The organism is Nocardiopsis lambiniae (genome assembly GCF_031845465.1).
GTDB classification, from domain to species: Bacteria; Actinomycetota; Actinomycetes; order Streptosporangiales; family Streptosporangiaceae; genus Nocardiopsis; species Nocardiopsis lambiniae.
On the sequence record NZ_JAVREP010000011.1, the window covers coordinates 56,933 to 114,603 of the forward strand.

45 protein-coding genes (1 of these 45 cut by a window edge) are annotated in these 57,671 nt (G+C 72.2%); 23 read left to right on the plus strand and 22 right to left on the minus strand.

Features of this window, described 5'->3' with window-relative positions; translation table 11 throughout:
- Nucleotides 1–74: 74 nt before the first annotated feature.
- On the plus strand, nt 75–1,076 hold the full coding sequence (locus tag RM479_RS17210; RefSeq protein ID WP_311512733.1) for a C40 family peptidase: 1,002 nt from the start codon (nt 75–77) through the stop codon (nt 1,074–1,076).
- A gap of 337 nt (nt 1,077–1,413) precedes the next feature.
- Nucleotides 1,414–3,075, plus strand: coding sequence for a glycosyltransferase (locus tag RM479_RS17215; protein WP_311512734.1), 1,662 nt, complete (start codon nt 1,414–1,416; stop codon nt 3,073–3,075).
- A 186-nt stretch (nt 3,076–3,261) separates the two neighbouring features.
- Here the strand turns inward: RM479_RS17215 and pstS are convergent, their stop codons facing one another.
- On the minus strand, nt 3,262–4,380 hold the full coding sequence (gene pstS, locus RM479_RS17220) for a phosphate ABC transporter substrate-binding protein PstS (protein ID WP_311512735.1): 1,119 nt from the start codon (nt 4,378–4,380) through the stop codon (nt 3,262–3,264).
- Between the two features lie 219 nt (nt 4,381–4,599).
- Here pstS and treY point away from each other — a divergent pair, with 219 nt between their 5' ends.
- Genes treY through treZ form a run of 3 tightly spaced genes read left to right on the plus strand, consistent with a single transcriptional unit; the run spans nt 4,600 to nt 9,760 of the window.
- Complete coding sequence (gene treY, locus RM479_RS17225) at nt 4,600–6,990, plus strand: malto-oligosyltrehalose synthase (protein ID WP_311512736.1); 2,391 nt, start codon at nt 4,600–4,602, stop codon at nt 6,988–6,990.
- A gap of 40 nt (nt 6,991–7,030) precedes the next feature.
- Nucleotides 7,031–7,906 (plus strand): putative RNA methyltransferase, encoded by an 876-nt coding sequence (locus RM479_RS17230; protein WP_311512737.1) that lies wholly within the window; start codon nt 7,031–7,033, stop codon nt 7,904–7,906.
- Nucleotides 7,907–7,957: 51 nt separating this feature from the next.
- Nucleotides 7,958–9,760 (plus strand): malto-oligosyltrehalose trehalohydrolase, encoded by a 1,803-nt coding sequence (gene treZ / locus RM479_RS17235; protein WP_311512738.1) that lies wholly within the window; start codon nt 7,958–7,960, stop codon nt 9,758–9,760.
- A 3-nt stretch (nt 9,761–9,763) separates the two neighbouring features.
- On the opposite strand, the gene RM479_RS17240 is transcribed toward treZ, so the two are convergent.
- On the minus strand, nt 9,764–10,225 hold the full coding sequence (locus RM479_RS17240) for a hypothetical protein (RefSeq protein WP_311512739.1): 462 nt from the start codon (nt 10,223–10,225) through the stop codon (nt 9,764–9,766).
- A gap of 197 nt (nt 10,226–10,422) precedes the next feature.
- Entirely contained in the window at nt 10,423–10,869 is a 447-nt protein-coding gene (locus RM479_RS17245; RefSeq protein WP_311512740.1) for a hypothetical protein, read from the minus strand.
- Nucleotides 10,870–11,481: 612 nt separating this feature from the next.
- Between RM479_RS17245 and RM479_RS17250 the strand changes: the two genes are divergently transcribed.
- From RM479_RS17250 to RM479_RS17265, 4 genes are all read left to right on the plus strand, one after another.
- A complete protein-coding gene (locus tag RM479_RS17250) occupies nt 11,482–11,958 on the plus strand; it encodes a TetR/AcrR family transcriptional regulator (protein ID WP_311512741.1) in 477 nt (158 codons plus the stop codon).
- 246 nt (nt 11,959–12,204) lie between these two features.
- A complete protein-coding gene (locus RM479_RS17255; RefSeq protein ID WP_311512742.1) occupies nt 12,205–12,726 on the plus strand; it encodes a flavin reductase family protein in 522 nt (173 codons plus the stop codon).
- Nucleotides 12,727–12,765: 39 nt separating this feature from the next.
- On the plus strand, nt 12,766–13,959 hold the full coding sequence (locus tag RM479_RS17260; RefSeq protein WP_311512743.1) for an acyl-CoA dehydrogenase family protein: 1,194 nt from the start codon (nt 12,766–12,768) through the stop codon (nt 13,957–13,959).
- A gap of 38 nt (nt 13,960–13,997) precedes the next feature.
- The gene (locus RM479_RS17265) at nt 13,998–14,393 is read left to right on the plus strand and encodes a hypothetical protein (RefSeq protein ID WP_311512744.1); all 396 of its coding nucleotides are present in this window, start codon (nt 13,998–14,000) and stop codon (nt 14,391–14,393) included.
- A gap of 230 nt (nt 14,394–14,623) precedes the next feature.
- Here RM479_RS17265 and RM479_RS17270 read toward each other — a convergent pair whose 3' ends face one another.
- Nucleotides 14,624–17,356: a BTAD domain-containing putative transcriptional regulator gene (locus tag RM479_RS17270; protein ID WP_311512745.1), complete on the minus strand. Its 2,733-nt coding sequence runs from the start codon at nt 17,354–17,356 to the stop codon at nt 14,624–14,626.
- 108 nt (nt 17,357–17,464) lie between these two features.
- Between RM479_RS17270 and RM479_RS17275 the strand changes: the two genes are divergently transcribed.
- The gene (locus RM479_RS17275; RefSeq protein ID WP_311512746.1) at nt 17,465–19,066 is read left to right on the plus strand and encodes an MFS transporter; all 1,602 of its coding nucleotides are present in this window, start codon (nt 17,465–17,467) and stop codon (nt 19,064–19,066) included.
- 61 nt (nt 19,067–19,127) lie between these two features.
- Nucleotides 19,128–19,703: a TetR/AcrR family transcriptional regulator gene (locus RM479_RS17280; protein ID WP_311512747.1), complete on the plus strand. Its 576-nt coding sequence runs from the start codon at nt 19,128–19,130 to the stop codon at nt 19,701–19,703.
- Between the two features lie 129 nt (nt 19,704–19,832).
- Here the strand turns inward: RM479_RS17280 and RM479_RS17285 are convergent, their stop codons facing one another.
- The 3 genes from RM479_RS17285 to RM479_RS17295 form a co-directional block, all read right to left on the minus strand.
- A complete protein-coding gene (locus RM479_RS17285; RefSeq protein ID WP_311512748.1) occupies nt 19,833–21,245 on the minus strand; it encodes an amidase in 1,413 nt (470 codons plus the stop codon).
- Between the two features lie 94 nt (nt 21,246–21,339).
- Nucleotides 21,340–22,680 (minus strand): phthiocerol/phthiodiolone dimycocerosyl transferase family protein, encoded by a 1,341-nt coding sequence (locus RM479_RS17290; RefSeq protein WP_311512749.1) that lies wholly within the window; start codon nt 22,678–22,680, stop codon nt 21,340–21,342.
- A 52-nt stretch (nt 22,681–22,732) separates the two neighbouring features.
- On the minus strand, nt 22,733–23,977 hold the full coding sequence (locus RM479_RS17295; protein ID WP_311512750.1) for a helix-turn-helix transcriptional regulator: 1,245 nt from the start codon (nt 23,975–23,977) through the stop codon (nt 22,733–22,735).
- Between the two features lie 579 nt (nt 23,978–24,556).
- Between RM479_RS17295 and RM479_RS17300 the strand changes: the two genes are divergently transcribed.
- The 3 genes from RM479_RS17300 to RM479_RS17310 are packed head-to-tail and all read left to right on the plus strand — an operon-like array spanning nt 24,557 to nt 33,917.
- Nucleotides 24,557–31,756 (plus strand): non-ribosomal peptide synthetase, encoded by a 7,200-nt coding sequence (locus tag RM479_RS17300; protein ID WP_311512751.1) that lies wholly within the window; start codon nt 24,557–24,559, stop codon nt 31,754–31,756.
- A 5-nt stretch (nt 31,757–31,761) separates the two neighbouring features.
- Nucleotides 31,762–32,964: an FAD-dependent oxidoreductase gene (locus RM479_RS17305; RefSeq protein ID WP_311512752.1), complete on the plus strand. Its 1,203-nt coding sequence runs from the start codon at nt 31,762–31,764 to the stop codon at nt 32,962–32,964.
- The gene (locus RM479_RS17310) at nt 32,961–33,917 is read left to right on the plus strand and encodes an SDR family oxidoreductase (RefSeq protein ID WP_311512753.1); all 957 of its coding nucleotides are present in this window, start codon (nt 32,961–32,963) and stop codon (nt 33,915–33,917) included. The genes RM479_RS17305 and RM479_RS17310 overlap by 4 nt, the downstream gene beginning before the upstream one ends.
- A gap of 236 nt (nt 33,918–34,153) precedes the next feature.
- Here RM479_RS17310 and erm read toward each other — a convergent pair whose 3' ends face one another.
- Nucleotides 34,154–34,933, minus strand: coding sequence for an ErmE/ErmH/ErmO/ErmR family 23S rRNA (adenine(2058)-N(6))-methyltransferase (gene erm / locus RM479_RS17315; RefSeq protein ID WP_311512754.1), 780 nt, complete (start codon nt 34,931–34,933; stop codon nt 34,154–34,156).
- Between the two features lie 224 nt (nt 34,934–35,157).
- The gene (locus tag RM479_RS17320; protein ID WP_311512755.1) at nt 35,158–35,343 is read right to left on the minus strand and encodes a hypothetical protein; all 186 of its coding nucleotides are present in this window, start codon (nt 35,341–35,343) and stop codon (nt 35,158–35,160) included.
- On the opposite strand from RM479_RS17320, the gene RM479_RS17325 reads away from it, so the two are divergent.
- Nucleotides 35,342–36,043 (plus strand): class I SAM-dependent DNA methyltransferase, encoded by a 702-nt coding sequence (locus RM479_RS17325; protein WP_311512756.1) that lies wholly within the window; start codon nt 35,342–35,344, stop codon nt 36,041–36,043. The two genes, RM479_RS17320 and RM479_RS17325, sit on opposite strands and share 2 nt — an antisense overlap.
- A 45-nt stretch (nt 36,044–36,088) precedes the next feature.
- Here RM479_RS17325 and RM479_RS17330 read toward each other — a convergent pair whose 3' ends face one another.
- A complete protein-coding gene (locus RM479_RS17330) occupies nt 36,089–36,895 on the minus strand; it encodes a phosphotransferase enzyme family protein (protein WP_311512757.1) in 807 nt (268 codons plus the stop codon).
- A gap of 44 nt (nt 36,896–36,939) precedes the next feature.
- Entirely contained in the window at nt 36,940–38,190 is a 1,251-nt protein-coding gene (locus RM479_RS17335) for an MFS transporter (protein ID WP_311512758.1), read from the minus strand.
- A gap of 73 nt (nt 38,191–38,263) precedes the next feature.
- On the opposite strand from RM479_RS17335, the gene RM479_RS17340 reads away from it, so the two are divergent.
- Complete coding sequence (locus RM479_RS17340; RefSeq protein WP_311512759.1) at nt 38,264–38,851, plus strand: ArsR/SmtB family transcription factor; 588 nt, start codon at nt 38,264–38,266, stop codon at nt 38,849–38,851.
- 74 nt (nt 38,852–38,925) lie between these two features.
- On the opposite strand, the gene RM479_RS17345 is transcribed toward RM479_RS17340, so the two are convergent.
- From RM479_RS17345 to RM479_RS17355, 3 genes are all read right to left on the minus strand, one after another.
- Nucleotides 38,926–40,029: a hypothetical protein gene (locus tag RM479_RS17345; protein ID WP_311512760.1), complete on the minus strand. Its 1,104-nt coding sequence runs from the start codon at nt 40,027–40,029 to the stop codon at nt 38,926–38,928.
- A 41-nt stretch (nt 40,030–40,070) separates the two neighbouring features.
- A complete protein-coding gene (locus RM479_RS17350; RefSeq protein WP_311512761.1) occupies nt 40,071–41,204 on the minus strand; it encodes an SPFH domain-containing protein in 1,134 nt (377 codons plus the stop codon).
- A 154-nt stretch (nt 41,205–41,358) separates the two neighbouring features.
- On the minus strand, nt 41,359–41,913 hold the full coding sequence (locus tag RM479_RS17355) for a pyridoxamine 5'-phosphate oxidase family protein (RefSeq protein WP_274809921.1): 555 nt from the start codon (nt 41,911–41,913) through the stop codon (nt 41,359–41,361).
- A 323-nt stretch (nt 41,914–42,236) separates the two neighbouring features.
- Between RM479_RS17355 and RM479_RS17360 the strand changes: the two genes are divergently transcribed.
- Nucleotides 42,237–42,890 carry a response regulator transcription factor gene (locus RM479_RS17360; protein ID WP_311512762.1) on the plus strand — a complete coding sequence of 218 codons (654 nt, stop codon included), beginning with the start codon at nt 42,237–42,239 and terminating at the stop codon, nt 42,888–42,890.
- A gap of 46 nt (nt 42,891–42,936) precedes the next feature.
- Here RM479_RS17360 and RM479_RS17365 read toward each other — a convergent pair whose 3' ends face one another.
- A complete protein-coding gene (locus RM479_RS17365) occupies nt 42,937–44,718 on the minus strand; it encodes a GAF domain-containing sensor histidine kinase (RefSeq protein ID WP_311512763.1) in 1,782 nt (593 codons plus the stop codon).
- A gap of 397 nt (nt 44,719–45,115) precedes the next feature.
- On the opposite strand from RM479_RS17365, the gene RM479_RS17370 reads away from it, so the two are divergent.
- Complete coding sequence (locus RM479_RS17370) at nt 45,116–45,727, plus strand: HAD family hydrolase (protein ID WP_311512764.1); 612 nt, start codon at nt 45,116–45,118, stop codon at nt 45,725–45,727.
- A gap of 54 nt (nt 45,728–45,781) precedes the next feature.
- On the opposite strand, the gene RM479_RS17375 is transcribed toward RM479_RS17370, so the two are convergent.
- Complete coding sequence (locus RM479_RS17375; protein WP_311512765.1) at nt 45,782–47,158, minus strand: MFS transporter; 1,377 nt, start codon at nt 47,156–47,158, stop codon at nt 45,782–45,784.
- 283 nt (nt 47,159–47,441) lie between these two features.
- Here RM479_RS17375 and RM479_RS17380 point away from each other — a divergent pair, with 283 nt between their 5' ends.
- Nucleotides 47,442–48,638, plus strand: coding sequence for an NAD(P)/FAD-dependent oxidoreductase (locus tag RM479_RS17380; protein WP_311512766.1), 1,197 nt, complete (start codon nt 47,442–47,444; stop codon nt 48,636–48,638).
- A gap of 22 nt (nt 48,639–48,660) precedes the next feature.
- Here the strand turns inward: RM479_RS17380 and RM479_RS17385 are convergent, their stop codons facing one another.
- Nucleotides 48,661–49,332 carry a nucleoside/nucleotide kinase family protein gene (locus RM479_RS17385; protein WP_311512767.1) on the minus strand — a complete coding sequence of 224 codons (672 nt, stop codon included), beginning with the start codon at nt 49,330–49,332 and terminating at the stop codon, nt 48,661–48,663.
- A 212-nt stretch (nt 49,333–49,544) separates the two neighbouring features.
- Entirely contained in the window at nt 49,545–50,081 is a 537-nt protein-coding gene (locus RM479_RS17390) for an NUDIX hydrolase family protein (RefSeq protein ID WP_311512768.1), read from the minus strand.
- A gap of 422 nt (nt 50,082–50,503) precedes the next feature.
- On the opposite strand from RM479_RS17390, the gene RM479_RS17395 reads away from it, so the two are divergent.
- A complete protein-coding gene (locus tag RM479_RS17395; RefSeq protein ID WP_311512769.1) occupies nt 50,504–50,797 on the plus strand; it encodes an STAS domain-containing protein in 294 nt (97 codons plus the stop codon).
- Between the two features lie 66 nt (nt 50,798–50,863).
- Here RM479_RS17395 and RM479_RS17400 read toward each other — a convergent pair whose 3' ends face one another.
- Together RM479_RS17400 and RM479_RS17405 are read right to left on the minus strand one after the other, a co-directional pair.
- A complete protein-coding gene (locus tag RM479_RS17400) occupies nt 50,864–52,552 on the minus strand; it encodes a PH domain-containing protein (RefSeq protein ID WP_311512770.1) in 1,689 nt (562 codons plus the stop codon).
- Entirely contained in the window at nt 52,549–53,046 is a 498-nt protein-coding gene (locus tag RM479_RS17405) for a PH domain-containing protein (RefSeq protein WP_311512771.1), read from the minus strand. Before RM479_RS17405 ends, RM479_RS17400 begins: the two co-directional genes overlap by 4 nt.
- Before the next feature lie 108 nt (nt 53,047–53,154).
- On the opposite strand from RM479_RS17405, the gene RM479_RS17410 reads away from it, so the two are divergent.
- Both RM479_RS17410 and RM479_RS17415 read left to right on the plus strand, forming a co-directional pair.
- Nucleotides 53,155–54,069 (plus strand): SPFH domain-containing protein, encoded by a 915-nt coding sequence (locus RM479_RS17410; protein ID WP_311512772.1) that lies wholly within the window; start codon nt 53,155–53,157, stop codon nt 54,067–54,069.
- Between the two features lie 15 nt (nt 54,070–54,084).
- Nucleotides 54,085–54,300: a hypothetical protein gene (locus RM479_RS17415; RefSeq protein ID WP_274809909.1), complete on the plus strand. Its 216-nt coding sequence runs from the start codon at nt 54,085–54,087 to the stop codon at nt 54,298–54,300.
- A gap of 91 nt (nt 54,301–54,391) precedes the next feature.
- Here RM479_RS17415 and RM479_RS17420 read toward each other — a convergent pair whose 3' ends face one another.
- Together RM479_RS17420 and RM479_RS17425 are read right to left on the minus strand one after the other, a co-directional pair.
- Entirely contained in the window at nt 54,392–56,053 is a 1,662-nt protein-coding gene (locus tag RM479_RS17420) for an FAD-binding dehydrogenase (RefSeq protein ID WP_311512773.1), read from the minus strand.
- 264 nt (nt 56,054–56,317) lie between these two features.
- A complete protein-coding gene (locus RM479_RS17425) occupies nt 56,318–57,412 on the minus strand; it encodes a Zn-dependent alcohol dehydrogenase (RefSeq protein WP_311512774.1) in 1,095 nt (364 codons plus the stop codon).
- 172 nt (nt 57,413–57,584) lie between these two features.
- Here RM479_RS17425 and ku point away from each other — a divergent pair, with 172 nt between their 5' ends.
- A protein-coding gene (gene ku, locus RM479_RS17430; RefSeq protein ID WP_311512775.1) for a non-homologous end joining protein Ku crosses the window boundary here: on the plus strand, nt 57,585–57,671 show its 5' end (the start). The gene runs 843 nt beyond the window's last position; 87 of the gene's 930 nt are visible here — the first part of the coding sequence; the start codon lies at nt 57,585–57,587; its stop codon lies off the right edge, out of view.

Consider the following 57,671-nt stretch of genomic DNA (forward strand, 5'->3'; position numbering starts at 1 on the left):
GCGCGCCCCCACCGGGCGTGTCCTCGGGATGCCCTGCGCCGGTAGGCGGGTGTGGGAGGAAGGCAGTCGGTCCCTTGACTCGCAACCCTGAATCCGGTGGCGCGCGCCGTCGTTTCGCGACGGCGGGCTTCGCGGCGCTGGGCGCGGTCCTGCTCTCCTCGGGCATCGCCACGGCGGAGCCGACGCAGGAGCAGGCCCGTGAGCGGTACGAGCGGCTCCAGGAGGAGCTGTCGGAGCTGAACGAGACCTACAACCAGGCGCAGGAGGACCACGAGGCGGCGCAGGCCGAACTCGACGACATCGAGGACCGGCTCACCGAGGCGCAGGAGGAGCTGGACGCGATGGCGGGCAAAGTGGCCGGGATCGCCCGGGTCGCCTACACCGATTCGCCCTACAGCACCTTCACGGTCCTGTTCGGGGGTGCGCCGGACAGCGCGCTCCAGAACGTGGCCGACCTGGACCACCTCTCCGAAGGGCAGCAGGACGTGCTGGCCGGTTACATCGAAGAGGTCGAGAGCAGCGAGAGGCTGCACGACGAGGCCGCCGAGGTCGAGGAGGACGCCGCCGAGGCGCTGGAGTCGGCCGAGGCCGCCCAGGACCGGGGCGAGGAGGCCCTGGACGAGCAGGCCGAGGTGCTGGAGAGCCTGGGCGGTGTGGACCCGACCTCGGTGGGGACCGCCGACTCCGGCGGCACCGCCGCGGTGGCCGCCTCCGGCGACGTGCAGGCGGTGCTCGACTTCGCCCGCGCCCAGATCGGCAAGCCGTACGTGTGGGGCGGCACCGGACCGAACGGGTACGACTGCTCGGGCCTGGTCCAGGCCGCCTGGCGTCAGGCCGGCGTGAGCCTGCCGCGGACCACCTACGACCAGGTGAACGCCGGCACGCGCGTCTCCCGCGACCAGGTGCAGCCCGGCGACCTGCTGTTCTTCTACAGCGAGTCGGCGCCCAGCCACGTGGGGATCTACTCCGGCAACGGGATGATGATCCACGGCTCCAACCCGTCCAAGCCGTTGGAGGAGGTGTCCCTGGCCGCGTACTGGGACGGTGTCTTCACGGCCGCCGTCCGCGTCGGCTGACCGGGGGCGTGTTCCCCGCCCATGGGACGACTGCCGACCCGGGTCTGCGCCGGCCTCGTGGTCGCCCCGCCGCTCCTGTGGGTGCCGTCGTCGCCGGTGGGCCCGTCGGTGTGGTGGGTGATGACCGCTTCGGTGATCGGCCTGGCGGCCCTGGGGATCGCGATGGCGCGGGCCCGGCGGCGTTCCCGGTCCCGTGTTCCGCGGGTCCGGGGCGCCCCACGGCCCGTGCCGCGGGGCGCCTTCGCGCGTGTGATGCGTGTCCGGGGAGGACGGGAGGGTCCGGGGACACCGGGGCAAGGCTCCCCACGATGCCGCGAAACAGGGCTATAGTGACTCTGTGTCACTGAATAAACACGTAGGGTCTCATGTCGACGGGGTTTCGCACCGCGGGCGGGTCGAGCGGGTCCTCACCCGTGTCTTCCGCAACGACTGGAGTGCGCTGACGCCCCCCGACATCGGCGGATGGACCCCCGACCTGAGCGTCAGCGTCGTCATCCCGGCGCGCGGCGGACAGGCCCGGCTCGACCTGACCCTGGCGGCGCTCGCCGGCCAGACCTACCCCGAGCACCTGATGGAGGTCCTGGTCGTCGACGACCACTCCTCCCCGCCCCTGCGCCTGCCCGCCCTGCGGCCCCGGCGCTGTCGGATCCTGTCCACCCCCGAGGGCGTCTGGGGCGCCGGCTACGCCCGCGCCTACGGCGCGCACGCCGGCACCGGCGACATCCTGGTGTGGCTGGACGCCGACATGATCGTGGACCGCGAGTTCGTCGAGGCCCAGGCCCGGTGGCACCACGTGCACGCCGAGGCCGTCACCCTGGGGCGGGTCCGCTTCGCCGAGGCCGTCCCCGAGAGCCCCGCCGAGGTCCTCGCCCGGGTGCGGGCCGGCACCCTGCGCGAGGAGCCCGACCACGGCCGCCGCCACGAGTGGATCGAACGCGTCCTGGCCGACAGCGACGACCTGCGCGACGCCGACCACCTGGGATTCCACGCCTACGTGGGAGCGGCGGCCGCGGTGCGGCGCAGCCTGTACGAAGCGGCCGGGGGCGTGGACCCCGACCTGGACCTGGGGCAGGACACCGAGTTCGGCTACCGGTTGTGGCAGGCCGGCGCGGTCATGGTGCCCGAACCCGCCGCCACGGCCTGGCACGTGGGGCCGGCCGGCACCGCCCGCACCCGGATCCCGTCCCAACGGTTCCGCACCGAGGTCCTGGCCGAGGTCATGCCCCACCCGCACGCCTACCGCGAACGGGTCCCGGCCCACCGTCGGCGCGTACCGCTGGTGCACGCCGTCGTCGACGTGTCGGGGGCGCCCTACGACCTGGTCCGCGGATGCGCGGACCGGCTGCTGGACAGCGCCGAGACCGATCTGACGCTGACCCTGGTCGCCGACTGGGAGGGCGCGGGCGGCCGTTCGGGCGGACCGGGCGGCCCACACCTGGACCTGCGCCTCATCCAAGCCAACTACCTGCGCGAACCCCGGATCTCCTTCGCCTCTCGGGCGCCGCGCACCGGGTTCCCCTCACCGTTCCTGCTGCACGTCCCGGTGGCGTGGGGGCTGGGCCAGGTGGCCCTGTCGCGCCTGCTCGCCGGCGCCGAGCGCTCCCGGGCGGGGCTCACCGAGCTGTTCCCGGCGGCCTCGCCGACCCGGGACGCGGGTGTGCGGCTGTGGCGGACCCGGGCCCTGGCCCGGGCGATGCGGGTGTGCGACGAGGGCGAGGACCTGGGGAACGTGGTGGCCGAACTGCACGGCCGCTACCGGATCCACGCGGGGGAGGAGACGCTCACCGACCTGTCGCTGTACCGCTCGGTGCCACCGCCGCCGCGCAGTGGGTCCGAACCGGCCGGGCCGCCGATCCGGGCGCGGGTGACGGTGAAGGCGGTGCCCGCCGCCGATCTCGCGGAACGGGAGGACGAGGACCCGGCGAACGGGGGGCGGGGAACGGTCGCCCGGTGGTGTGACCGGTGGAGGACGCTGACGCGACGGTGGCGGCACCGGTAGGTCTCGGGGGTCCGACCGCGGCGGGCAGATGGGGGAAGACACCGACCCGGAGGCGGGCGGACCCCTCCGAAGGCGCGCCGACCTCAAGGTCCTCACCCGTTGCGACGTTGCCAGTACGTAAGGTACCCGATGCGGTGCGGAGAACGGGCGCGCCGCACCGGCGACGCGCCCTCGACCGCGCCCGGGTCAGGAGACGGCGTCGATGGACGCCAGCAACTGCTCGCGCAGGGTGTCGTTGACCGGGGTGGAGCCGGTCTCCTCCGAGACGGCCTGCTGGCCCTCCTCGCTCACCAGGTACCGCAGGAAGCCCTTGAGCCGCTCGGCCTCCTTGTCGTCGGGGTAGTCCAGGCACACCGACTCGTAGCTGACCAGGACCAGCGGGTAGGCGCCCTCGGCGGTGGTGCCGTAGTCCAGGTCCAGGGCCAGGTCGTACTCGCCGCTGGCGTCCTCGCTGCGCGGGGAGTCGGCCACCACCTGGGCCGCGGCCTCGGGGGAGATCTCCACGAACGTCCCGCCCACGCCCACGGCGACGGTGGACATGTCGTGCACGTGGGACATCTCCACGTAGCCGATGGAACCCTCGGCGCGCTTGACGGTGTCGGCGATGCCGCTGTTGCCCTGCGCGGACTCGCGCGGGGTGATCGGCCACTGCCCGTCGGCCTCGTGCGGCCAGGCCTCGCTCGCGGCCTCCTCCAGGTACCGGGTGAAGTTCTCGGTGGTGCCGGAGTCGTCGGCCCGGTTGACGGGGGTGATCTCCAGGTCGGGCAGTTCGACGTCGGGGTTGGTCTCGGCGATCTCCGGGTCGTCCCACCGGGTGATCTCCTGGTCGAAGATCCTCGCGATGGTGTCGGGGCGCAGATCGAGGGAGTCGATGCCCTCCAGGTTGAACACCACCGCGATGGCCACCACGTAGGCCGGCAGGTTGATGGTGTCGGAGCCGTCGCAGCGCGCGCGGGCGTCCTCGTTCTCCTCCGGGCCCACGGCGGCGTCGGTGCCGGCGAAGGTGACCGCGCCGTCGATGAACTGGTTGCGGCCTCCCCCCGAACCGATGGAGTCGTAGTAGACGCGGGCGTCGTCGCAGGCCGACTGGTATCCGGCGATCCAGGTCGTCATCGCGTTCTCCTGGGCGCTGGACCCGGCCCCGGAGATACTGCCGGAGAAGCACTCCAGGTCGTCGGGGACGGCCGGAGCGGCGCTGTCGCGGACGGCGTCGTCGCTGCCGCACGCGGTGGTCGCCAGGAGCAGCCCGGCGAGGACGGCACCGGCGGCGGCGTGGGTCCGGTTGCGCTTGTTGGACGGGAGCACGGCTTGCTTCTCACCCTTTCGTCGGTGTCGGTGAGCCCCAGTGGTCACCGACGCGTCGCCCGTCGTGGGCGCGTTGTGGCCGGTGATGGAACACCGCCGAAGAATTTAACCATCACGCCCGCACCGACCCGCACCGGCCCCTGACGGCCCCGTTCGGGGCCGGACACGGCGGATCCGCGTGCATGACACGCGGGCGCGGCGGGCACGGGTACAGGCGTGATGAGCACGTATGACATCTCCGCCGCCGTTCCCGTGACGTCAACCTACCGCCTGCAACTGCGCCCCGGGTTCACCCTGGTCGACGCGGTGGGGACGGTGGACCGACTGGCGCGCACCGGTGTGGGCGCGCTGTACCTGTCACCCATCCTCCAGGCCGCCCCGGGCTCCGACCACGGGTACGACGTGGTCGATCCCACACGGATCTCCGCCGAACTGGGCGGCGAGGAGGCCTTCGCGGCACTGGCCGCCAAGGCCCACGAGGCCGGGATGGCCGTGGTCGTGGACATCGTCCCCAACCACATGTCGGTGGCCAGGCCCGACGCCAACCCCTGGTGGTGGGACGTGCTGGAGCGCGGCCGGGCGTCGGCCTACGCGCGGTGCTTCGACATCGACTTCGACACCGGGCCGATACCGATCCCGGTGCTGGGCGACGACGGCGACGGAGGGCGGGCCGCCCTGGCCGACCTGCGGATCGTGGACGGCTCCATCGCCTACCACGACAAGCACTACCCCATCGCCCCGGGCACGCACACCCCGGGCGAGGACGTCGCGACCGTGCACGAGCGCCAGCACTACCGCCTGGTGTCCTGGCGGCGCGGCGACTCCGAACTCACCTACCGGCGGTTCTTCGACGTCAGCGAACTGGCCGCGGTCCGGGTGGAGGACCCGGGCGTGTTCGAGGCGGTGCACGCCGAGATCCTGCGCCAGGCCGACCTGGGCCGCGTCGACGGCCTGCGGATCGACCACGTGGACGGGCTGACCGACCCGGGCGGGTACCTGCGCACCCTGGCCGCCCGGTTCCCCGGCTGGATCGTGGTGGAGAAGATCCTGGCGCCCGGAGAGGAACTCCCCCGATCGTGGCCGGTCGCGGGGACCACCGGCTACGACGCGCTGCGGGTGACGGGCGGGGTGTTCACCTCCCCGTCGGGCGAGGCCGACCTCACCACCCTGGCCGCCGACCAGGGGGTGGAGGTGGACGTCGCCACGGTGGACGCCCACGCGCGCCACGCGGCGGCCACCGACCTGCTGGCGGCCGAGGTGCGGCGGATCTGCGCCCTGGTGCCGCCCCGGCCCCCCCGCGACGGCCGGACCCTGGACGCGGTCGCCTGGGAACGACGCCGCGACGCGGTCGCCGAACTGCTGTGCGCCTTCGACGTGTACCGCTCCTACCTGCCCGAGGGGGAGGCCGCCTGGACACGGGCGGTGGAGACGGCGACGCACCGACGCCCGGACCTGGAAACGCATCTGGAGGTCATCGACGACCGTGTCCGCGCCCACCCGCGCGGCGAACTCGCCCGACGCCTCCAGCAGACCAGCGGCATGGTCGTGGCGATGGGCACCGAGAACACCGCGTTCTACCGGGCCACCCGGTTCGTCGCGCTCAACGAGGTGGGCGGGGACCCGGCCGACTTCGCGGTCGCCCCGGAGGAGTTCCACACCGACGCCGCCCTGCGCGAGGCGCACACCCCGCACACCATGACGGCGCTGTCCACCCACGACACCAAACGCTCCGAGGACGTGCGCGCCCGTCTGGCCGCGCTGTCGGAGGTGGCCGAGGGGTTCACCGAGGCGGTGCGGCGCTGGACCGACCGGTGCGCCCTGCCCGAGCCGTCACTGAACCTGCTGGGCTGGCAGACCCTGGTGGGTGCCTGGCCCATCGACGCCGACCGGCTCGGCGACTACCTGCTCAAAGCGGCCCGCGAGGCCCGGCTGGGCACCTCCTGGATCGCCCCGGAGCCCGACTTCGAGGACCGCGTCCGCGCCTGGCCGGGCCGGGTGCTGGGGGACCGGGCCCTGCTCGGCGAGGTGCTGTCGGTGGTGGGCTCGATCCGGGAGGCCGGGTGGTCCAACGCGCTGGGCCAGAAGGCGGCGCAGCTGCTCGGACCGGGCGTGCCCGACGTCTACCAGGGCACCGAACTGTGGGACCTGTCCCTGGTCGACCCCGACAACCGCCGCCCGGTGGACCACGCGCTGCGCGAGGAGATCCTCGAACGCCTGGAGTCGGGGTGGCGTCCGCCGATCGACGACACCGGCGCCGCCAAACTGCATCTGGTGCGCACCTGCCTGCGCGCCCGCCGCGACCTGGACCCGCGCGGGTACCTGCCGCTGGAGGCCTCGGGCCCGGCAGCCCGGCACGCCCTGGCCTTCGCCCGCACCTCACGGGGCGCCGCCCACCCGGACCTGGCGGTGGTCGCCACCCGGCTGCCGTTGACGCTCGACGACGCCGGGGGGTGGGCCGACACGGTGCTGCCGCTCCCCTCGGGTCCCGGAGCCTGGACCGACCTGCTCACCGACCGGGAGATCGCCCCGACGAGCGTCGACGGCCTCACCGCCCCGCCGCTCGCCGACCTGCTGGACCACTACCCGGTGGCGGTGCTGCGCCGGCGCTGAACCGGGACCGGCCGGGGCGCCGGTAGGCTGACGGGCGATCATGACGAGTACGAACACCGCCGGCGGCCCTCGCCCGCGCATGCCCGAGACCGTGGCCGACGCCCTGGCCTGCCCCGCCTGCGGGCACCCGCTCACCGCCGCCGACCGGGGGATGGGGTGCGCGGCCGGGCACGTGTTCAACGTGGCCCGCGAGGGGTACGTCAGCCTGCTCACCGGCGCGACCCCGCCCGGTACCGGCGACGACAAGGCGATGGTCGCCGACCGGGTGCGGTTCCAGCAGGCCGGACACTACGCGCCCATCGGCGCGGCGCTGGCCCGGGTCGTGGCCCGCGAGACCACCGACGCCCCGTTCGTCGTCGACGTCGGCGGCGGCACCGGCCACTACCTGGCGCACGTCCTCGACGCGCTGCCCACCGCGACCGGGCTGACCGTGGACGTGTCCAAGTTCGCCGCCCGCCGCGCCGCCAAGGCCCACCCGCGGGCCGGCGCGGTCACCGCCGACGCCTGGCGGGGACTGCCGCTGCGCGACGGCACGGTCGACGCGCTGCTCAACGTGTTCGCGCCGCGCAACGCCGAGGAGTTCGCCCGCGTCCTGGCGCCCGGCGGGATCCTGGTGGTGGTCGTCCCCGACGCCGGCCACCTGGCCGAGCTGCGCGCCCCGCTGGGGTTGCTGTCGGTGGACCCCCGCAAGGACGAACGCCTGGAGAAGAGCCTGCACGGGGTCTTCGAGCCCGTCGCGGTGGAACCGCTCCGGTTCGCGCTCGCGCTCGCCCGTGAGGACGTCGCCACCGTGGTCGGCATGGGCCCCAGCGCCCGCCACCTCGACCCCGCCGACCTGGGCGCGCGCATCGCCGCCCTGCCCGCGCCGGTCGCGGTGACCGCGTCGACGCGCCTGCACCTGTACCGGCCGCGCTGAACCGGTGTGTCGCGCGCGTCGCCCCCGCGCGGCTCGGGTAGACCGTTCCGTGTGAGCCAATCGGAGATCATCACCATCGGGTCCACCGCACCGGGAACGGGCGTGGACGGCGACTTCGCGGTGTGGGCGCCCCACCGCGACCGGGTGCGGTTGCGCCTGGGGGCGGCCGACGACCCCGCGCCCCGGGTGGTGGACATGGAGCGCGACCGGGGCGGGTGGTGGCGGGCCCGGGTCGACGGTGCCGGGCCCGGCACCGACTACGCCTACCTCCTCGACGAGGACCCCGTCCCGCTGCCCGACCCGCGTTCCCCGTACCAGCCGGGCGGTGTGCACGGCCCGAGTCGGGTGTACGACCACGGGGCGTTCGTCTGGACCGACGACGCCTGGACGGGACGGCCGCTGGCGGGCGCGGTGGTCTACGAGGCGCACACGGGCACCTTCACCCCCGAGGGCACCCTGAAGGCGGCGATCGACCGGCTCGACCACCTGGTCGACCTGGGCATCACCCACGTGGAGGTGATGCCGGTCAACGCGTTCGACGGCGTTCACGGCTGGGGGTACGACGGGGTGCTGTGGTACGCGGTGCACGAACCCTACGGCGGCCCGGACGCCTTCAAGGAGTTCGTCGACGCCTGCCACGGACGCGGACTGGCCGTGCTGTTGGACGTGGTCCACAACCACCTGGGCCCCTCGGGCGCCTACCTGCCCCGCTTCGGTCCCTACTTCTCCGGGGAGAACGCCTGGGGGCCCTCCCTCAACCTGGACGGCCCCGACTCCGACCCGGTGCGCCGGCACGTCATCGACAACGCCCTGGGGTGGCTGCGCCACTTCCACCTGGACGGGTTGCGGCTGGACGCGGTGCACGCCCTGCGCGACGACCGGGCGGTGCCGATCCTGGAGGAGCTGTCGGCCGAGGTGGAGGCACTGGCCACGAGCCTGGGTCGACCGCTGTCGCTGATCGCCGAATCCGACCGCAACGATCCGCGCACGGTGCTTCCCCGGGAGGCCGGCGGCACCGGGATGACCGCCCAGTGGTCCGACGACCTGCACCACGCGCTGCACGTCGCGCTCACGGGGGAGACCCACGGCTACTACGCCGACTTCGCCGACCCCGAGGCGCTGCCCACCGTGCTGAGCCGGGTGTTCCGACACGCCGGCACCCACTCGTCGTTCCGCGGCCGGACCCACGGGGCCCCGGTGGACCTCGCCCGGGTGCCCGGACACCGCTTCCTGGGCTACCTGTCCACACACGACCAGATCGGCAACCGGGCCCGGGGCGACCGCATGGGCGAGCACGTCTCCCCGGGGCTGCTCGTCTGCGGCGCCGCGCTCCTGCTGTGCTCGCCCTACACGCCGATGATCTTCATGGGGGAGGAATGGGCGGCCACCACCCCGTGGCCGTTCTTCGCCTCCTTCACCGACCCCGACCTGGTGGAGGGGGTGCGCAACGGACGTCGCCGGGAGTTCGCCGCGCTGGGCTGGGCCGAGGAGGAGATCCCCGACCCGATGGACCCGGCCACCCGGGACGCGGCGGTGCTGGACTGGTCACAGACCGAGGCGGACGTCCACGCCCTGGTCCTGGAGACGTACCGGTCGCTCATCGCGCTGCGGCGGGCCGAACCGGACCTGGCCGACCCGCGCCTGGACCGGTTCGCGGTGGTGGCCTCCGGCGACGGGCGGCAGCTGGTGCTGGTGCGCGGGACACTGCGGGTGGTGTGCAACCTGGCGTCGGACGGCGCCGAGGTGGAGCTGGACGCCGTCCCGCACGAACTGCTGCTGGCCAACGGGGTGCCGGAGATCGACGGGGCGCGGGTGGCGGTGCCGGGCGAGTGCTTCGCGATCCTGCGGGTCTGAGGCTCAGCCGGGGGTGCCGGTGAACTCCAGGCGGTAGTCGTAGTGTTCCACCGTGATGAGCAGTTCTCCGGTGCCCTCGGGGATCGCGCAGGTGTAGGGGATGGCGTAGGAGCTGGTCGTGGCCTCGCCCAGGACGCGGTCGGTCAGGGCCGGGTTCCGGTTCCCGCCCGCCGCGCAGTCGACGGACAGGTCCGACAACCCGAAGGTCCGACCGGTCTCGGGGACCTCCACGTTCAGGACGAACGCCACCCTCTCCGAACCGAGCAGGACGACGTCGTCGATGGTGTAGAGGGCCTCGGCGTCGAGATCACGCCGGTATTCCTCCGGGTGGGCGCCCACCGGATGGGCGACGACGATGGATTCGCCGAAACCGGCGCCGTCCGTCTCGGGTTCGGGGCCGGGGGTGCAGGCCGTCAAGGTCGGGATCAGCGCCAGGAGTGCGACGCTCGGGGGGAGGTTTCGCATGGTGGAACACTAGCGAAGCCTTTCCCCGAACGGTCGGGAACGAAGAGGTCGGAATACGTGGATCCGCCGATGGGCGACCCGGCGCCGAGGCGGAGCGGGACACCGGCCCGCGCGAACCGCGGCCGACGGGTGCCGAGGATCGGCGGGCGCGGGTGGCGGTGCCGGGCGGGTGCCCCGCGATCCCGCGGGTCTGAGGCTCAGCCGGGGGTGCCGGTGAACTCCATGCGGTGGTCGTAGTGCTCGACCGCGATGAGCAGTTCCTCCGCGTCCTCCGGTACCGCGCACACCATCGCGAAGGGGTGGGTGCCGCCGTCCGCCTCCCCGAGCTGCTCCTCGCTGCGCGCCGGGCCGTGGTGTCCGCCGGACTCGCACACGGCGGTCAGGTTCCTCAGACCCGAGGTCCGGCCCAGTTCGGGGATCTCCACGGTGAGGGTGAAGGTCACGGTGCCCGGAGAGGGGGAGACGACCTCGTCCACGCTGTACAGGACGTCGGCGGTGCGGCCGGGGATGAATTCCGACTCGTAGGCGCCCACGGGTCGGGGAACCGCGGCGGACTCGCCGAATGCGACGGTCTGCGTTCCCCCCGAGGCGCAGCCGACCGCGAGCGGAACCAGGGCGAGGGGGAGGAAGGGGAGTTTTCGCATGGGCGGACCCTAACGGACTTTCGGTCGGCCGTGGGGCGGCGCGAACGCCGTCGCCCACCGGCCGGGCCGACCCCGACCGCGGCGTCGTCCCTCTCCGGCACCCACCCGCGCACCGCCGTGGACGAGCCCGCCGGGGCGGCACGCACCGGGACTGCGGACGATGGACGATGAGGGAGGGACCGCCGTCGGATCCCGGGGCGGGCGCACACGTACTCCGCGCCGGTGGCCCTCCCGCCTCCCGTGTTCCGACCCTCGGGGCGATACGCTCGTCGCCCGGTCCGGTCGCTCATCGTTCCCCGGTGCGCGACGGCACCCTGAACGCCTCCGGGTGGGGAAGAGTCCCACGGGTCCGCGTTCGAGCCGGGCACCGTCCCGGGCCCTTCGTCCGGCCATCGGCGTTCGAGGACGAGAAACCGATCATCGCAGCCGGAGGATCCGGAGAACCCACTCCACGAGACCCGCGACGAAACACTCTTGTTATCCGCGTGCGCAATGGTCCTTGCGAAGCGGACCCACCCGACCTGAGGAGGAGCCCTGAACGAGTCCACCACGGACGGGCGCAGGCTCAAGGGTCTACGCCGCCGGTGCGCGCTCATCGAGGCGACCCTGCGTGTGATCGAGCGAGACGGTGTGGCGGGGGTCAGCCACCGGGTCGTCTCCCAGGAGGCGGGGTTGCCGAGCTCGGCCACCACTTACTACTTCTCCAGCCTGGGTGACCTGCTCACCGCGGCCCTGACCAGCGTCATGGAGGAGGACTCTCGGCGGATGCGCCGGCTCTCCTCCGGTGGCGACCGCCGACGCGACCTGGCCGTTCTCCTGTCCGAGGTGGTCAAGGAGCCGGGCCGGCTCCTCGCCGAGTACGAACTGTTCCTCCTCGCCGCCCGACGCCCGCACCTGCGCGAGGCCACCGACGGGTGGTTGGCCGCCGTTCGGGCGTTCGCCCACCGCTACACCGACGACCCCGTTCGGGCCCGTGTCGTCGCCGGTGCGATCGACGGTCTGCTCTTGCACAGTCTGCTCACCGAGCACAAGCCGAGCGCGGACGAGTTCGAGGGGTTTCTCAAGGACCTTCTTCCCGACCCCGAATAGCGGGACCCGAGGGGTGATCCGCCTCGCGGGGAGAACCCTCCCTGCCGGGCGGTCGCTGCGTGTTCGAGTAGTGGTGGGCGACTTCCCTGGTTCCGTCGGCACCGTCCGACTACGTTCCGAGAACAAGGACGATCCGACGGACGGACCGCCGTTGCGGCCCAGCGGCCACGGCACCGCACCGGAGATCGCCACCCGCGGCGGGGGGAGTCCCCGCCCGCGGTCTCCAGGACGGCTCTGGGAGCGCCCATGCTGACCGAAGACGTGTTCCGAGACCTCATGGCGGGCGTCTGCGCCCCCGTCACGATCGTGACGGCGATGGACGGCGGGACCCCTCACGGAACGACCGTCAGTTCCTTCGGCTCGCTCTCGCTTCGTCCGCCGATGGTCACCGTGGCGCTGGGCCGTGGTTCGCGGCTCCTCGACCGGATCCTGCGGACGCGCCGCTTCGGGGTCAACGTCCTGGGAGTCGGGGGCGAGGAGGTCGCCCGGGTGTTCGCCGGAAGGGGCGAGGACCGCTTCCGGGGCGTGGCGTGGCGCGCCGAACACGGGCTTCCTCGCCTGGACCGTGTCGTGGGATGGGCGGTGTGCGAGCTGGACCGCGCCGTCCCGGGCGGCGACCACGTCCTGCTCATGGGTGTGGTGGTGAACGCGGACAGTACCGGTGCCTCCTCGCTGGTCTACGGCAACCGGGAGTTCGGCACCCATTCCGAGCACGCCCGCATGCCGCGTGTCCTCAACGACCACATCCTGGCCTTCACACGCCACTGACACACGCCGTTGAGGCGTTCATCATCGATTGGGGCATTCATGGACACCGAACAGTCGACCTTCACCCCCTCAGGCGCGGAGTTGGACCGCGCCCGCGCTCTGATCCCGCTCCTCCAGGCCAACGCGGCCCAGGGAGAGCAGGAACGTCGACTCACGGACGAGACGGTCAAGGCGCTCACCGAGGAGGGCATGTTCAAGCTCCTCATCCCGCGGCGCTACGGCGGATACGAGACCTCCCTTCGGACCCTTCTCGACGTGACCTCGACGTTGTCCGAGGGCGACGGCGCGAGCGGGTGGCTGGCGGCCGTGTGCAACTCCTGCGCGTGGATGGCGAGTCTGTTCCCGGAACGCGCGCGGGACGAGGTGTTCGGCTCCGGCTCGGCCCCGATCGTCTCCGGCGTCGTCGCCCCGACCGCGAAGACGCGGCGCGTCGACGGCGGGTTCACGGTGACGGGCCGCTGGAACTACAATTCCGGCTCCTGGCACGCCGACTGGGCGGTCCTGGGGGTCCCCCTCACCGACGACGACGGCGCAGTGGTGGACCAGGGGATGGTCCTGGTCCCGGCCTCCGACTACACCGTCGAGGAGACGTGGTTCACCGCGGGGCTGCGCGCGACCGGCAGCAACACCCTCGTGGCGCAGGACGTCTTCGTACCTGACCACCGCGTCCTCTCGGTCCCTCCCCTCTTCGCCGGCACCCACGCGGCCGACGAGGGGGAGACGCCCCTGTACCGGTCGCCCTTCGCCCCCTTCGTCTCCACCGTGATCGTCGGGCCGCTGCTCGGTCTGGGCCGGGCCGCCCTGGAGACGGTCGTCCGCAGGGCCCCGGACAAGGCCATCGCCTTCACCTTCTTCCAGAGGCAGACCGACTCGGTGGCCTACCAGGTGGCCGTCGCCGAGGCCGCCCTCCGGATCGACACCGCCCACCTGCACGCCCACCGCGCCGCCGACGCCGTCGACCGGGCCGCCGCGCAAGGGCACCGACCGGACGCCCTCACCCGTGCGCGCATCCGCGCGGACCTCGGCCACGCCGTCGAGAACACGACGGCGGCCATCGACGGCCTCATGTACGTCCACGGGTCGGGGGGCTTCGCCGAGGCCGACCCGCTCCAGCGTGTGTGGCGTGACGCCCACATGGCCGCCCGGCACGCCGTGGTCCAGCCGTCCATCGGCAAGGAGGTCTACGGCAAGGCGCTGCTCGGCGTGGACGAGAAGGTCTCGCCGATGGTCTGAACGCCCTGACGCCCTTTCACCTGAGAAGTGAGGTAGTGATGTCCATCAGCAGGTTCACCGCCGCCGACGCGGCGTGGGTCCGGTTCGGCGACGCCGGGGTCTACATCGGCAACGTGCTGCACGAGAGGAACTCGACGTCCATGGGCGGGGGCTTCGCCTGTTTCCTGCCCGAGGCCGCCATGACGTGGACCCCGAGCTACGACGAGGTCATCGTCGTGCGGTCGGGGGAGTTCACGGTCGACTCCGAGACCGGCTCCACCACGGCCGGCCCCGGCGAGCTGGTCTGGGTGAAGGCGAGCGTCCCCGTCACCTTCCGGGCCGGCCGGGAGAAGACGTGGATCGCCTTTGCCACCTACCCGATCTGGGACGCCACCCCGGAGTCGAAGGCGCAGGCCGCGGCGCTCCAGCCGGTGGACGGTCCGCCCGCGGACTGACACGGCGCAGAGCCGCGTCGGTCCGCGGGCGGGGGCGGGGGAGACCCCGCCCCCGTTCGTTCGCCCCCACCGCCGGGAAGGGACGCCACACGCCCCGGGCACCTCCCGCCTCCATCGCCCGGAACGCCACGCATCAGCCCAGGGGCGACTCGGAGCAACGACGTGTGTTCCGGGGGCGGTGTCCCCGGCGCCCGCGCTCCCGCCCCGGGGCGCGGCCCCTGGACCGGGCTCTAACCGGGGCCGGGACCCCCGCCGGAGAAAGAGGCGTCCGTCCGCCGTCCGCCCCGGTCCTGCGCCGGGACCCGGTCCTCCCGGTACAGCCAGGCGTCTGCCTCCACCATCCCGGAGGCGTAGGAGCGCTCCTCGGCGACCCGGCGCGCCCGTTCATGGAGGTGGCGCGCGCGGGAACGCTCACCCCGCGAGGCCTCGATGCGGCCGAGGCGGAAGAGCGTCTCTATGGCGTCGACCCACAGGCCCAGCCCCTCGGCGGCCCGCAGGTCCTCCTCCAACAGCGCGACGACGTCGCGGTGGTCGAGGTCGGCCTCCGCCGCCCGTGCCAGCGCCGCGTTCGCCCGCAGCAGTCCCCAGCGGTCCCCCAGGTCCAGGAAGATCCCGGCGCTGCGCCGGGCGTCGGCGCGCGAAGCCGACACCTCGCCGTCGTCGAGGCGGTGTCCGGCACGTTCCGCCAGCGCCGCGGCCTCCACCCAGCGGTCACCGCTCTCTCCGGTCCGGGCCAGCGCCTCCTCGACGAGGGCGCGCCCCGCCTCGCGGTCGTGGGGGACCGAGCCCGCGAACCAGAACAGTCGCAACGCACCCGCCTCCACGGGGCCGTCCTCGCGCGGCGGGCGCCCCTCGAAAGCCGCGAGCCGGCCCTCGGCGACGCGCCGTGTGTGCGCAGACCCGCCCTGGAGGCGTAGCGCCGCTTCGAAGGAGCGTCGCGCCTCGGCCACCCGGTTGCGCAGCCGCCAGTACCACGTCAGTGCGTTGACCAGCCGTAGCGCCGCGTCGGCGTCCCCCGCGCGTATCGCCAGCTCCAGTGCGTGGCGCAGGTTGACCGTCTCGGTGTCGAACCATTCCAGGGCCTCGCGCTGTCGGGAGCCCCGCAGGAGCGGGTCCCCGCGCTCGGCCTCCCGAACGTGGAAGGCGACGAACCGGCGGCGCACCTCCTCCAGCTCGCCGGCCCCTTCCAGTTGCTCGACGCAGTACGCGGAAACGGACTCCAGCATCCGGTACCGCTCGCCCTCGCGTACCACGAGCGAACGGTCGACCAGCCGGGAGAGCACGTCGAGGACGTCGTGTCCGTCGGCGCAGACGGCCCGTGCCCCCGCGAGGGTGCACCCGTCCCTGCTCACCGCCAGCCGGCGCAGGACCGTGCGCTCTCCGTCGGTCAGGAGGTTCCAGCTCCAGTCGATCATCGATCGCAGGGTCTGCTGCCGGGTCGGTCGGCCCCGTCCCGGGCCGGTCGGCAGGGCGAAACGGTCGTCCAGGCCGGCGGCGATCTGCTCGGGCGTGAACGCGCGCAGCCGGGCCGCGACCAGTTCGAGGGCCAGGGGAACGCCGTCCAGGCGGCGGCAGACGGCGGCGACGGCGGGGGCGTTCTCCCCGGTCAGCGCGAAGCCGGGGGACGCGGCCCGGGCCCGCTCGACGAACAGCCGTACCGCGCTGGAGGAGGCGACCATCTCGTCCGGGTCGCCGACGGAGTCGGGCAGCGTCAACGGAGCCAGCGGGAAGACGGTCTCCCCGGGGATGTCGAGCGCTTCCTGAGTGGTCACCACGAGACGCCCCGCGTCGGCGGCCAACAGGGCCCCGGCCAGGTCCGCGACCTGGGACACCACATGTTCGCAGTTGTCCAGGACGACGAGGCAACGCCGCCCCCGAAGGGCCCCGCAGAGCCACTCCACCAGTTCGAACGCGGAGTCCGCGGCTCCTTCGCACAGCCCCAGCGTCGCGATGACGCGCTCGGCGAGGTCGGCGGTCGTCGCCGCGCGGTCCATGCCGGCCAGTTCCACGATCCACGCCCCGTCGGGGAAGTCCTCGGTCAGCGATCGCGCGACGGCGATCGCCAAGCGGGTCTTACCCACGCCGCCGGGACCGGTCAGCGTCACCAGGCGGTCGGCGTGGGGGTCGGAGAGCGCCGCGCGGACGCGTGCGCTCTCGGACTCACGGCCGATGAGCGCCGTCGGCGGGCCGGGCAGGTTGCTCCGCGGGCGGTCCGCGACGCGGGGGAGCGCGGTCGCCCCCGGTTCCTGACGCAGGATGGACGCGTACAGGTCGCGGACCGTCGGGTCGGGGTCGATCCCCAACCGGTCGCGAAGCCTGACACGCAGCTCGTGGAAGGTTCTCAGCGCCTCCCCCTGTCTCCCCGTCCTGGACAGGGCCAGCATGTACAGGCCGTGTGACCGCTCTCTCAGGGGGTGCTCCTCGACCAGCTCCCGCAGCCCCGCGACCGCCACGTCCTCCTCGCCGGTCTCGATGCGCGCCTCGGCCAGCCGCTCCGCCGCCCCGACCCTCAGCTCCTCCAGGCGTGCGGCCTCGGCACGGACGAACACCGCGTCGGTGAAGTCCGCGAAGGCCGGTCCACGCCACAGGCCCAGAGCCTCGGCGAGCAGCCGTCCGCGAGCACCGGGGTCGTCGGTCCGGTCGGCCCTCTCCACGGTCCGCCGGAACAGGACCGCGTCGAGTTCGTCGTCCTCGACGCGCACCCGGTAGCCGGCCGGGGAGCGGAGGACGCGTTCGGCCCCCAGGGCCTTACGGAGCTGGGAGATCTTGGTCTGGAGGGTGTTCAGGGGCCGACCGGGCGGGCGTCCACCCCACAGGTCCTCGATGAGCCGCTCGGCGGAGACGGAACGGCCGTGGTGCGCCAGCAGGTCGGCGAGCACCGCCCGGACCTTCGTTTCGGTGATCGGGACCTGATCGCCGCCGGAGTCCCACACGGTGAGTGAGCCGAGCACCCCAAAACGCATGGCCCCAGCATACAAGTCGGCCCTCGGGCCCCGTGCGCGCCGCGTGCGTACGACGTGCGCGGCCCCTACCAGGCTGGGGTCGTTTCCCACGACGAGAGGAGCCGTGACATGACCCGCCCGAGCAGTGGCAGGGCAGGACCGGCGGAATGGGCGGGCCTGGCCGTCCTGGCACTACCGACCGTTCTTCTGGGGTTGGACCTCACCGTCCTGCACCTGGCACTGCCCTCACTCGCCGTCGACCTTCGGCCCAGCGGCACCCAGGAACTGTGGATCGTGGACTCCTACGGTTTCCTGATCGCCGGTTTCCTCATCACGATGGGCACCCTCGGGGACCGGATCGGCCGGCGCCGCCTTCTGATCATCGGCGGGATCGCCTTCGTGGCGGCCTCGCTCGCTGCCGCCTACTCGCCCACCCCCGAGATGCTCATCGCCTCCCGCGCCGCGTTGGGCGTGGCCGGCGCCACGCTCATGCCCTCCACGCTCGCGTTGATCAGCAACATGTTCGACGACGCGCGCCAGCGGGCGCTCGCGATCGGTCTGTGGGCCACGTTCTTCGCCGGGGGCATGGCCGCCGGTCCACTGGTCGGAGGTGTGCTCCTCCAGTACTTCTGGTGGGGCGCGGCCTTCCTGCTGGCCGTCCCGATGATCGGCCTGATGCTCGTGGCGGCCCCGTTCCTGCTGCCCGAGTACCGTGCCCCGCAGAGCGGGCGCTTCGACCTGCCGAGCGTGTTCCTGTCGCTGACGGCCATCCTGCCGGTCGTCTACGCGGTCAAGGAGTTCGCCAAGGAGGGGCCGAGCCCGACGGTGCTCGCCGCCGTGGTGGCCGGCGCCGTCTTCTCCGTGGTCTTCGTGCGCCGCCAACGCGCCCTGGAGAGTCCGCTGCTCGATGTGACCCTCTTCGGGAACCGGGCCTTCAGCGTCGCCCTGGGGATGATGCTCGTCGGCCTGGTGGGTGTCGGCGGGACCATGCTCCTCACCACCCAGTACCTGCAACTGGTCGAGGGGCTCTCGCCTCTGGCCGCCGGGCTGTGGTTCGGGCCGCCCGCGCTGATGATGATGCTGTCGTCGATTCTCGCGCCGGTCCTGACCCGGTGGGTCCGACCGGGGTACGTGGTGGCGGGGGTGCTGGCGCTGTCCTCGGTGGGCTACGCGTTGATGGGTCTCGTGGGACCCTCCGGAGGACTGTTCCTGGTGGTCGGGGCGTTCTCCCTGGTCTATCTGGGCCTGGGTGCGATCGCCGCGCTGGGCACCGATCTGGTGGTCGGTGCCGCGCCGCCGGAGAAGGCCGGGTCGGCCTCGGCCATGTCGGAGACCGTCCAGGAACTCGGTCTGGCGGTGGGCATCGCCGTGGTGGGAAGCCTGTCCGCCGCCGTCTACACCGCCAGGATGAACGCGGAGGCGCTCGGCGACCTCCCCGCGGACACGGCCCGGATCGTGGAGAACAGCCTGTCCGGCGCCACCTCGATCTCCGGGGAGCTCCCCGCGCCGGTGTTCGAGCGGGCCCAGGAGGCCTTCATCGCGGGTTTGAACACCACGGGCTGGACGGGTGCCGTGGTCACCCTCGCCCTGGCGGCGGCGACCGCGGTGATGCTCCGGCACATCGGCGTCCAGGGAGCCGACGGTCCCGGCGGCGACACCGGAGGGGATCGGCTCGACCCCGGTGTCGCGGTCGAGCCGGGGGGCCGGACCGCCGACGACCCCGCGCGATGAGAGCGGGGATCCTCCCCCCGGTCCCGGGCGGGGAGAGGGCGGACGACAGCGGGGGGTGGTCATGACGGGAGGTGTCGTGAACCGGGGGGACGGTCGGTGCTCCCGGGGGATCAGGCGCAGAGCCGCCCTCCTCTCGGCCGCTCTGCGGGTGGCCGAGCGTTCGGGAATCGCCGCGGTCGGACTGCGTTCCGTCGCCCGTGAGGGTGGCACCACCCCCTCCCTGGTCGGCTACCACTTCCCCGACCGAGCCGTGCTCCTGGAATCCCTGTCGTACTACACGGCGGCCCGGTTCGAGGCCAGGGCCAGTGAGGTGGCGGCCGGGTCGGCGGACCGACTGGAGGTGCTGGCGGCGGTGATCGCGGACACCTCGGGGCCGAGCAGGAGCCGCGCTCTGGTGGAGTACGAGCTGGCCCTGCTCGCGGCCCGGGGGACCGATCCGCCGGAAACGGACCTCGGCTGGCCTCGACTGCTGGCCCGCGCGGTGCGGCGAACGACGGAGGATCCGCTGGTCGCGTCGCGTGTCACCGACGAGATCGAAGGGCTTCGGTTCCGCGCGGCGACCGGGCCGGACCGGCTCCGGGCACACGAGGTCCTGGAACGGATCGAGCAGATCCTGGCGCCGCGCCGGGCCTCCTGACACGGGGGTGTGACCCGCCACCGGACGGCGGCGGGGCCCACCCCCGGGAGCCGGCCGAGCCGCGGACGCCTCGGCCGGGTGGGTGGCGCCGCGTGTCCCCCCTGTCCTCGGGGGCGCGCGGCGCGCCTCTCACCGCAGGGCCGGCAGGTCCGGATCCGGTGTCCGACCCAACGGCCGCAGTTCCTCGATCCGTGCGGCCAGGCCCAGCAGAACGTCCTCCGCGCCGGGGCGGCCCACGAGCTGGAGGCCGACCGGGATGCCGTCCCCGTCGAAACCGCAGGGAACGGTGACGGCGGGCTGGCCGGTCATGTTGAAGGGGTAGCCGAACGCGAAGACGTCCGCGTAGAAGGACCACCGCTCGTGGAAGGACTCTCCTGCGGGGGCCTCGCCGATCCGGAGCGGCCCGCGGGTCGACGTGGGGGTGACCAGCACGTCGTACTCCTCCCAGAACCCCAGGACGCGGGCTGCGAGGGCCCGGCAGGCGTTGACGGCGGCGACGTAGTCCGACGCCGGCATCCGCTCGCCCTGGCGCGCGATCTCCAGGGACGGGGCCTCCACGGCGTCCAGCCCCGCGGGACCGATGAACTGCACCAGCGCTCCCACACTGCCCGCCATGATGGCCAGCAGCGGCTCCAGCATCCCGGTGAGATCGGGGGAGTCTTCCACGAGGGAGTGCGGCAGGTCGTCGAAGACGTCCAGGGCCGCCCGGACGGCGGCGTCGACCCCGGCGTCGACCCGCCCGTGCGGGGGCGTCGACGTCCAGGCCACGCGCAGCGGCTCCGAGGGGCGGTCGCACGCCTCCAGGAAGTGGCCCGGTGGCGTCGCCGGCAGACCGTAGGGGTCCCCGGTCATCGGACCGGACACGACGTCGAGCAGGCGCGCGGTGTCGCGCACGGTGCGCCCCATCGGACTGCTGATCGCCAGGCCGGCCCAGTGCTCGTACATGCCGGGGCCCCAGGGGACGCGTCCGCGGGTGGGCTTGAGGCCGACGATCCCGCAGGCGGCGGCGGGGACGCGTCCGGACCCGGCGCCGTCCCCGGTCAACGCCACGGGCGCCAGTCCCGCGGCGACGGCGGCGGCGGCCCCGCCGCTGGAGCCCGCCGGGCCGAACTCCGGATTCCAGGGGTTGCGGGTGGCGCCGTGGAGCGCGTTGTCGGTGGTCGCGCGCAACCCGAACTCGGGCATCACCGTGCTGCCGAGGATGACGGCCCCCGCTCGTTTCAGCCGAGCGGCGACCTCGCTGTCGAAGTCGGGGGTGTGGGAAGCGAAGGCGCGCGAGCCGTTGGCCATCGTCAGGCCCGCGACCTCGTGGACGTCCTTGACGAGAACGGGGACACCCGCGAGGGGCCCCCTCCGGAGTGCGGGCTCGGCGTCCACCCGTCGCGCGTCGTCCAGCGCCGCGTCCTCGCGCAGACTCGCGATCGCGTTGATGCGGTGCTCCAGGGCGCGCACTCGCGCCAGGTGGTCGCGAACCACCCGTTCGGCCCCGACTTCGAGGGCCCTCGTGCGAATCTGGTCGACCGTTCCGTACTCGTTCGTCATGTCCCACTTCTTTCTCGGTAGGCGGTGGACCCGGCTCCGCGCGTGGAGCCGGGGCGGTCGAAGGCCCTTCCGCTGTGACGGGGGAGGCCGTGTCTCATCGGAGTGCCGCGACCGAGAGGTCCAGCGACGAGGCCGCCAGACGGGTGGCGCGATCGCGGGAGACCAGTCCGTCGACGTAGGTGAGATTCCAGCTGAGGCGTCCGTGGGCCGTCGTGGCGGCGGCGACCAGCACACCCGTCACGGAGATGCCCGCGGCGAAGTCGGCGCCGGTGACGCGCAGGGAGCCGATCCGCTCCGGCAGCCGTACGGCTCCGACATTGGTGAGGCAGAGGTTGATGGGGCCCTCACGGTCCATGTACTCGATGAGTCCGATGCTCCGCACGACGTCGCGGCCGACCCGTGCGGCGAGGTCGTTGATCATGGAGAAGTGCTCGCCGTGGTCCCGCCGCCGCGCGAGGTCGGCGTTGACGGCCCGAGCCGTCTCCCACAGGTCGGCCCCGCCTGCGACGATCGTCGGGAGGGTCGCGACGAACGTCCCCGCCTCGTCCGGACCGACGGGCGGATCGAGCTCCGCGCGGAAGTCGACCGGCGAGCCGATCGCGAATCGCGTACCCGGGGGAGCGCCCGCGTCCCGGTGCACGGCTTCCACCAGCCCGGCGGCGAGGACACCGTGCACGGTGACGCCGCGGGAGCGACAGGCCGTGATGAGGGCGCGGGTGGTCGCGGCGTCCAGCCGCCGGTGTACCAGGCGCGTTCTGCGTTTCTCGAAGGGGACCTCGCCCTGTCGGGGGACCCGCACCGGTGCCAGTCGGGAGGCGTCCTCGGCATCGCGTCGGCGTTTCTCGGCGGCGACCGCCTCACCTCGGCCCGCACGGTACTCGCGGGGGAAAAGGTCCTCGGTGGACGGGGGGAGGGATCCGTCCTCGGACGCCCCTGACCCTCCGCGCGGCTCGGGGATCCCTGCCGCCGCGGCGTACTCGGCCCACTGACGAACGAGTGAGATCGCCGTGGTCCCGTCGGCGATGGCGTGGTGGAGGACGAGGACGAGTTCGTGGACGCCCCGGCCGTCGCCGTCGACGGCGCTGACCACCTCCGCTCGGACGAGCGGCCCGTTACGCGGGTCCACGCCTTCCGCCAGGTGGCGGCGGTCGGCGTCCTCGGCCCACCGGTCGCTCGACGCGAGCCGCTCCCGTGACTCCTCACGGTGGACCAGGGGGATCGGGCGGCCGGATCGGACGAACGCGGGCCCGTTCTCGGGGGTCTCGTCGACGGCGACCCGCAGTGCCGGATGGCTTCGCTGGAGGAGGTCGAGGGCGGCCCGCGCGGTGAGCCGGTCGAGCCGTCCCTCGACGGTCATCCTGCCGACGACGTTGAGTGGTGACAGACCGTCGGCGATCCAATACCAGCGTTCCAGGGGGCTCAGCGGGCGGTGCATGTTTCCTCCAGGGGCGATCGAGCGAATCGGGTGCCGCGCGTCGGAAGCGTCGTCAACGGTGGCCATCGTGCATGTGGCCGAGCGCGGTGTCCTTGAGAGCCGTGCGCACCAACCGGACGCGCGAATTAACGCCGTATTTTTTGAACAGTTTCTTGAGGTGGTAGTTGACCGTGTGCTGAGATATCTTCAGCCGGTGCGCGATCTGCTGATTCGTGAAACCCTCCGACGCCAATAGAACCAGGCGCTTTTCCTGCGCGGTGAGGGAGAGGCCGGTTTCGGGGGAGGCGCACAGATGAGGAGAGGGGGTCGCTCGGGAAGCAAGTCGGATGAACGACGGGAACCGCCGAGGTATGTTCGACCAGAAGATCTCGTGCATGATCGGGCTCTGAAAACGGAAAGTGCTCCCTCTCCGGAGTATCCCGAGTTCAACGGCGACCCGGCTCATCTCCTCGATCTGATGACCGGGGAGGTCCATCGCCCTTCGAACCGGTTCGAGGTATTCGAACTCGTGGCCCATGGAAGCGCACGCGGCCAGGAACTCGTCGACCGGGATCCGTACCGAACGGAGAACACCGTCGACCCATGCGTGAACCCGAGCCGGAAGGCGGTCGACGCAGATATCGGCCCTTCCCCCCCGGTACACGAGTGACCGTTCCTCCCGTAGGCCGAGCAGGAGTTCGCCGACCAGGGCCGGGTGGCCCCCGGCCCGCTCCAGACACGCGGTCAGAGTCTCGCCCGGCGTAGCCCCGAGGATGTCCTCGGCCAGTTGTAGGACGGACGCCCGGGTGAGCGAACCCAGGCGGACCGGGTGGACCCGCTCCTGGGGATGGGCGCGCGTCACCGCCGGTCCCTCCGGGTAGGCCCGCAGCCACACGCGCCCGGAGGCCGAGCAGATCCCCACGTCGGGCGATGCGCGGTGAGCCCGGCCGAGGTCGCCGACGCGCGTCCACGGTCCGTCACCCCGGCAGGCCGGGCACAGTCCCACCAGGGCGGGCAAGCGATGCGCGCGGCCGGGACAACGCACCGGTCCCTGGGTGTGAAGGCCCAGTCCGCGCGCCGCCCGCAGACACTCGACCGCGAACGCGCCACGCCCTATCCCCGTCGGTCCCTCGATACGGATCCGAACGGCGAGGCCGGAGGCGCGCGCGTCCCGAAGGACGCGCAGGACATCATCGAACTCCTCTTCGCGGCCTCTGATCTCGGAATGCCCTCCCACTTCTACGAGTGGGGGATCCTGGTGTTTCTCCTCCGCAGGAAGAGTCGTTCCAAATTTTTCAAGTTCGACGGAAATCAGCATCTTCAGTCTCCTATTCAGATGCGACCGGATCGTCGTCTGGTCGGCCTGGTTCTCCAACGCATGCGACTGGTCCGAGCGGGAGGCACCTCTGGTCGGTCGCTGAACAGCGTCTTCAGTGCTCAAATCATGAAACCTGTACGAACGTCCCACTTCTTTCATTGTGCATTACAAGGCGGGATCGATTCATGTGATATGAATCACAAATGGCACTCGGTACCCTTTTTGATATGCGCAATCGAATGAATCCACTGGTCAGGCAATGGTTTTATCGTGTTTGCGCTGGTCAGTGCGAATCATGAATTATAGCTTTGTATCCTCAGGTTCTTCGGTCTTTGTGTCCGTTGACCCGCGCGATCGCCTCTGCTTTCCATCCGCCTACTCGATTGCGCAGTGGCAGGGGTGGGAGGGCTGCACCTAGCGTCGATTCCAGGTCTTGCCGGCGCCGAATCAGAAGGGCGCTCCCATGGAGGCCTGTGGATCCAAGTCAGCAAAACCAAAAAACAGGTGGGATGCTCGGTGAATCGCTTCCGAACGCAGCATGACTTTCTTGAACGACCGTCCGACAAGGCTCGCCCCACGGTGTACCAGGAGGACATCTGGGCTTCCGAGGAACGTGCTCCCGGAGGTCCCCAGTTCAACGTGGTCCTGCACGAGCGGCTGGCCGGCGTCAGGCACCCCGCCCTGCTGAGAGCGTCCACGGAGCACGTGCTGCACGGATGCGACGCGTTCCGTATGCGCTTCCACGACGAGGACGGAACACCGTTCGTCCGGGTGGCGGCACCGGGGGACTCGCGCGTCACGGTCGGGACCGTCGACCTCTCCACCGAGGACGACCCCGCCGAGGCGGTACGCGCCTGGCAGGAGCAGGACCTGTACCGGCCCCTGGACCCGCGCGGCGGACCCCTGGTCCACGCGGCCCTGCTGATCGAGAACGCGGCCGTCGTCCACCTGCACGTCAAGGCGCACCACATCGTCGCCGACGCCTGGGCGCTCAACCGGCTCTCCGCACGGATCCTGGCCGACTACCGGCGGCGCCTCGACGGCGGGGCCGACCCGGAGCCCGCACCGCCCAGGTTCGCCGACGAGATGGCCCGGGCCCGGGACTACCCGCGGTCACCGTCGTACGAGAGCGACCGCGCGTTCCACCGGGACAACCTGGCGGGCTTCACACCCGCGCTGTTCCCTCGCGGTGGCGCGGGCCGGACCCGGCGCGGACGGCACACCTTCGTCATCGACGGCAAGACCGTGCAGCGGATCCTGGAGACCGGCTGCTCACCGTTCGCCTACCTGGCCACCGCCGTGGGGATCTGGCTCGGCCGGGTGCTGCGCACCTCCGACGTGGCGTTGGGCGTCCCCTTCCTCAACCGGCGCACCGACGCCGAACGCGAGGTCGTCGGCCATTTCGCCAACAACCTGCCGCTCCGGCTGGAACTGGACGAGGACCGCCCGCTCCTGGAGTCGGCGGAGGTCGTCCGCCGGCGCCTCCGGAAGATGCGCGACCACGAGCGCCTCCCGCTCGGCGACATCGTGAAGGAGATGCCGGCGACCGTCGACGGCGCGCGCCGACCCTTCGACGTGACCCTCTCCTACCTGCGCTACCCGCATCCGACGCCCGGAGACGGGGTCGAGCGGACCACCACGATCATGGCCCCGGTCCACGAGGACAACGCCCTGTCGATCATGGTCCACGCCTTCGAAGACGAGGACGACCTGCGCATCGACCTCGACTACGCGCGCGACGTCTTCGACGGCGAGCTCACCGCCGAGGCATTCGCCGGGCACATCACCGAACTCGTCACCAAGGGCCTGGACCTGGCCGAGCTGCCCGTCTCGGCGCTGTCCATGCTGACCGTGGACGAGTACGAGGACCTGGTACGCCACCGCCAGGGTGAACACGCCCACTACCCGCGCGAGAAGACCCTCCACGGCCTCTTCCAGGAACAGGCGGCGCGCACCCCCGACCGCCCGGCCGTCCACGACATCGCCACCGGGACCTCGCTCACCTTCGCCGGGTTGGACCGGCGGTCCAACCAGGTCGCCCGGCGGTTGCGCGAACAGGGCGTGGGCCCCGGGACACGGGTGGCGATCATGGCCGAGCGCGGCCCCGACCTGCTGCCCGGACTTCTCGGCGTCCTCAAGGCCGGCGGCGCCTACGTGCCCGTCGACCCGGGCTATCCCCGGGCCCGGATCGGCCTGCTCCTGGAGGACTGCGCCCCCACGGTCGTCCTGCTCGGTGAGGGGACCGACCCCGACCGTGTCCCCGAGGGGAACCCGGCGCACCGCGTCGTCGACCTCTACCACGGCTCCGACCAGCCACTGGAGCCCACCGCGGAGTCCACCGACATCGCCTACGTCATCTACACCTCCGGATCCACCGGACGCCCCAAGGGCGTGATGGTCGAGCACCACTCGGTGATCAACCGACTCGCCTGGATGCAGCGCCATTACCCCATCGGAGGCGGCGACACCCTGCTCCAGAAGACGCCCACCGGTTTCGACGTGTCGGTGTGGGAGCTGTTCTGGTGGGGGATCCAGGGCGCGGAACTGGCCCTGCTGCCCCCGGGCGAGGAGAAGGACCCGCGGCGGATCCTCGACGCCGTGGCCGACCGCGACGTGACCGCCCTCCACTTCGTCCCCTCGATGCTCGGCCCGTTCCTGGACCTGCTGGAGGAGGACCCCGAGGCCGCGGCGAGGGCGGAGGGGCTGCGCTGGGTCTTCTGTAGCGGCGAGGCACTGCCGGCCGAGCGCGTCAACCGGTTCAACGACGTGTTCGCCCGGGCCCAGCGACGGGGGACCGGCCCCTTCCTGGTCAACCTGTACGGCCCCACCGAGGCCGCGGTCGACGTCACCCGCTACGACTGCCCCCCGGCCGACGCCGGGCCGCTGGACCGGGTGCCCATCGGCGTCCCCGTCCAGAACACCAGCCTGTACGTGCTCGGGCCGCACGGCGGCCCTCAGCCCGTCGGCGTCCCCGGAGAGCTGTGCATCGGCGGAGTACAGGTGGCCCGCGGTTACCTCGACCGCCCGGAGCTCACCCGGGAGAAGTTCGTCAAGGACCCCTACTCCCCGGGCGGCCGGCTCTACCGCACCGGCGACCTGGCCCGGCTGCTGTCCGACGGGAACATCGAGTATCTCGGCCGTATCGACGACCAGGTGAAGATCCGCGGCAACCGCGTCGAACTCGGGGAGGTCCAGAACGCCCTCGTCGGCCTGGACGAGGTGCGCGACGCCGTCGTCATCGACCACACCCCGCCGGGCCGGGGGACCTCCCTGGTCGCCTACTACGTGGCCGCAGCCGAACTCGCCCCGGCGCAGACGTCCGCCCGGCTGGGCCACTCCCTGCCGGATTACATGATCCCGGCCCACTACGTGCGGATCGACCGGATCCCCCTCACCCCCAACGGCAAGGCCGACCGGCGGGCGCTGCCCCGGCCGACCGTCGCTCCCTCAGGGGGAGGCGCGCTCGGCACACCCACCGAGTCCGCGCTCGCCGCGGTGTTCGGCGAGGTCCTCGGCGTGCGGAGCGTGGGAGCGGAGGACGACTACTACGCCTTGGGCGGCGACTCCATCACCATGCTCCGGATACGCGCCCTCGCCGAGCGGGCCGGAATCGGATTCGACCTCTCCGACCTGGTGCGCAACCCCACCGTCCGGGGCTTGGCCGAGGTGATCGACCGGCGCGGCGGCGCCCGTTCCCGCGACAGCGCGGAGCAGGAGCCCTTCGCGCTCGTCTCCCACCTCGACCGCGCCCGGTTGGAGGGGCGCGCGGACGCCTTCCCGACCACCCGGCTCCAGCTCGGCCTGTTGTTCCACAGCAGGGAGAGCCGGGAATCAGCGGTGTACAAGGACGTCTTCCGGTACAGCGTCGAGATGCCCTGGGACGAGCGGCACTTCCGGGCGGCCTTCGACCGCCTGGTCGCACGTCACCCCGCGCTGCGTTCGTCCTTCGACCTCACCGCCCACTCCGAGCCGCTCCAGATCGTCGACCGGGACGCGCCCTCCGAGGGGTTGGAGGTCACCGACCTGCGGGGCGTCCCCGCGCGGGACGCCGAGGAGCGCGTCGTCGGGCACATGCGCGAGCGCCGTCTGCACGACTACGTGTTCGACAGGGCGCCCCTGTACCTCTTCCACGCCTTCGTCCGGGACGACACGGTCGAGCTGGTGTTCTCCTTCCACCACGCGCTCCTGGACGGCGGCAGTGTCGCCAACCTGGTGAGTGAACTGCTCCGGGACCACCTGCACGCCTGCGGGCTGGCCATCGAGCCGGTCGACGGCACGGCCCTGCCGAGCCCGGCGCTGCACGCGGCGGACGAGCGGGCCGCCATCGCCTCCGAGGAAAGCCGTGCCTTCTGGCGGGAACGGCTCACCGGGGCGACCCCACCGGCCCTGGAGGGGTTCCGCACCCACGAGCCCCCCGGGGACGAGTCGCCGATCGTACGGGAGGTGCCCCTCCCCGAAGACCTCACCGACGCGATCGGCGCGCTGGCCGGGGCACACCGGGTTCCGGTCAAATCCGTCCTCTTCGCCGCGCACGCGCTCACCCTGTCGGTGATGGCGGGCCAGGACGACCTGTGCACCGGGCTGGTCTCCCACGGGCGGCCCGACGTCGAGGACGGGGAGCGTGTCTGCGGGCTCTTCCTCAACACGCTGCCCCTGCGTTTCGCCTTCGGGAACGGGACCTGGCTGGACGCGGTCCTCCACGCGGCGGAGGTCGAGCGGGAGGCGTACCCCCACCGCCGGGTGCCGCTGGAGGTGATCCAGCGTGATCTCGGCGGGACCACGCTGGTGGACACGGCCTTCAACTACATCCACTTCCGGCAGTTGGGTGCGGTACTCGGGCTCCCCGGAGTGCGGGACCACGGCTTCACCGCGTGGGAGGAGACCAACTTCGCTCTGCTGGTCAACGCCATGACCGACCCCGTGGAGGGTCGGACCAGGCTGCGTATGGACTTCTCCGGCCGTACCTTCACGGCGGACCAGGCCGACCTGTTCGCCGCCACCTACACCGCGATCCTGCGCCGGATCGCCGACGCGCCGCTGGAGGACACCGACCCGTCCTTCCTCGCGCCGGAACCTCCGGCGGCGCCTTCGCGGTCCCTGGAACCCGTGAGCGTGGTGCGCGCCTTCGAGGAGAGGACCCAAGCCGCGCCCCGGGCCGCCGCCGTGGTGTTCGACGGCGGATCCTGGACCTACTCGGAGCTGGCCGACGTCTCCGAGCGCGTCGCCCGCACCCTGCTCTCGGTGGGTGTGAGCCCCGGAGACCGGGTCGGCATCGCCATGGAGCGCTCCCCCGAGGCCGTCGCCGTCTTGCTCGGGGTCGCGCGGGCGGGCTGCTCGGCGGTGCCACTGGACATCTCCTACCCGGCCGAAAGGCTCCGGGTGATGGTCGAGCAGAGCGCCCCCGAGCGCGTGATCGTCGGGGAGGCCCACGAGCACCTGCTCGAAGACGGCAGCGTGGTGCTCCCCGCCGAGTCGCTCTTCGACGGGACCGCGGCCCTCCTGCGGCACGCCCCCGCCCCGCTGCCGGACGTGTTCCCGCAGGACGAGGCCTACCTGCTGTTCACCTCCGGCTCCACCGGTGCCCCCAAGGGCGTGTCCATGCCGCACCGTTCCCTGGCCAACCTCGTCGCCTGGCAGAACGGCGTGCCCAGCGGAGCGGTCGGCGGACGCACGTTGCAGTACGCCCCGCTCAGCTTCGACGTCTCCTTCCAGGAGTTGTACTCCACCCTGTGCGGCGGTGGCACCCTGGTGGTGATCGCCGAGGAACTGCGGCGGGACATCCCCCGCCTGCTCGCCAGGATCGACGAAGCGGGCGTCGAGCGCGTCCACATGCCCTACGTCGCCCTCCAACGGTTCGCGGAGGCCGCCACGGTCCTGGGCACCGTCCCCCGGTCGCTCAAGGTGATCGTCACCTCCGGAGAGCAGCTGAGGGTCACCGAAGAGATCCGCGGTCTGTGCCGTGCCCTCGGCGACGACGTGATCCTGGAGAACCAGTACGGGCCGACGGAGAGCCACGTCGTCACGGCTCACGCACTGACCGGCGACCCCGGCCGGTTTCCGGCCCTGCCCCCCATCGGCCGCCCCATCGACGGCGCCCGGGTACTGGTCCTCGACCCCGAGGGGCGACCGTCCCCCCTCGGGGGCAAGGGCGAGATCCATCTCGGCGGGGTCTGCCTCGCCTCCGGGTACGCGGGTCGGCCGGATCTGACCGAGGAGCGGTTCGTCGCCGACCCGACCCGGGAGGGCGAGCGCCTTTACCGCACCGGCGACGTCGGCATGGTGATGCCCGGCGGCGAGGTCGTGTGCCTGGGCCGCTCCGACCGCCAGGTGAAGGTGCGCGGATACCGCGTGGAGCCGGCGGAGGTCGAGATCGCCATGGCCGAGGAGGCGGCCTCGCTCGCCAACGAGATCGCCGAGGTCGCCGTCGTGGCCCGCAGCCGCGAGGCCGGCGAGACGTTCCTCGCCGCCTACCTGGTCTCCGGGGGCGAGGGACCCGACATCGATGATCTCCGGAGTCGACTCCGCTCGCGGCTGCCCGATCACATGGTCCCCGCCCACTTCGAGCTGATCCCGGAGATGCCGACGACGCCCAGCGGCAAACGCGACGACGCGGCGCTCGTCCGCCGCCCGCTCGCGGCGCCCGCCCGCGGTCCCGTCACCCCGCCGCGCACCGATGAGGAGCGCGTCCTCACCGCGATGATGGCCGAACTGCTCGGCCGTTCGGACATCGGCGTCCACGAGAACCTGTTCGACGCGGGCGCCAGCTCCATCACGGCGATGCGCCTGGCCGTCCTCATCGAACAGCGCTTCGGCGCGCCGATGCCGCTGTCCCGGCTCATCGCGGCGCCCACCATCGCCGCGTTGGCACGGGAGCTGCCCTCGTCCCGAGGGGGAGAACAGCGGGGCGGGGACGACTTCGACCCCCTGGTGCCGATCCGCACCGAGGGGAACGCCGCACCGCTGTTCTACGTGCATCCGATGGGGGGCAACGTGCTGTGCTACGTGCGGTTCGCCAAGCACCTGCCCGAGGACCGGCCGCTCTACGCGTTCCAGGCCTTCGGCGCCGACGCGGGAACGGAACCCGTGCGGGGCATGGAGGAGATCGCCCGCCGCTACATCGCGGCCATGCGCCGGGTGCAGCCCGAGGGGCCCTACCACATCGGAGGCTGGTCCTTCGGTGGATTCGTGGCCTTCGAGATGGCCCGCCAGCTCCGCGCGGCGGGTCAGGAGGTCGGTTCGCTCGTCGTACTGGACACCACCGCGCTGGGAGACGACCGGGACGGCCGGGTCGACGACGACGCCCTCATCGCGTGGTTCTTCTGGGAGCTGCTCTGGCTGGAACGCGGGGGCGAATCCCCCGAGGCGGTCATCCCCGACTCGGCCCGGACCCTCGACGAGAAGTTCGAGTACATCACCCGCCTGGCCGTGGAAGAGGGCGTACTGCCCCCGGGCGGCACGGACATCATCGTGCGCCGCCTGTTCCGCCTGTACGAGGCGAACTGGCGCTCGGCGTTCGACTACCGGCCCGAGGTCGTCGACCAGGACATGGTGCTCGTGCGGGCCCGACAGCCCCTTCCCGAGGTGCTGCTGTCGATGCACACGGCGATCGGCAGCATGCACGCCGACGTCGCCAACGGGTGGCGCGAGCGCGTCTCGGGCCGCCTCTCGGTGGTCGAGGTCGACGGGGACCACCTCACGATCATGGAGGAGCCGTACGTGGCGGATGTCGTGACCGCGGTGCTGGACGCCGCAGGGCGGATCAACGGGGAGACGGAGTGAGAGACGTGTCGGACACGAGGAGCGCCATCGTCATCGGTGCCGGCATCGGGGGCCTCACCGCCGCCATCGCCCTGCGCCGGGTCGGCGTGGACGTGCGGATGTACGAGCGGGCCTCCCGGATCAGGGCGCAGGGCTTCGGGCTCTCGGTGATGAGCAACGCCATCGCCGCGCTGGACTCGCTCGGCATCGACCTGCGGCTGGACAAGCGTGGTAGGACCCTCGACCGCTATCTCGTCAAATCGCGCACGGGACGCCTCATCAGGGAGTTCCCCTTCCCGGAGATCGTCGAACGGCTGGGAGTGCCGTGCGTGTGCATCGGCCGCCCCGACCTGTTCGCCGCCCTCCAGGAGGAGGCCGCCGGCATCCCCCTCACCCTGGGGAGGGCCGCGGAGGGCTTCACGGTGGACGGTGACCGCGTCCGCGTCCACTTCGCCGACGGCGAGGAGACGGCGGACCTGCTGATCGGCGCGGACGGCTTCAACTCGGCGATCCGCCGACAACTCGTCGGTCCCGGCGAACCGGCCCACGACAGCGGCTACATCGTCTGGCTCGGCATCACCGAGTACTCCCACCCCCGATTCGCCCCCGGTTCGGTGATCCACTTCTGGGGTGACGGCATGCGGTTCGGGTTGGTCGACATCGGCCATGGGCGGCTGTACTGGTGGGGCACGAAGAACATGCCCGCGGAGCGGTCCGCCGCCTGGAACGGCGGCAAGGCCGAGGTCCTCGATGCCTACGCCGCGTGGCCGGACGAGGTTCGCACCGCCATCCGAGTGACGCCCGAGGAGGATCTCCTGGCGGTCACCTCCCGCGACCGCCCCTTCCTGGAGGAGTGGGGGGCCGGTCCGGTCACCCTGCTCGGCGACGCGGCCCACCCCATGCTCACCAGCCTGGGTCAGGGATCGGCGATGGCCATCGAGGACGCGGTCGTCCTCGCCCACCATCTGCGGGCGGGGCGGGACGTCCCGACCGCGCTGCGCGCCTACGAGGACGCCCGCCGGGAGCGTACCCGCGGCATCGTGGAGGCCACGCGCGCCATCAGCGACTTCGAGCAGTCCGAGGGACCCGTCCGGCGCCGGCTGCGCGACGCCTACTTCCGGTACATGTCGCACCCGGGGCTGGTCGGCCGACTCGAACCCGCCCTCACCTTCCCGGGCGCCGGGATCGAGGGCGGTACCCACGCCGTTCACGGAGAGGAGCACCGTTGAGCAGGAACGCATGGTGGAACGCGAAGGGCCGGGCCGCCGACACGTCGGGGGGACCGGTGCTGGTCACAGGGGCCTCGTCGGGACTCGGCCGGGAATGCGCCCTGGACCTGGAACGACGGGGGTTCGAGGTCCTCGCGGGAGTGCGCCGGGTCGAGGACGGGGAGAAACTGCTCGCCCGATCCTCCCGCGGGAGGCTGGAGTACGCGATCATCGACGTGACGGACGAGGAATCCGTCGAGGCCTCCGCCGAGTTCGTCCGCTCCCGCCACCCGGGACTGCGCGGTCTCGTCAACAACGCGGGGATCGCGGTGTCCGCGCCCCTGGAGACCGTGGACAGCGCGACCCTGCGGAGGCAGCTGGAGACCAACGTCGTGGGTCAGCTCGCCATGGTCCGCGCCCACCTGCCGCACCTGCGGCGGTCGCGCGGACGCATCGTCAACATCACCTCCGGCCTTGGCCGGGTGGCGATCCCCTATCTCGGGGCCTACGCGGCGGCCCAGTTCGCCAAGGAGGCCCTGAGCGACGCGCTGCGGCGGGAGCTGGCCACCAGCGGCGTCGGGGTGTCGGTCGTGCAGCCCGGCGCGATCATGACCCCCATCTGGGGCAAGATCTCCGCCCTCGCCGACGACGCTCTGAGTTCGGCCCCGCCGGCGGTCGCGGCGGTGTACCGGGCCTCGTTCACCGCCTTTCTCAAGGCCAACGCGGGAGCCGCGGCGGAGAGCACCACCACCCCACAGCAGTTCGCCGACGCGGTGGCCCGCGCCTTGACCGATTCCGTCCCCCGGACCCGCTATCGCGTGGGCCCTGACGCCCGGACCGCCGACCTGCTGTCCCGGATCCTCCCCGACCGACTGCTCGACAGGCGCTTCGCCGCGGTGCCCCCCACCCGAGAGGAATGGGAGAAGGCCGGGCCCGTCCCGCGTCCCGACGATCGCACGCCCTGGCCGTACTGACCACGGGGGGTGGTGACACCCGACTTCGGCGACATCCGTGAGGAGGCCCTCGGTGCGGATCGCGACGTCCACCCGGGCCCGAAGGCCCTCGACGACCCACGCCCCCCGCGCCGACGCCGACCCCACGCCCCCGTCCGTCGCGGGTTCGGGGGCGCGGGCCGGAACCGGCGCCGGGAGGGCTGCCTTCGGGGGAGGTCCCGCCCGGCGCGACCCCGGCGAGGTCTCCCCCGGAACGGTCAGGAACGGAGGTGTCCGAACACGGTGATCCACCGGTCGGGGGAGACGTGTCCGACGAGGGCGCCCGGGGGCACTCCGGCGGCGTCCAGCGCCCGGTCCACCCGGCGGGCCGGATGGGCGCGGCACAACGAGGCCCGCAGCGAGCCGCCGACCCCGGAGAAACCGAGCTCCACCAGTCGCCGGTAAGCGTCGGTGAGCGCCGGGTCGATCAGCGGGGACGGTCGGCGGCGCAACAGCAGGACCCCGGCGTCGACGCCCGGCACCGGGTGGAACCGGTGACGGGGGATCCGGCCCGCCAGGTCCCATGACCACCGGGGCCACGTCAGGACGGTCAGCCGACTCCACCGCCCGTGACCGCCGGTGCGCTTGGCCGCGTACTCCCACTGGGTGATGAGGGTCGCGCCGGTCAGCGCGGGCGCCGACAGGCACCAGCGCACGATGTCCGCGGTGCGCGAGTAGGGGATGTTGCCGACCACGGAGAAGGGCTCGCGCGGTGGGCGGGCCCGGGTGAAGTCCGCGCACACCACCCGGACGCCGGGGTACCGGCGGGTGATCCGGGCGGCCCAACGGGCGTCGAGTTCGTAGGCGATCAGCCGGCCGGCGGCCGGGGCCAGGAAGCGGGTGAGGGCGCCGTCGCCCGGTCCCACCTCCAGGACCAGGTCATCGGGTGCCACCTCGGCCAGGCGCACCACGCGCCGGGCCGTGGCGGGATCGGTGAGGAAGTTCTGGGACAGGCGTCGTCGTGCGCCGTCGGCGCGGTGACGTGCGGTTCGTGCCACGAAAGGTCCTTGTCGGCCACCGGGGCGGTGGCGGAGGGGACGGGTGGCACGACGGATGAACGGCACGAGGGCACGCGCAAGGAGGCCGGGCGACCCGTCCCGCGGATGTGGGGACGCGATCGAGCCCGGACCGGGGCACCGTCAAGGAAGGAGCGGACCTCCTGGCACCGCCGACGTCGTGCCGGGGAGGGCACGGGAACGGCGGTGCGCTCGGAGGGGTCCGGTCACCGGCCCGGGCCGGAGCGGCGGGGCCGGAATTCGAGGACGTGGGCGCGCGCGGACCGGGCCGGGGCACGGTCGGTCACGCCGAAGAAACCGAACATGGCCTCACCGTAGAGGGGCGCCCTCCCGGCGGGCAACGCATTTAATGACTCGCGTCGGCCGGTCGGGGCCGCGATACTCGGGGCCATGCTGGACTTCTCCGCCTATGACACCCGCGGTTACCGCACGGTCGACGTGACCACCGGCTATGACGGCTGGTCGGCCACCTACGAGGAATCGGTCCTGGACGCCATGGACCTGGCGCTGCTGGAGCGCCTGCCCCACCCCGACTGGACGGGGACGCGCCGCGTCGCCGACCTGGGGTGCGGGACCGGTCGCACCGCCGCGTGGCTGCGCGCCCGAGGCGTGACGGGCGACATCGACGGCGTGGACCTGAGCCCGGGCATGCTGGCCCGCGCGAGGGAACGCGGCGCCCACACCACGCTGGCCGAGGGTGACGTGCGGACCAGCGGGCTGGAGGGGGGCGGCTACGACCTGGTGGTCTCCTCGCTCATCGACGAGCACCTGCCCGACCTGGCCCCGTTCTACGCGGAGGCGCGCCGCCTGGTCCGCCCCGGCGGGACGTTCCTGCTGGCGTCCTATCACCCGCAGTTCGCGATGGTGACCGGGATGCCCACCCACTACACCGAGGGTTCGGGTGAGTCGGTGGCCATCACCACCCACGTCCACCTCGTCAGCCACCAGGTGCGGGCCGCCCTGGACGCCGGTTGGGCGCTGGCGGACATGGTGGAGGGCGTGGTCGACGACACCTGGGTGGCGGCCAAGCCCACGTGGGAGAGGTACCGGGGCCACCCCGTCTCGGCCGCCTACGCCTGGCGCGCCGTCTAAGGGTGTTCCTCGGCCCTCCGTCGCGCTTCGATTCGTGCGAGGGCGTCAAACGACGGGTTCGTCCAGGAGCGCGGTCAGCCACAGGTCGCGGTGGCGGGCGACGTACTCCGCCGCCGGGCCCCAGTGGTCGGCGTGTCCCCGCGCGTACAGGTCGGCCCAGGGGGCGCGGCCGGTACGGCCGCCCTCCACCAACAGGTCGTACATGCCGCGCACCCGGTGGTGGATCGCGTCGGGCAGCTCGTCGCGCTGGGCGCGGTCGCAGCCGTAGCCGTCGGCCAGGGCGCGCAGCCGGACGGCGTCGGCGTGCGGGTCGCCGTCCGGGTGCAGGGGGACGAATCCGTGCGCGGCGTAGCCCAGGTCGCCCATGCGGGAGCCCGGACCGGCCCCGTCCCAGTCGATGAACACCCACCGGTCGCCGTCGCGCACCAGGTTCCACGGCGCCAGGTCGTTGTGGCAGAGCACCTCCGCGCGGGTGTCCGGGAGGGCCACGTCCCACACCGCCTGCTGAGGATGGCGGGGCCGGTAGGCGGTGGTCAGATCGTGCAGGTCGCGGATCAGTCGGCCGAGTCGGCGCAGTTCGGCGGTGTCCAGGGGCGCGTCCCGGTCCGCGAGGGTGCCGGGGACGTACTCCAGGAGCTGGTCACCGGTGAGGGACCGCCCGTGGGACCGGGGCGCGGCCTCGTAGCCGTGCCGGTTCAGGTGGCGCAGCAGGTGGGTGACCGAGGGGGCCGCCCGGTGCCACTGTTTGCGCACGGTGTCGCCCACGCGTACGACGGGGCCGGAGGTGTTGCCGCCGTACAGGACCTCGGTCTCCTCGGTCGCGTGGTGCGGAGGAGGTGTGGTGGGTGTCATGGGCCTCATCGTCGGGGGCGTGGCGAGCGGGTGTCCAGGGGTTTTCACCCGGCGGCGGTGGCGTTGTCGGCCTCGGCACGGTCCATGGCGGCTCCGTCGATGCGCAGCAGCCACACCAGGATCACGGAGGTCAGCGCGGCCATGGAGGCGAACAGCCAGGTCGGTGAGGTGAACTCGGTGATCAGGCCGCCGGCCGCGGCGCCCAGGGGCATGGTGCCCCAGGCCAGCAGGCGGTAGCCGCTGTTGACCCGGCCGAGCACGTGGTCGGGGGTGACGCGCTGACGCAGGGACACCGTGATCACGTTCCACACGGCCATGCCGAACCCGCCCACGAGGAACCCGGCGCCGATCAGGTAGGGGTCCGCCGTGAGGGCGGGCACCCCGACCAGTCCCACGAAGGTGATCACGGAGGCGCGCAACGCCCATGACCGGCCCAGCAGGCGCACGACGTGCGCGGCGGTCAGGGAGCCCAGGATGACGCCCAGCGCGGTGGCGGTCAGCAGCACGCCGTAGGCGGGCTCGCTCAGCCCCATGGGGGAGTCGGGTCCGACGGCGTACAGCACGAACACGGCGAAGACCGCGTTGGTGGCGAAGTTGCTGATCCCGACCATGACGGCGAAGGACCGCAGCAGACGGTGGCGCCACAGGAAGCGCAGACCCTCGGCGATGTCGGCGCGCATCGTGGTGCTCCGTTCCCGTTCCACCCGGAAGCCGCCCCGGACCAGGAGGAGCGCGCCCACGGCGACCAGCCACAGCGCGGCCGGGACGACCAGGGTCAGCGCCAGGCCAGCCGTCACCAGGAGGCCCCCCAGGGGCGGACCGACGAACTGGTTCATGGCCATCTCGGTGGCGTGCAGGCGCCCGTTGGCGCGGTCGAGCCGGGCGCGGGGGACCACCTGGGGCAGGATCGACTGGGCCGAGGTGTCGTAGAGGGTCTCGGCGGTGCCCACGCACAGGGCGACGGCGTACAGCACCCAGAGGCCGCCCAGGCCGGTGGCCAGGGCCAGGGCCAGGGCACCGGCCAGCAGGCCGCGGACGATGTTCGCGGCGAGCATCACCCGGCGCCGGTCCAACCGGTCGGCCAGGGCCCCGGCGGGCAGGGAGAACAACAGCCAGGGCAGGGACAGGGCCAGCGCGAGCCCGGCGATGAGCAGCGGGGAGTCGGTGAAGCGGAGCGCGGTCAGGGGGAGGGCGATCTTCAGGACGCCGTCGGCGAGGTTGGACAGGGAGGAGGAGGTCCACAGGCTCCAGAAGGAGCGTCCCAGACCTGTGGAGCGGGGGGTGGTCGCGGTCATGGCCCGATCCTGCCAGGGTGATCGAGAAAACTCAATCGATTCTATGAATCTCGACCATTGTTATCATGCGGCCATGGCAGAACCAGAGCGGGCCGTACGGCCACCCACCGTCGCGCGCGAACGCCGCCCCGCCACCCCCGAGGAGGCGAAGGCCATGGGGCACCCGTTGCGGATCCGCATCCTGCGCCTGTGCCTGGAGGAGGACCTCACCAACAAGGAGCTCGCCGACCGTCTCGACGTCACCCCCGGCACCGTCCTCTACCACGTGCGCCGCCTCGTCGACGTGGGCTTCCTCGTCCCCGGCACCCCCCGCACCGGTCCGAGCGGCGCCCTGGAGAAGCCCTACCGTGCCACCGGCGTGACCTGGTGGCTGGACGGCGACCCGGACGCCCCCGTCTCCCACGCCCCCGTCCAGGCCTTCCGCCGGGAACTCGACGAGGCCGGTCTCGCATCGGTGCGCACCTTCTCCCGGTTCGTCCTGCACCTGTCCGACGAGGACATCTCCGAACTCGACCGGCGCATCGTCGCCGTCCTCGACGAGTTCGTCGCCACCGACGACCGGCGCCGGGAGAACCCCGTGTACAGCGGCATGTTCCTGCTGCACAGACCCGCCCGGACCGATGACGGCCCGGGTCGCCGGGACCGACCCGACCGCGCCTGAGACCGGGCCCGCCGGACATGGAACGGGGCGCCGACGCCCGTCGCGCCGACGCCCCCGAACACGGGCGGTACCGACTACCCGCCGTACTGCACGTACAGGATGACCGCCAGGACGATGAGGAGCACCGCCGCGAGCACCGCCGCGGTGATCTTGGCCGCCGAGTACGGGCGTTCGCCCTGCACCTCGCCGGTGCAGCCGTTCACCACGATCTGCCAGGTCTTGCCGCCGTGCAGGTAGGCGCCCGCCCACACCGGCATCAGCAGCAGCTTGCCGGTGACGGCGGAGTAGGCGGTCGACACCGACGACACCCGCTGTTCGTCGCCGCCGATGTCGTGCTTGCAGTCCTGCTCGATGGTGCGCGCCATGACCTGCTTGGCCCGGTCCAGGCCCTGCTCGGGCTCCACGTCGTACCGCAGTGCCTCGTGCCCGGCCAGGTACTCGTGCGCGTAGGGCCGCGCCTGCTGCAACGGCCAGGGCTTCAACGCGTCCACCTTCTCCGGCGCCACCTGGGTGGTGCCGTTGACGAGGACGTCGTCGAAGAACCGCGACACCCGCCCCCGGGCCGGGTACCAGCGGGTCTTGCGGACCTGGCGGGTCTTGGTGACCGTCTTGCCGTCCTCCTGGGTGGTGTAGGTCTCGGTCACCCAGTAGTACTCGCCGCGCTGGCCCCTGTAGTCCGACACCGTCTGCGCGTCGAACGTCCAGTGCGGCAGGTAGGTGCTCTTGAATCGCTCGGCCTCGTTGACCCTCTTCAGGCTGTTGGGCGCGAACCAGCGGCTCTTGGTCCAGGTGGACAGGGCGTCCCGGGCCGCGCCCCGGTCCACGGTGAAGGGCAGCACCGCCTCGGGCGGCACCTGGACGTCCGCGGAGTCGTCGGTGACCAGCGGCGCCGTGCAGAACTGACAGACCTGCGAGAGGTGATCCCCCTGCACGTGCGCCCCGCACCCCTGGCAGACGAACCGGTGCCGCGCCAGTCCCTCGGCCGGCCTGCGGGCGAACAGGGTCTGCACGGCGTGCTCGCGCACCTCGCGGGCGGCCTCGGGGATCTTCTCCTGACTGCCGCAGTACGGACAGCGCATCTGACGGGCGCCGGCGGAGTACTCCAGACGGGCTCCGCAGGCCCCGCAGGGGAATTCACGGGGCGCTGTCGGCGACGGCGAGGCGGTGGTGTCGGACATGTCGGCGGCCTTCTGTGGTCGGGGGAGAGGGGACGCGCGGGTCAGGCCGGCGGCATGGGCGGCGGGGTGGCCGCGAACAGCCCGGACAGCTCGGGCACCTGACCGGCGGGCGTCCACTGCGCCATGCCGGTCTTCCACACCAGGGTGTCGCGGGTCATCCGACCGCCGCCGATCTGCTGGGACAGCGCGTTGGCGTCGAAGGGGCCGGACTGCCGTCCGTCCGCTCCCACGAACCACTCGGCCTGGGGCAGCGGCGGCGGTGCCGCGGCGGGCTGCGCCTGCGGTTGCTGCTGCGGAGGGGCCTGCTGCGGCTGCGGGTTCGCGTTCTGGGCCATCTGCTGGGCGGCGGCGAACCCCATGCCCATGCCCATCGCCTCGCCCATGCCGCTACCGGGCGTCGTGGCGGCGTCGCCGATCGCGGTGGCGGTCTGGAACTTCGTGTACTGGTCCATGTCGCCCAGCAGGCCCATCTGGGACCGCTTGTCCAGGGCCTTCTCGACCTCGGGCGGCAGGGTGATGCTCTCGACGTTGAAGTCGGGGATCTCCAGACCCACCGACGCCATGTCCTGGCTGAGCGCCTTGGACATGCGCTGCCCCAGGTCGTGCTGGTGGATCGCCAGTTCCAGCACCGGGACGTCGCGGGCGGCGGTGGCCAGGGCGCTGCCCAACCGGCTGACGATCATCTGCCGCAGGTAGCCCTCCGCCTCCTCGGTGCGGAACTGCGGGTCGGTGCCCACCAGCTCGGCGATGAACCGCGGCGGGTCGACCACCCGCACCGAGTAACCGCCGTACGCGCGCAACCGCACCGGGCCGAACTCGGGGTCGCGGACCATGACGGGGTTCTGGGTGCCCCACTTGAAGTCGCTGAACCGGCGGGTGTTGACGAAGTACACCTCGGCCTTGAACGGGGAGTCGAACCCGTGCTTCCAGCCCTTGAGGGTGCTGAGGATCGGGACGTTGCGGGTCTCCAGTGTGTACATGCCCGGGGCGAACACGTCCGCCACCCGGCCCTCGTTGACGAACACCGCGATCTGGGACTCGCGCACGGTGAGCCGCGCGCCCATCTTGATCTCGTTGTCGTGTCGCGGGAAGCGCCAGACGATGGTGTCCCGACTGTCGTCGGTCCACTCGATGATGTCGATGAATTCGCCACGAATGGCGTCGAACAGGCCCACGTGTGCCCTCCCTGAGACTTCCCTTGTCACCGAGTTCAGACGCCTCGGCGCGCCGAGAGGTTCCCAGCTTAGAGCTATGTCCCCGCGCCCTACGGATCTCCTACGGAACGCGACGGGGCGGACACCCGCGGGTGCCCGCCCCGTCGTACGGGCCTCAAGAACGGTGGATCTGTCGTCCGGTCACCCGTCCCGGGACGATCTTCAGGATCTGATCGCGCGGCCCCTCGGCCCAGGGGACGGGCAGCCGCCCCTGGGGGATGCGGGAGAGTTCCCCCGTGTCGCGCACCCACCGGCAGCGGCCGGTGAACAGCACGCTCCAGCCCTCACGGCGTTCGTCGTCGAAGTGGTCGACCTGGAAGGAGGCGTAGCCGCGGGCGTAGCGCATCACGGTGCCGGCCAGCGTGGAACGCAGCAGGATCGTGTCGTTGACCAGTGCGTAGTTGACCGGGAGCACGGTCGGCGCGGCATCGCCCTCGATGGTGAAGGCGATCCGACCGATGTCGCGGGTGGCCACCAGGTTGAAGCAGGTCTGGCGCTCCAGGATGGTGAAACCGGCGTGGTCGTCACCGTCGGCCAGGTCGGCGCCCACGAGCATCTCCGACTCCTCGCCGAGGCGTCGGGTGCCGGCCATGTCGTCGCCGGCCGTACGCTGGCCGGGTGGCGTCGCCGCCGTGTCGCTCGCGGCGCCGGTACCGCTTTCTCGAACCATTGCGAACCCCCCGAGATGGTGCCCCCGGTTTTCGTCGGTTCCGCCATTATCGCTGTTCATGGGCTCGGGGGCCGGGCCCGACGGTCCCTCGGCGCATGGCGGAGGTCCCTTTTCCCCGCCTACCCCCCGGGCCCTAGGCCTCAAACAAAAAGAGGCGTTGTGCCCCTCTGCCGACAAAGCTCACTGTTTAGGCTGGGTGTACGGAATCCGTGTCCGAGGCACACCGTCGTCCGACACGACGCGCACCCGTGGCACGGTGCCCCACAATGGGGGCACGGCGACCCGGGACCGGGGCCGTCGGCGAACGAGGAGGTGCGCACCTGATGGACGGCGACGACACGATCCGGGTGTTCCTGGTGGACGACCACGAGATCGTCCGCCGGGGCGTCGGCTCCCTGCTGGACGACGAGGACGGCATCCAGGTGGTGGGCGAGGCGGGCACGGCGGCCCAGGCCCTGGCCCGGGTACCGGCGTCCACCCCCGACGTGGTGGTGCTCGACGTGCGCCTGCCCGACGGGGACGGCGTCACCGTCTGCCGGGAGATCCGCTCGATGCTCCCCGACACGCGCATCCTCATGCTCACGTCCTACTCCGACGACGAGGCCCTGTACGGGGCCGTCATGGCCGGGGCCTCCGGCTACATCCTCAAGCAGATCCACGGCACCGACCTCGTCGGCGCGGTGCGCACGGTCGCCGAGGGGCGTTCCCTGCTCGACCCGGAATCGACCACGCGCATGCTCGAACGGCTGCGCGAGGAGGCGGGCCGCAAGGATCCGCTGAGCGAACTCACCGACCAGGAACGCCGGGTGCTGGAACTCATCGGCGAGGGTCTCACCAACCGGGAGATCGGCGCCCGCATGTACCTGGCGGAGAAGACCGTCAAGAACTACGTGTCGCGGGTCCTGGCCAAACTCGGTATGGCCCGCCGCACCCAGGCCGCCGCCTACGCGGTGCGCCTGTCCATGGACCAACACTGACGGCGGGGGCCGCGGGACGGGCGGCCCCCGCCCCCGGGGGTCCGGCTCATCCCGCCGTACGGGCGGGCACCGACCAGCGCACCACGGTGCCGGACCCGGGGGTCGAGTCGATCTCCGTCGAGCCGCCCAGTTCCTCGGCGCGCGAGGCGATGTTGCGCAGCCCGCTGCGGTGCGTCCCCTCGGGGAGACCGATGCCGTCGTCGGCGACCCGCAGCACGACCAGGCCGTCGGCCACCGTCACCTCCACGTCCACCGACGTGGCGTGGGCGTGCCGGGTGACGTTGGACAACAGTTCGCGCAACACCGCCACCAGGTGCTCACCGGTGGTCTCGTCCACGGTGGTGTCCACCGGCCCCTGGGTGAGCAGCCGGGGCGCGAAACCCAGCGGCTCGGTCGCGGTGTTGACCAGGTCCAACACCCGGGAACGCAGCCAGGAGGAATCCTCCCCCGAACTCTGCAACGCGAAGATCGTCGACCGGATCTGCCGGATGGTGTCGTCCAGGTCGGTCACCGCGTTCTCCACGCGATGGGCGGAGGCGCCGTCGTCGATCCGCCGCACCGTGCCCATCAGGGTGATCGCGGTGGCGTACAGGCGCTGGATGACGGTGTCGTGCAGATCGCGGGCGATCCGGTCGCGGTCCTCCAGAACGCTCAGGCGTTCGGAGTCCAACCGGGCCTCGGCCAACTCCAGGGCGACCGCCGCCTGGTCGGCGAAGGACCCCAGCATCCCCATCCACCCGCTCTGGAACTCCTCCTGCCCGGCGGCGCGCGCCAACAGCAGCACGCCCCGTGCCCCCTCCGGGGGCCCGAACGGCAGCACCAGGATCGGGCCCAGCCCCAGCTTGGCCAGGAACTCGATGTCGGGGTCGCAGTGCTCGGAGATGTCGGTGCGCACCGCCCTGCCGCCGAGGTAGACACGGCCCAGCAGCGTGTCCGGGGCACAGGTGAGGGTGGCCCCGCGCACCCCGGCGGCGAGGGAGGCGTTCCGGCGTCCGAGCGCCGCTCCGGCGGGTGAGTCGTCCTCCTCCTCGGGGGCGTCCCAGACCCGGACGGTGAGGGTGCCGGCCTCTTCGCCGGGCATCGCGATGACCGCGATATCGGCGTGCGCCATCAGCCGGGCGCGCCGGGCGACCAGCCGCAGTACCTCCTCGGGCGGGGCGCCCGAGAGCAACCGGGTGGTGATCTGCCCGGAGGCGTCCAGCCAGGTCTCCCTGCTCTGGGTCTGGGCGAACAACTGGGCGTTCTCGATGGCGGTGCCCGCCGCGGTCGCCAGGGCGCGCAGCAGCAGTTCGTCGTCCCCGGTGAACTGACCGCCGTCGCGCTTGTCGGTCATGTAGAGGTTGCCGAACACCCGGTCGCGAATGCGGATGGGCACGCCCAGGAAGGTGCGCATCGCCGGGTGCCCCTTGGGGAAGCCCGCGGACTCGGGGTGGGAGGAGACGTCGGCCAGGCGCAGCGGTTCGGGCTCCTTGATGAGCAGGCCCAGGAGGCCCTCGCCCCGGGGCCAGTGATCGATGCGGGAGATCTCGTCGGGACGCAGGCCCACCGGTATGAACCGGCTCATCTCCCCGTCGGGGCCGATGACGCCGAGCGCCCCGTAGCGGGCGTTGACCAGGCTGGTCGCGGTCTCGGTGATGCGCAGCAGCAACGGGTCGAGCTCCAGGCCCTCGCCGATGGAGACGACCGCCTCCAGCAGGGTGCGGATGCGCTCCTGGATGGTGGAGATCTCGGTGAGCCGGGATCGGACCTCGTCGAGGAGGTCGTCCAGGCGCACCTCGGGAAGGGACAGCCGGTCCTGATCGATGGCGGGGTGGTCACCGTCACTCATGGGCGCTCTTCTCACCGTTTCTCCGAGGGTTCGGGATCGAGTCTAGATGGACCCTTCCACCGTCCGTATCCGCCTTGCCGAACTTTCCATGACCCAGGCGCGTCCCGCCTGGACCACACGGGTTTCGGCTTTTTCGGGGTGACAATGATCAAGCATTGAATTTTTTTGATCGAAGACCGGGACTTTCTCCCCTTGTTCCCTCGCCTCCTCCCAAGGAAGTGATGTCCTACGGTTTTCCGGTTCGCGGGTTCCCGCGGCTACCGGGAAGCCTGGGCCGATTCGGGGTCCGTGTCCGGTCGTCCACCGGGCCGATCCGCGTCGCCCGTTCCGGGTGCGTCGCACTCCGTCCTCGGGTAGGGCTGGAACGAGCCACCTCATCGACCCCGAGGAGAACCCCTTGTCCGACATCGAACCCGGTGCCGTGCTCTTCGACCTGTTCGGCGTGATCGCCCGCCACCAGTCCGAGGAGGGAAAGGCCCTGCTGGTCGCGGCCATGGGCGCGACCGACGATCCCACCGCCTTCTGGAACGCCTACTGGGACCTGCGTCTGGACTACGACCGCGGCGGTCTCGACGGCCCCGCCTACTGGAGGGCCGTGGGGGACCGGCTGGGCCTGGACGTGCCCCTTGCCCGGATCTCCGCGCTGATCGAGGCCGACATCGAGAGCTGGCGCGCGGTGGATCCCGAGATGGTCGCCCTGGTCGAGCGACTCGCCTCCGACGGCCGCACCATCGGCCTGCTGTCCAACATCCCCACCGAGCTCGCCGACCGTTTCGAGAAGGACAATCCGTGGCTGGCCGCCTTCTCCGTGCGGGCCTTCTCGGGCCGTCTGGGCATGGCCAAACCCGAACCCGAGGTCTACCTCTGGTGCCTGGACCGGATGGCGGTCGCCCCGCGCGAGACCCTGTTCGTCGACGACCGGACCGAGAACGTCGCGGCAGCCGAAGCCCTGGGCCTGGCCGGGCACGTGTTCACCGACCGTCCCGCGCTTGAGGCGCGCCTCTCCTGACGACACGGCGGGCCCGGGGGCGCACACCCCCCGGGCCCGCCGTGCGCCGGTGCCTCAGCGGCCCGCGGTCACCTTCACCGGGGTGTCGTCCAGGGAGTCCCCGCCGGTCTCGCGGATCAGCAGCAGCGCGACCAGTGTGATGACACCGACCAGCACCAGGTACCCGCCCACCCAGGCGATACCGAACGCGCCCGCCAGCCAGGTGGCGATGTACGGGGCGAACGAGGCGCCCAGCAGGCCGGCCAGGTTGTAGGCGGCCGAGGCGCCGGTGTAGCGCACCCTGGTCGGGAACAGCTCGGGCAGCAGTGCCGCCATCGGCCCGAAGGTCAGGCCCATGAGCGACAGCCCGATGATGAGGAAGGCCAGTACCCCGACGGTCCCCGAACCCAGCAGCGGGCCCATGACGAAACCGAAGGCGATGATCACCGCGGTCACCGTCACCAGCACCGGCTTGCGGCCGAACCGGTCGGCCAGCAGCCCGGAGATCGGTGTGAGGATCCCGAAGAACACCACGCCCACCAGGAGGAACACCAGGAACTGGGAGCGCTCGTAGCCCAGACCGGTCTCCGGGTCGGTGCCGAAGCCCAGCGAGAACACGGTCATCAGGTAGAAGAGCACGTACGTCGCGACCATGACCAGCGTGCCCAGGACGACGGCGACGAGGTTGTGGCGGAAGACCTCGACGATGGGCGTGCGCACCTGTTCGCCGGCGGCCAGGACCTTGGCGAAGGCGGGGGTCTCGTGCAGGGACAGGCGTACCCACAGTCCGACGACGATGAGCACCGTCGACAGCAGGAAGGGCACCCGCCACCCCCACGCCAGGAAGGTCTCCTCGCTCATGGTCTGGGTGAGGATCAGGAACACGCCGTTGGCGAGGAAGAACCCGATGGGCGCGCCCAACTGCGGGAAGGTGCCGTAGAAGCCGCGCCTGCCGTCGGGAGCGTTCTCCGTGGCGAGCAGGGCCGCGCCGCCCCATTCCCCGCCCAGCCCCAGACCCTGGCCGAACCGGCACAGCGCCAACAGCAGGGGGGCGATGACGCCGGCCTGGGCGTAGGTGGGCAGCAGGCCGATGCCGACGGTGGCGATGCCCATGGTCAGCAGGGACGCCACCAGGGTGGTCTTGCGGCCGACGCGGTCGCCGAAGTGGCCGAACACCCAGGAACCGATGGGGCGGGCCACGAAGGCGATGGCGAAGGTGGCCAGCGACTGGAGGCGGGCGGCCATCATGTCGCCCTCGGGAAAGAACAGCAGCGGGAAGACCAGGACGGCCGCGGTCGCGTAGATGTAGAAGTCGTAGAACTCGACGGACGTGCCCACCAGGCTCGCGGTCAGTACCTTGCGCCGCGGGTTGGTCGGCGGATCCACGGGTGCGGGTGCCGGTGCGGGTGCGCCGCGTTCCGGGTTCGGTTGCTGTTCGTCGACGTCCGTCATGGACTTCTTTCCAGTTCAGGGCACGGGTCTTCGGCGTGGGGGATGATCGGATGTTAGACCTGTGCGACAGCATGTGGGACATCCGTCTCGAAATACGGACACGCGGGCTTCTCGTGTCCATCCGTCCGAACGGGGTCGGTCGCCGGAAACCCCGACGCCCCAGGGGATCCGGTCCGTGCCATGTCCTCGATCACATTCCCCGACCCGCGCCGGGGGCGTGTCACGTCCGAGGGGGTCCGTTCCGTCCATCGGTAGGACGGAACACCTTCAAGGGAGGCACACCATGGCCCACGAACTCCTCGTCCTCGGCGCCGGCTACGCCGGACTCGCCGCCGCCCGACACGCCGCCCACCACGCCCGCCACCACGGTTCCCCGCTGCGCGTCACCCTCGTCAACGCCACCGACACCTTCGTCGAACGGGTCCGCCTGCACGAGGTCGCCGCCGGACGCGACGTCGGCGTCCACCCCCTCTCCGACTCCCTCGACCCCTCCGTCGACCTCGTCGTCGGCCGGGTCGAGGCACTGGACCTCACCGGGCGCGCCGTCGACGTCCGCGTCGGCGAGCGGGTCCGCACCCTGAGCTACGACACCCTCGTCCACGCCCTGGGCAGCGCCGCCGCCCGGGACGGGGCACCCGGCGTCGCCGAGCACGCCGCCTCGATCGCCGGGCTTGAGGGGGCCCGCGACCTGGCCCGCCGCATCGCCACCGAACGCCCCCGCACCCTCACCGTCGTCGGCGGTGGTCTCACCGGCCTGGAGGCGGTCACCGAACTGGCCGAGGCCCACCCCGACCTGCGCGCGCACCTGATCACCTCCGGGCCCGTCGCGGCCGACACCGACCCCCGGGGTCGGGCCCACGTCCTGCGGGTCCTGGACCGGTTGGGCGTGGCGGTCCACGAGCACACCCGGGTCGCCGCCGTCGAGGCCGACCACGTCAAGCTGGAGGACGGCGACCTGCTGGAGACCGACCTCACGGTGTGGAACGCCGGGTTCACGGTCCCCTCCACGGCCGCCGACGCCGGACTGGCCGTGGACGGCGACGGGCGCGCCCTCGTGGACGGCACCCAGCGGTCGGTCTCCCACCCGGACGTGTACGTGGTGGGCGACGCCGCCCACGTCGACGGCGTGGACGGTCGCGCGCTGCGCATGTCCTGCGCGATGGGCCTGCCCATGGGGTGGTCGTCCGCCGACGCGATCGCCGCCCGGCTGGCCGGCCGCGAACCGGACGCCTCACCCTTCGGGTACCTGACCCGGTGCGTCAGTCTGGGACGGCGCGACGGGCTCGTCCAGTTCGTGCGCGCCGACGACTCCCCGCGCCGGCTCGTCCTGACCGGGCGCACGGCGGCCCGTGTCAAGGAGATGATCGTGGTCTCCGCCTACGGCGGCCTCAAGGGCCACGGCCGGAGCCGACTCCAGGCCGACGCGGTCCTGTCGCTGGCGCGCGGGTCGGCCCGTCGTTTCCCGGGCGGACGCGCCTGACCCGGGGGCGGTCCCGCCCGGCCTACGCCCGGTCGGCGCCCCGAGGGTGCCGGTCGGGCACCGCGCCGGTGGGGACGATCCGGGTGCAACGGTCGCGCAGCCGCTTGACCAGCTCACCGTTGGCCCGGTCGCTGCGCTCCACCCACTCCCGGGCGGCCTCCTCGTCCTTGCCGCCCGCCCTCTGACGGCGCAGCAGCCGCTGTTCGCGCAGCGCGTCGTCGGCCTCCACGTACCAGAGTCCGGCGAACAGGGGGCCCAGCCCGCCCCAGGGCTCGGCGTCCCAGGCCAGGTAGTTGCCCTCGGTGACGATGAGCCGGGTGTGCGGTGCGATCACGTGCCGGGCCGCGATGGGTTCGTGCAGCCGCCGGTCGTAGTCGGGAACGTAGACGGGGTGGTCGGTCTCCACGAGCAGCCGTCGCACCAGGGCGGCGTACCCGTGCGCGTCGAAGGTGTCGGGGGCGCCCTTGCGGTCGAGGCGGTCCAACCGCTCCAGTTGCGCGTTGGACAGGTGGAAGCCGTCCATGGGCAGGTAACCGGCGACCCCTTCGCCCAGCCGGGCGTCGACGCCGGCGACCAGGTGGCGGGCGAGCGTGGACTTGCCCGCGCCGGGGGCTCCGGTCAGGCCCAGGAGGACACGGTCGCCCTCCGCGGCGCGGAGCAGGGCCAGGACGTCGTCGACGAGGGCTTCGGACATGGGGTCGAGCCTATGTCCTCGGGGGCCGGGGGCGGTCGGGCGTCCACGATGGGCCCGTGTCCTCCCCGGCCCGGGGAGGGGGCCGCCCTCGCTGCTCTCCTCCCGCCGGGCGTCGAGGGCCCCTCGTCCCGACCGGCGCGGTCGGCCGTGATCGCGGGGTGCGGACACGCGCGAGGGGCGGCCCGTCGACGGGCCGCCCCTCGCGCGTCGGGTCAGGGGGCGTGCCCCACGTAGGCCAACGCCTGCCGCAGCAGCACGTCCTGGCCGTCGTTCATCTCCTCCAGCACCCGCGCGTCCGCCGCCTCCTCCGGGGTGAACCACATCAGGTCCAGGGCGTCCTGGCGCGGCTGGCAGTCGCCCGACACCGTCACGATGTAGGCCAGGGCCACCGCGTGCTGGCGCGGGTCGTGGAACGGGGTCACCCCGGGGGTGGGGAAGTACTCGGCCACGGTGAACGGCTGCGGGGAGCTGGGGATGCGCGGCAGGGCCACCGGACCCAGGTCCTTCTCCAGGTGGCGCAGCAGGGCGTCGCGGACGCGTTCGTGGTACAGGACCCGGCCCGAGACCACCGATCGGTGGAATCTGCCGTCGGGGGACGCCCGCATCAGCAGCCCCACGTGGGTGACCTGGCCGACGTCGTCCACCCGGACCGGGACGGCCTGGACGTACAACACGGGCATGCGGCCGCGGATGTTCTCCAACTCCTGGGCTGAGAACCAGCCGGGTCGGGTATCGGCGGTTTCGGTCATCGGGGTGCGCGGCGCCGTTCCGCCCGAGGGCGGAAGGGGAACGCCGCTCCCTCCCTTCTGTGCGCTGTGCGTCGGCCCGGGGTCCTCGGGGGACACGGCCCGTTACCGCTTACCGCACCGGTTCTATCGCACCCGGGGCTCCGGGGCACGGTGCGGGGGCGGGTCCGGGTGTGTCCGAGAGAGGAACGTGCGACCGTTCCGAGGGCCGGGTCGGGTGGTCCGGAAGGTCAGGTCTTCCTGTCCTCGCGGCCATATCGGCGAGATTTCAACGGTTTTCCTCGTAAAAAGCCTCCCGGAGTCTCTCTGGAGAGGTTACGATCTCGTACGCGGTCGCGTAGTGAAAAGATTACGTCCGGTGAGAGGTGGCCTCAGTGGCACGGGATGTCCGGTTCTCCCTCCGGGAATGTCTCCCCCACACGGGTGTGACGGTGGTTCCGGTGAGCGGTGAGATCGATCTGGCCACCGCTCCCGCCATGCGCGATCGGTTGGCGGACGCGGCCCGCGACGAGGACTGCGAGTGCCTGGTCGTGGATCTGGCCGACGTCGTCTTCCTGGACGCGAGCGGGGTGGGCGCCCTGGTGGCGGTCCGGCGGATCCTGGCCGAACGGGGGAGCCGCATGGTCCTGGCCCGCCCGCGTCCGGCCGTCGTTCGGGTCCTGCGCATCCTGGGCATGGACCGGGTCTTCGAGATCGTGCCCGCGCCGCCCGTCCGCTGAGCCCGACGCGCGCCGGTCCCGGTGCGGGCACCGGGACCGGTCGTCGCCGATGGGCGTGCGGGACGGTCAGCCCCGGCCCCCGTCCGACTCCACGCCCGGCCCCGTGTCCCGCTCCAAGAACTCGGTGAGCAGGTCGGGGACCGCCTCCTCGGCCCAGGCCAGGCCCTGGCCCAGACCCACGTCGGTCGCGGTGTACACGCCCTTGCCCGCGGCGGTGGTGGCCGACACGCTCGCCAGTCCCACCCGACGCTGGAACGGTGAACGGGTGATCCGCCAGCCGATCACCGCCGAGCGCTCCAGGGCCACGGTGTCGCGCACCGCCATGCCCTGGCGCACCACCAGGTAGCGGGGGTGCAGGCCGTGCCCCAGAGCCCGGTAGGAGCCGAACGCGTACCAGAACGCCGTCGCGCCGAACGCGGCGCCGAGCACCCACCATCCCCAGGCCGGGGCGGCCTCCACCGCGTACGTGGCCACCGGCAGCGGGTTGAGCTCCTCCTCGATCCCGTGGACGACCTCCCACCAGGCGGCGGTGGCCAGCGAGTGCAGCCACGTCAGCGTCCCGGCCACGACCAGGCCCGCCACCGCGGCCCACCCGGCCCGCACGAACCGGCGGCGCAGCGCGGCCCTCGGGTGCGGCGTCAGGGGCGGATCCAGGGGCGACTGCGGGGTCCGCATCAGGTCGGCGGCCAACGTGCGGGCGCGGGCCCGGGGCATGGCCGGGGAGAGGCGGCTCTTGGCCTGGGTCTTCTCGTCGTCACCCGCCGACAGGCCGGTGGCGACCGCCCGTACGGCCGCGCCGCCCACCGCGCGCAGCACGAACGGTTCGTGCAGGGTGACGCCGTTGAGGCGGCGCCCCTCCACCGACAGCGACACGCTGGTGAGCAGGCCCCGGCGCAGGCGGACCGTTCCGTCGCCCTCCCGGGTCAGGCGGTAGTCCCACCAGGTCTCGACCGCCACGGCCAGGAGCACGACCGCGCCCGAGATCAACAGCGTCAGCAGCGACAGCGGCACCACGACCAGAGCGCGGGTCATCACGAACGAGCCGATCTCGGCGGTGGTGGGCAACCCGGCCTGCTCGGAGATCCACCGGTAGATCCAGCCCTCGCTCTGGGCGTTGGCACCGATCAGCGCGGCGATGGCACCGATGCCGATGCCCAGGGTGGCGGTGGTGGCGGGGGCGTAGGAGAACCAGCGCGGGTCCAGCCGGGCCAGTTCCAGTCCGGTGGTCCCGTCGGTCTCGGCGTCCTCGGGGGTCGCACCGCCCGCGCCCGCGCGGTGGAGCAGTTCGCGGCGCAGCCGCTCACCCTGCGCGGCGGTGACGAACTGGAGCTTGAGCCGGTCGGGGCCCGCCTGCTCGCCGGTGCCGATGGTGACCGAGCACAGGCCGAAGGGGCGGGTGTACAGCGGCGCGGCCACGTCCACGCTGCGCACGCGTTCGCGCGGCACCGAGCGGTAGGTCTTGGCGAAGACGCCCGAGCGCATCTCCATGCGCTCGTCGGTGACCCGGTAGGAGATCGCGCGCAGGATCACCATGTCGACGGCGGTCAGGCCGGCGATGAGGGCCAGGGCCCCGGGCAGGGGCGCGACGGCCCACCAGGGGTGACCGAGGACGACGAGGACGACGGTGCCGATGATCGCGGTGGGGACGATGAACACCGCGGCGACGGCGGTGTCGGCCCACACGCTCAGCGGGTGGACGCCCTGCCAGTCGCCCAGGGGGGCGCGATCGGTCGGCGGTGGCTGCACGGTGGTCATGTCGCGTCCCCCGGAACGGCCTGGGTGGTCTCGGTGAGCTGCTCGGCGACCCGCGTCGCCAACGCGTGGTCGAGGCCGGCGATCTCGATGGGGCCGGCGGCGGAGGCGGTCGTGACGGTCACGCTCGACAGTCCGAACGCCCGTTGGAGGGGGCCGCGTTCGGTGTCCACGGTCTGGATGCGCGACATGGGGGCCACCCGCCACTCCTGCCAGAGCCAGCCGCTGGAGGTGTAGACGGCGGTGTCGGTGACCTCCCAGCGGTGGACCCGGTAGCGCCACTGCGGCATCACCACGGTGATGAGGAGTCCCAGGCAGCCGATGACGGCGGCGGCGATGAGGAACCAGGGGCGTACCGGCTCCCAGAGGAGCGCGGGGACGACCGGGATCACGGTCAGGGGCACGGTGACGGCCAGGGAGCGGGTCGTCCACCAGCGGACGGCTCGGGGGTCCACACGGTGCTGGGGTGGGCGCAGGCGCGGTGTGTCGGTGCTCATCGTGGCCGCGTCTCCTCTCGGTGTTCGGGGGTCTCGGAACCGGCTGTAGGAAAAGTGATATCACAATGCTATGCTCCGGTCATCACCACCGAGGAGAACGGACCACAGATGGACGAACGGATCGAACCCGCGCCCCAGTATCGTGAGACCCCGGCCAGGACCCGGGACGGCATCGGCATGGCGGTCCTGGCCCTGGTGCTGATCCTCGTCGGAGCCGCCGTCGCCGGAGCGCCGTTCCTGATGGGCGTCGAGATCCTGCCGCTGTTCGTCGCCCTGCCGGTCGGCATCGTCATCGGCGTGATCGGCCTGTTCCTCTTTCTGGGACTGACCATGGTCGCCCCCAACGAGGCCCGCGTCGTGCAGCTCTTCGGCCGCTACGTCGGCAGTGTCCGCACCGACGGCCTGCGCTGGGTCAACCCGCTCACCGAGCGCACCGCCGTCTCCACCCGCATCCGCAACCACGAGACCTCCGTCATGAAGGTCAACGACGCCTCCGGCAGCCCCATCGAGATCGCCGCCGTCGTCGTCTGGCAGGTCGAGGACACCGCGCGCGCCACCTTCGAGGTCGACGACTTCGTGGAGTTCGTCTCCATCCAGACCGAGGCCGCCGTCCGCCACATCGCCGGCCACTACCCGTACGACTCCTATGACGCCGAGGGCGCCCTGTCGCTGCGCGACAACGCCGACGCCATCACCGAACGCCTGTCGAAGGAGATCGGCGAACGCGTCGAGGCCGCCGGCGTGCGCATCGTGGAGTCCCGGTTCACCCACCTCGCCTACGCCCCCGAGATCGCCCAGGCCATGCTCCAGCGCCAGCAGGCCGGCGCGCTGATCGCCGCCCGCGCGGAGATCGTCGAGGGCGCGGTGGGCATGGTCGACCGCGCCTTGGCCCGCCTGTCGGAGGAGCACGTGGTCGAATTGGACGAGGAGCGCAAGGCCGGCATGGTCAGCAACCTGCTGGTGGTGCTGTGCTCGGACCGGCCGGCCAGCCCGGTCGTCAATACGGGGACGTTGTACCAGTGATCGGATGAGGTTGCCGTGCCGGAGCGCAAGAAGGTGCTGCTGAGGCTCGACCCCGCCGTCCACGACGCCTTGGCGCGGTGGGCGGGGCAGGAACTGCGCAGCACCAACGCCCAGATCGAGTTCCTCCTGCGCCGCGCCCTGGGCGACGCGGGACGGATGCCGAAGAAGGCCGGGGACATCCCCCGTCGCGGCCGACCGCGCAAGCAGGACCCCTCGGACACCGAGGACTGACGACCCCGCGCACACGACGGCGCCGGGCGCCCCGAGAGGGCCGCCCGGCGCCGTCCGCCGTCCGGCGGGTTCGGCCGGTGTCGAAAGAGGGTCAGAGGGCCGCGGCGGCGGCCCGACCGGCGGTGCGACCGGAGAAGAGGCAACCGCCGAGGAAGGTGCCCTCCAGGGCGCGGTAGCCGTGCACGCCGCCGCCGCCGAACCCGGCGACCTCGCCGGCCGCGTACAGGCCCGGCAACGGGGTGCCGTCGGCGCGCAGCACCCGCGCGTCCAGGTCGGTGTGCAGGCCGCCGAGCGTCTTGCGGGTGAGGATCCGCAGGCGCACCGCGATGAGCGGGCCCGCCTTGGGATCGAGGATCTGATGCGGGGCCGCCACCCGGATCAGCTTGTCCCCCCGGTAGTTGCGCGCCCCGCGGATCGCCGTCACCTGGAGGTCCTTGGTGAACGAGTTGACCATCTCCCGGTCGCGGGCCACCACCTCGCGGGTGACCACGTCGGCGTCCAGCACCCCGTCGCCCGCGATCGCCCGCATCTTCTGGATGAGCGCGGGGAGCCGGTCGGCGACCGCGAAGTCCACCCCGTGCTCCTTGAAGGCCTCCACCGGTCCCGGAGCGCCCGGCAGCACGCGCTTGAGGAGGAGTCCGACGTCCTTGCCGGTCAGGTCCGGGTTCTGCTCCGACCCCGAGAGCGCGAACTCCTTCTCGATGATCTTCTGGGAGAGCACGAACCAGGTGTAGTCGTGGCCGCTCTTCATGATGTGGTCGAGTGTGCCCAGGGTGTCGAACCCCGGGAAGCACGGGGCGGGCATCCTCTTGCCGGTGGCGTCCAGCCACAGCGACGAGGGCCCCGGCAGGATGCGGATGCCGTGGCGGGACCAGATCGGGTCCCAGTTCTGGATGCCCTCGGTGTAGTGCCACATCCGGTCCGGGTTGATGATCCGTCCGCCCGCGTTCTCGGTGATGGCGAGCATGCGCCCGTCGACGTGCTCGGGCACCCCCGACAGCATGTGCTCGGGCGGCTCGCCCAGGCGCGCGGGCCAGTTCGCGCGCACCAGGTCGTGGTCGGCGCCGATGCCGCCGGAGGTGACCACGACCGCCTGCGCGGCCAGTGCGAAGTCGCCGACCACGTCGCGGTTGCTGGCCTGCCCGCGTTCGACGTCGCTGGGCGCGAGCACCGCGCCGCGCACCCCCGTCACGGTGCCGTCGGTGACGACGAGTTCGTCGACGCGGTGGCGGAAGCGCAGGGAGATCAGGCCGCGTTCGGCGGCGGCGCGCACCCGGCGTTCGAACGGGGCGACCACGCCCGGGCCGGTGCCCCAGGTGATGTGGAAGCGGGGCACCGAGTTGCCGTGCCCGCCGGCCAGGTGGCCGCCGCGTTCGGCCCAGCCCACGATGGGGAAGAGCCGCAGCCCCATCTCCCGCAGCCAGGAGTACTTCTCCCCGGCGGCGAAGTCCACGTAGGCCTCGGCCCACTCGCGCGGCCAGGCGTCCTCGGGGCGGTCGAAGGCGGCGGTGCCCATCCAGTCCTGGAGGGCGAGCTCCTTGGAGTCGCGGATGCCCATGCGGCGCTGTTCGGGGGAGTTCACGAAGAACAGGCCGCCGAAGGACCAGAACGCCTGCCCGCCCAGGGACCGCTCGGGTTCCTGGTCGAGCAGGATCACCCTCTTGCCCGCGTCGGCCAGTTCGGCCGCCGCCGCCAGGCCCGCCAGGCCCGCGCCGACGACGATCGCGTCGGCCTGATCCGTTCCGCTGCTCATGGGGGTGCGTCTCCTCGGAGGTCGGCCGTGCCGGAGGGCACGGTGTGCGCGATGGTGACGACTGTGCTCCTTCGTGCGGTGGAGGACAAGGGTGATGTGTGTCGTACGCCACAGCTTTTGTCAGGTGATGACAAACCCATCGGTACGCGCCCGGTGTTCGCCCCGGTGCCGTACCCGACCGTGGCGGTCTGCTCGACCCCTGGGCCGCGGAGGGTTCCGAGGGGCGGACGCGAACCGGGGGCGCCGGGCGGCGCCCCCGGTCGGTCAGGCGCCGAAGCGGATCAGCGAACGGCCGCCCTTGCCCTGGCTCATCCGTTCGAAGGCGGCGGCGACCCCCTCCAGGGGGATCTCGTCGGTGACCATCGCCGCCAGTTTCAGGTCGCCCGAGCGCACGCTCTCGGCGACGATCGGCACGTCGCGGGCCGGGTCGCTGGACCCGTACACGCACCCGCGCAGCGTGCGGGCCTGGTGGAACAGCTCCAGCGCGTTGAAGGTCACCTCGTCGTGGGCGGACCCCACGCCGACCACGGTGATCGTGCCCCCGCGTCGGCTGATGTTCCAGGCCGTGCGCACCACCTTGGCCGAACCCACCACCTCGAACACGTGGTCGGCGCCGCGTCCGCCGGTGAGCGCCCGCACCGCCTTGAACAGGTGCTCGTCGGCGAGCAGGAACTCGGTGGCGCCCAACGAGCGGGCCAGCTCCTCCTTGGCGGGGGAGACGTCCACGGCGATCACCGGGTCGGCCCCGGCCAGACGGGCCGCCTGCAATGCCGACAGACCGACCCCGCCCAGTCCCATGATCACGGCGGACTGCCCGGCCCGCACGGCGGCGGAGTTGTTGACGGCGCCCCATCCGGTGAGCACCGCGCACCCCAGGACGGCCGCGGCCGCCGGGTCCAGGCCGTCGGGCAGCGGTACCACGGCGTCCGCGTCCATCACGGTGGCCTCGGCGAACGCGCCGCAGCCCAGCCCGGGATGGACGGGGGTGCCGTCGGTGAGGTGGGCGTAGGGGACGGCCGCCCGGTCCAGGGCGTGCTTGCACAGGTGGGGCTCGTCGTTGCGGCAGAACCAACAGGCGCGGCAGGCCGGCGCCCAGTTGAGGATGACGTGCTGGCCCGGGCTCACCGAGGTGACGCCCTCACCGACGGCCTCGACGGTCCCGGCGCCCTCGTGGCCCAGGACGGCGGGCCACTTCTGGGCGAGGGTCCCGTTGGACAGGGACAGGTCGGAGTGGCACACCCCGGCCGCGGCGATGCGGACCCGTACCTGACCGGGGCCGGGGTCGGGCAGTACCAGGTCCCGGATCTCGGGGGGCGCGCCCAGTGCGGAGAAGACGGCGGCCTTGACGGTCGTACTCATGGGAGGAACTCCAATCACGGACTGCCGTGACACTAGCAATACCGACCGGTCGGTTCACGAACGGGGCTCGGTATGGGGAGGTTTCGGTCCGATCGATCCCCTGACCCGTTCTTTGTGCTTCTCGACCGGTATTTTGCCCGGTCACGGTGATCATGGGAGCAAGGGAGGCACCATGGTCAATCCTGTCTGGGTGGGCACTCTGATGTTCGGCGAGGTCCCGATAGGGATCCGCCTCTACAGCGCCCGCGAACGGCGCGGT

Coding starts and splice junctions, on each gene's coding strand:
- treY (WP_311512736.1), top strand. CDS start 4,600: ATGAGCACGTATGACATCTCCGCCGCCGTTCCCGTGACGTCAACCTAC.
- RM479_RS17230 (WP_311512737.1), top strand. CDS start 7,031: ATGACGAGTACGAACACCGCCGGCGGCCCTCGCCCGCGCATGCCCGAG.
- RM479_RS17240 (WP_311512739.1), bottom strand. CDS start 10,225: ATGCGAAACCTCCCCCCGAGCGTCGCACTCCTGGCGCTGATCCCGACC.
- RM479_RS17245 (WP_311512740.1), bottom strand. CDS start 10,869: ATGCGAAAACTCCCCTTCCTCCCCCTCGCCCTGGTTCCGCTCGCGGTC.
- RM479_RS17255 (WP_311512742.1), top strand. CDS start 12,205: ATGCTGACCGAAGACGTGTTCCGAGACCTCATGGCGGGCGTCTGCGCC.
- RM479_RS17260 (WP_311512743.1), top strand. CDS start 12,766: ATGGACACCGAACAGTCGACCTTCACCCCCTCAGGCGCGGAGTTGGAC.
- RM479_RS17265 (WP_311512744.1), top strand. CDS start 13,998: ATGTCCATCAGCAGGTTCACCGCCGCCGACGCGGCGTGGGTCCGGTTC.
- RM479_RS17270 (WP_311512745.1), bottom strand. CDS start 17,356: ATGCGTTTTGGGGTGCTCGGCTCACTCACCGTGTGGGACTCCGGCGGC.
- RM479_RS17275 (WP_311512746.1), top strand. CDS start 17,465: ATGACCCGCCCGAGCAGTGGCAGGGCAGGACCGGCGGAATGGGCGGGC.
- RM479_RS17280 (WP_311512747.1), top strand. CDS start 19,128: ATGACGGGAGGTGTCGTGAACCGGGGGGACGGTCGGTGCTCCCGGGGG.
- RM479_RS17285 (WP_311512748.1), bottom strand. CDS start 21,245: ATGACGAACGAGTACGGAACGGTCGACCAGATTCGCACGAGGGCCCTC.
- RM479_RS17290 (WP_311512749.1), bottom strand. CDS start 22,680: ATGCACCGCCCGCTGAGCCCCCTGGAACGCTGGTATTGGATCGCCGAC.
- RM479_RS17295 (WP_311512750.1), bottom strand. CDS start 23,977: ATGCTGATTTCCGTCGAACTTGAAAAATTTGGAACGACTCTTCCTGCG.
- RM479_RS17325 (WP_311512756.1), top strand. CDS start 35,342: ATGCTGGACTTCTCCGCCTATGACACCCGCGGTTACCGCACGGTCGAC.
- RM479_RS17320 (WP_311512755.1), bottom strand. CDS start 35,343: ATGGCCCCGAGTATCGCGGCCCCGACCGGCCGACGCGAGTCATTAAAT.
- RM479_RS17330 (WP_311512757.1), bottom strand. CDS start 36,895: ATGACACCCACCACACCTCCTCCGCACCACGCGACCGAGGAGACCGAG.
- RM479_RS17335 (WP_311512758.1), bottom strand. CDS start 38,190: ATGACCGCGACCACCCCCCGCTCCACAGGTCTGGGACGCTCCTTCTGG.
- RM479_RS17340 (WP_311512759.1), top strand. CDS start 38,264: ATGGCAGAACCAGAGCGGGCCGTACGGCCACCCACCGTCGCGCGCGAA.
- RM479_RS17345 (WP_311512760.1), bottom strand. CDS start 40,029: ATGTCCGACACCACCGCCTCGCCGTCGCCGACAGCGCCCCGTGAATTC.
- RM479_RS17355 (WP_274809921.1), bottom strand. CDS start 41,913: ATGGTTCGAGAAAGCGGTACCGGCGCCGCGAGCGACACGGCGGCGACG.
- RM479_RS17360 (WP_311512762.1), top strand. CDS start 42,237: ATGGACGGCGACGACACGATCCGGGTGTTCCTGGTGGACGACCACGAG.
- RM479_RS17365 (WP_311512763.1), bottom strand. CDS start 44,718: ATGAGTGACGGTGACCACCCCGCCATCGATCAGGACCGGCTGTCCCTT.
- RM479_RS17375 (WP_311512765.1), bottom strand. CDS start 47,158: ATGACGGACGTCGACGAACAGCAACCGAACCCGGAACGCGGCGCACCC.
- RM479_RS17380 (WP_311512766.1), top strand. CDS start 47,442: ATGGCCCACGAACTCCTCGTCCTCGGCGCCGGCTACGCCGGACTCGCC.
- RM479_RS17385 (WP_311512767.1), bottom strand. CDS start 49,332: ATGTCCGAAGCCCTCGTCGACGACGTCCTGGCCCTGCTCCGCGCCGCG.
- RM479_RS17390 (WP_311512768.1), bottom strand. CDS start 50,081: ATGACCGAAACCGCCGATACCCGACCCGGCTGGTTCTCAGCCCAGGAG.
- RM479_RS17400 (WP_311512770.1), bottom strand. CDS start 52,552: ATGACCACCGTGCAGCCACCGCCGACCGATCGCGCCCCCCTGGGCGAC.
- RM479_RS17405 (WP_311512771.1), bottom strand. CDS start 53,046: ATGAGCACCGACACACCGCGCCTGCGCCCACCCCAGCACCGTGTGGAC.
- RM479_RS17410 (WP_311512772.1), top strand. CDS start 53,155: ATGGACGAACGGATCGAACCCGCGCCCCAGTATCGTGAGACCCCGGCC.
- RM479_RS17420 (WP_311512773.1), bottom strand. CDS start 56,053: ATGAGCAGCGGAACGGATCAGGCCGACGCGATCGTCGTCGGCGCGGGC.
- RM479_RS17425 (WP_311512774.1), bottom strand. CDS start 57,412: ATGAGTACGACCGTCAAGGCCGCCGTCTTCTCCGCACTGGGCGCGCCC.